A 53,937-nucleotide genomic window follows, 5' to 3' on the forward strand; every position below is an offset into this window, starting at 1 on the left:
GACTTCCTCCTGGAAGGCGGGACGCTCGAGGTGCCCGGCGACATCCCGCCGCTGGCGCTGCGCGCGCTGGACCGCATCACCGGCGACGGCTCGGAATGGCGGGACCTCTGGCAGGACGCCGGGTGCTACGAGGACGCGGCCGGCACGCTGCAGCCCATCCGCGCCGCGCTGGCCCGGGCCGCTTGATTCCGGCGTGCTACGGCTGCGCGGGCTGCCACCGCTTGACCACGACGGGCGGCTGGGGCGGCGCGGGCCACACCTGGACGAGGAGCCGCTCCATGGTGGCCGGGTCCTCGTCGGAGTCGATGCCCAGGCGGGCCGCCACCTCGAGGTTCGACCTGGACACCCGCAGGCGCAGCCAGCCGACCGGCACCTCGAAGCGCACCGCGTCGGGCTCGTAGTCCGTGCATCCCATGACCACCATCCGCCCGGAGCGCACCTGCATGCTGCCCTCGACGACGTGGTCGAAGCCGTCGGTGCCGGCCGCCGGCGGCCGCTGCAGGACCTCGACCGTCACCGCCACGAACACGTTGACCGCGGTGCCCACGGCGATCGCGTCGCCGGCCACCGCGACGTTGTCGGCGACCGCCTCGTCCGTCCACGCGTCCGCGACGTCGGCCGCCGAGCCCTCGTCGAACAGGTGGATCTGGTGGTAGTCGGCGAACAGCCGCAACGCATCGGTCATCTGCGCATCCTCCCGCACCCGGGCCGGCACGACCGGGGAGCCCCCGGTGTGCCGGTCGCATCGAGCGGGATCAGCGGGTGTCGACCCAGACGTTGACGATCGTGTGGTACGCGCAGTTGGTGTAGGAGGCGGTGCCCACGGACGCCCACTGTCCCTGGCAGATGATGCCGCCGGCGCCGGGCATGAAGTGCTGCTGCAGCATGGAGACGCGGTGTTCTCCGGTACCACCGGTGCACAGGCTCTGCGCCCAGTTGGAGCCGTACGTGACGGTGCAGTTCGTCGGCGCGGCCGATGCCGCTGCCGTGGTGCCGACGAGCGTGCCCGCCGTGAGCAGTGCGCTGAGGGTGATCGTGGTAGCGAAGCGTGTCCTGGTGCCCATGCCCACCTCGTCCTCTGTGCGTGAGAAACACTTAAGACTATTTACAGTTGTGAGTGGACTGTAGCGGCTGGGCGCGGCGCCGTCCAGACTCATCTACGTCGATGGGATCGGCGGTCACGGGCCGGGCCGCGCCCGGCACCAGTCGGCGACGGCCTCCTTGTTCAGCGCCACGATCAGGGCGACGTTGACGGCGATGCCGACGCACGCCTGGGCGGCCCCGCCGGACACCAGCGTGAACAGGCCCGCGAGCACGTTGACGGCGCAGATGACGATCCCGGTGACGCGGGCCCATTCCCGGCCGACGAACACGAACGCGCCGCTGACCGCCTGCAGGATGGCCAGTGCCACCGTCGCGACCGCCAGCAGGGACGCGAGCGCGCCGACCGACTGGCCGTGGTCGCGGTCGTTCTCGACGGCGGCCAGCAGCAGCAGGCCGACCAGGATGCCGAGCAGGCCGAACAGGACGAGCACGATCGAGGCGACCCACACGTCCCGCGGGCGCTTGAGGGTGACCGGCTGGAACTCGCTCATGACGCCTCCAGATGTGCCGATGGACTACTTGACGGGGATCGAGGTGCCGGCGCCCGGCGCGTAGGTGGTGACGCCGGGCGGCAGGGCGCGGATCTTGTCGATCTCGGCGCAGGCCGGGCACGCGGTGTAGCCCTCCTGGCGCTTCTTGTTCGCCTCGGCCTCCGCCTGGGCCTGGGCGACGCGGGCCTGTGCCTCGCTCACCGCGGCGAACGCGGCCTGCGCCTTGTTGACCGCGTCCTGGACCTGCTGGGGCAGCGCCACCCGGACGAGGTTGAAGCGGATGTTCTGGAAGAAGTCGCCGCCGAGGTTCGCCCGGATGTTGCGCGGCAGGCTCTGGTTGATCGCGTCCTGGGCCTGCGAGATCGACGTGTTGTCCTCCTGCGCGCCGGGCGGTACCGGCGCGGCGCCGGTGCCGTTCTGCACCAGCGAGCAGCTGGAGACGAGCTCCGCGCAGCGGAACCGGCCGATCTGCTCGCGCAGGTCGTTGTCGATGACGGGGCGCACCGCAGCGTCGAAGAAGGTGTTCCAGCCGTCGACGCCCTCCCACGGGTAGCGCAGCTTGTCATCCGCGCCGCGGAACTGGCGGGTGCCGTACTTGTCGTCGAACAGCCGTAGCGTCTGCTCGTCGAGGTTGAGGGTGAAGTAGATGGTCGCCTCGATGCCCATGTCCACGCCGTCGCGGGAGGGCGTCCGGGCGACGTCGATGCCGGGGCGGCCGCCGCGGGCCGGGTCCGCGGTCATCGTGTAGAACCGTTGCTGGGCCGGATACTTGTGCGTGGTGGACCAGAACCCGGTCCAGGTCAGCTCCGAGCCGGGCTGGATCACCTGGCGGATCCGGTTGTTGTCGAACCAGCCGCCGTTGCGCACGACGGCGACCTCGCCACCGCTGGTCTTGTCGAAGCCGCGCACGACGCCGACGGTGGTCACCAGCAGCGCGAGCACACCGAGCACGACGGCGGGCCAGAGGACGAAGCGGAGGCGGTCGCCGAGCGTCATGCCGCCACCTCCACCTTGGCTGCCGCGACGTCGTCGTCGGTCGCGGCACCCGGCGCGAACGCGAGGCCCACGCCCGTGATCGCGAGGGCGGCGGCGACGTAGGCCGACACCGCGAACGCGCTGCCGGTGGCGTCGACCAGCTTGACGGCGATGATCGGGGCGAGGGCGCCGCCGAAGATGCCGGCGATCTGGTATCCCATCGACGCGCCGGAGTAGCGCAGCCGGGTGGAGAACAGCTCGGCGACGAAGGCCGCCTGCGGCCCGTACATGGCCGCGTGGGCGGCGAGCGCGACGACGACCGCCAGGACGATCGCGGGGCGGCTGCCGGTGTCCAGCAGCGGGAAGAACGCGAACGCCCAGCCGGCCGCGGCGAGCGCTCCGGCCGCGTACACGGGACGCCGCCCGACGCGGTCCGACAGCGCGCCGAACAGGGGGATCAGCACCAGCTGCAACGCCGAGCCGATGAGCACCGCGCTCAGCGCCGCGCTGCGCGGCAGGTGGACGGTGCCGGTGACGTACGTCAGCACGTACAGCGTGAACGTGTAGAAGGCCACGTCGGTGCCGATCCGGGCGGCCATCGCCGCGAGCAGGCTCCGGGGGTGCCGTGCCAGGACCTCCAGCAGCGGCATGCGCGGCTTCTCCGCCGTCGCGGCGGCCTCGGCGAACAGTGGCGACTCGGTGACCGCGACGCGGATCCACAGGCCGACGACGACCAGTACCCCCGACAGCAGGAACGGCACCCGCCATCCCCAGGCCAGGAAGGCGGCGTCGGACTGCACCGTGTTGAGCAGCCACAGGACGCCGGCGGCGAGGAGGTTGCCGGCCGGGACCCCGACCTGCGGCCAGGAGGCGTTGAGCCCGCGCCGGGCGGTGCCGCCGTGCTCCATGGCCATCACGACGGCACCACCCCATTCGCCGCCGAGGCCGAGCCCCTGCAGGAACCGCAGGGCGACGAGCAGCAAGGGCGCGGCGACGCCCCACTGCGCGTAGGTGGGCAGCAGCCCGATGGCGAAGGTCGCGGCGCCCATGAGGATCAGGGTCGTCATCAGGACGGTCTTGCGGCCGAGCCGGTCGCCGAAGTGGCCGAACACGATGCCGCCGAGCGGGCGGGCGACGAACCCGACCGCGTACGTGGTGAACGCCAGCAGCGTGCCCGTGACCGGTTCGAACGACGGGAAGAACAGCTTGCCGAACACCAGCGCGGCGGCCGAGCCGTAGAGGAAGAAGTCGTACCACTCCAGGGAGGTGCCGATGAGCGTGGCCAGCATGACCCGGCGGGGTGCGGCCGGTGCGGTTGATGCCTCGTTCGTCCGTGACGCCATGGTGGGCTCCTTAACGGATCGATCGTGAGGGATTGCTCACGGTTCCAAGTTAAGGATTGTTCAACGATTCAGCAATAGACGAATCCAAGACCATCTTTGTGTGATGCGTGGATCAGGCGTCGAAGGCGTCGAGCAGCTGCCGCTCGGCGGCGTCGAGATACCGCGCGAGGACCTGGTCGGCGCGCTTCGCGTCACCGGCGGCGAGCAGGTCGTAGATCGTGCGGTTGGTGCGCAGGTAGGGCTCGTGGAAGTCGCGCGGCGCGGACATCACCAGGAAGACCAGCCGCAGCTCGGCGAGCAGCTGCCGCACCGCCTCGCTCACCCGCCGGCTGCCGGCGAGCCCGCCGATCGCCTGGTGGAACCACATGTTCGCGGTGCCGACCTCGACCCACGCGCCGCGGTCCGCGGCCGTCTCCGCGGCCTCCACCGCCACCCGGACCCGGTCCAGCGCGCCGTCCGGCGCGGCGGCGACGTTGCGGACCGCCGCGCCCTCCAGGATGCGGCGCAAGGTATACAGGTCGCGCACGTCCTCGGCGGTCAGCTGCCGCACGAAGACGCCCCGGTTGAACTCGTGGGTCAGCAGGCCCTCGTGCGACAGTAGCCGGAACGCCTCGCGCAGCGTGTTGCGCGACACGCCGAGCGCCTCGCGCAGCGCCTCCTCGCTGAGCCTGGTCCCCGGTGGGAAGATCCCCTCGGTGATCCGCTCCCGCAGGATGTCGGCGACCCGCTCGCTGTATCCACCGCGGTCGAGCGAGGCTCGATCCTCCGCGAGCCGGACGGTCCAGTCTTCAGGCGCACTCATGGCCACAGGCCACAGCATACAGAGATTGACGGATCGTTGAACAATCAAACCCGGGGCGGCGTCCTCGCCGCGAGCCTGGTTTGCCGCGAACGGCCGCCGGGCAACACGTCACCGTCCGTGCCGACGGGCGACAACAAACCAGTGACAGCAGCTACTGCTGGCGTGGCGGATCGGGGGCGTGCGTGAAGCTTTCGTTGGTGGTCCGCCAGGGTCGGGACTGCACCGTCGTGCAGGTGGCCGGGATCGTGGATCTGACGACCGAACAGGAGCTGCGGGCCTGCCTGCAGCAGGCGCTGGACGACGGTGCCCGCCATGTCGTGCTGGACCTGGCCGCCGTGCCGCGGCTGGACTCCAGCGGGCTCGGGGCGATCGTGTCGACGTACAAGCTGCTGCAGCAACGGGGCGGACAGCTGTACCTCGTCTCGGTGCAGCCGCCGGTGCGCAACGTGTTCCTGCTGACGTCCGTGGACCGGCTGATGGGCGTCTACGACACCGTTGACGCCGCCGAGGAGGCCGTGGCACGCGAGGTGCGGTGAACGGCGGTGGCCGCGACACTCGCGGCCACCGCCGTGATCTGTGGTGTGGCAATCAGCGGCGACGGCTCACGGCCGGGTGTCGCCCTGCCCGGTGCGCTGCTGGGCGGCGTCGACGCCCTTGTCGATCTGCTCGCTGTGCTTGCCGCCGGTGCGCTTGTCCGCCTGCTCGCCGGCCTTGTCCAGGGCCTGGTCGACCTTGTCGTCGTGCCGGTCGGCGAGGTCCTTGGCGCGGTTCAGAAAGTCGCTCATGTCGTCCCTCCAGGTGTCGGCAGCGGGTACGCCCGCTGCACTACCCGGCACGTGCCGGACGATGCATCCGCCATTGCCGGGCTTTCAGGTGGGTGCACCGCGAGGGACCGTCGGGGCGGGCCGTCATCGACACCGATGGCGGCCACCGCATCTGGCAAACCCGCGGAGACTCAGGCGACAGCGAGGGCGAGCCGCCGCTCGGCCTCGTCCGGCGACAGCCACGCGACGCCGTCCAGGCTGGCCTTCTTGGCGTTGAAGGCGTACACCCACAGGCCGGCCGCCCAGCTCGCCTCGAGCTCCGCAGGCGTGAAGGTGCGGCCGGCGGCGCGCTGATAGGCGTGCAGGAACCCGGCCGACTCGTCGACGGTGGCGGCCCGTGGCACCATGCCGCACGGCCACACCGCCGCGGCCAGGCCGACCACGACGGCCTCGGGTGCGGCCATGACGCTGTCCCAGTCGTGGACCACGAGCGGCTCGTCGCCGGCCCAGCGCAGGTTCTGGGCCTCCCAGTCGCCGTGCCCGACCACGGCCCGCCGCCCGGCGCCGGTGGCGGCGAAGCGGGCCAGACGGTGGCGCACCCGGCGCCGGTGTCGTCGATCCACGCGGTGGCGTGCCCGGGGGCGTTGAGGTCCTCGTCGCGGTCGTCGGCGGTTGGCCACACGCCGTCGACGTCGTGGTCCCACGCCGTCCACGGCAGCGCCGGGCGCAGCGACCCGGCCGCCTCCGGCGTGGGCGCCAGGGCCACGAACCGGGCCAGCAGCGCCGCGAAACAGTCGGCCGCGCCGGACACACCGGTCGCGGCGGCCGCCGGGGTGGTCCGGCCGCCGGGCACGTACCGCTCGGCGCTCACCGCGAGACCGTCCCGCACCACCGGCCCGGCGAGCGGCTCCGGGGCGGGGAAGCCGGCGGTCCACAGCGCCCGCTGCACCGTGGCGCACGCGGCCAGGCGCGGGGAGTCGGGCCGGGCCTTCACCGTCACCGAGCGCCCGTCGGCGAGCCGGACGCCGTACACCCGCGACAGATGCCCGGCGGTGAGGAACACCTCGCCGACGGGGCTGCCGAGTGTGCGTTCGCACCAGGGCCCGACCTCGAACGTCATGGGCGATCGGCCTGGGGTCAGCCGCGACGGACCGTGCTGAACGGCTCCGGCGGTGGGGGAGGTGTCGGCAGCAGGCCGCGCAGGCGGACGTTGAGGTTGCGCAGCGTCGTGTAGTCGCGGCACTGCACCGCCTGCCCCGCCTGGGCGAGCAGCGCGTCGCCGGTGGCCCGGTCCAGCAGCTCGGCGCCGTGCAACGCCACCGCGGCGCTCGTGGAGGCCAGCACCAGCGGCAGGTGCTCGCGGAACAGCGCCACGGTGGCCGGCCCGGAACCGGGGTGGCCGGTGCGCGCCACCCGGCCGGCGAACCCCGCCCAGAACGCTTCGGCCTGCCAGACGGCGCGCCAGTGCTGGTATGCCCGCCGCGGTGGCGTGCCCGCCTGCTCGTCGTCGAGCGCCATCGCATGGTTGAGGACCGCGAGGTTGTGGACCGCGCCGGCGGTGCCGGCGGCCTGCCAGATCGCTTCGGCCCGCTCCACGTCACCGTCGCCGAGAGCGGCCAGCCCGGCGTCCTGGCCGCCGTCCCGCCCGCTGCCCTGGTCGCCGCCGTGGCGGGGGCTGCCCTGGCCGTCGTCCCGGCCGTCGTCTCCTGGCCAGAACCAGAAGAACTCGTCGACGAGCCGGCCGGCCGGCTCGCGCAACCGGGCGAGGGCCTGCTCGACCTGCTCGGCCTCCGGTGGGGCGGCCGGCGGGAGCGGCTGTGGAGCCGTGCGGGGCGCCCCGCCGAGGGACCGGGCCGCACGCAGCTCCGTCGCGCGCCGGCGCAGCTGTGCCGGGCTCGCATCGACCGCAAGCCCGGCCACCCGGAAGGCGTTGGCGCGGTACAGGTCAAGCGTCCCGGCCGCCCGCAGCGCCTCGCTCAGACCGTCCACCGTCGCATCCCCCTCCCCGAAGGCGTCCGCATCGCCATCAGTCTATGGCGGTGTGGCGGGAGCGGTCGGCCAGGCACGGACGCGGCCGACGCGGTGGCCGGTAACGGTCGCGCAACGGGGCGGATGGCGGTGCCGGACGGCCCGATGATGGGCACATGGACCGCACCCCTGGCATGCGGCACGCCGCCGTCGCCCTGCTCTGGCTGACCCACCCGGTCACCGTCGGTGCCGTGGCACTGCTGCTGGTCAACGACCATCTGCTGAAGGCGGCGTACCCGGGCCCGGTCACCGGGAAGCTGAGCGACGTCGCCGGGCTCGCGTTCGCCCCGGCGCTGGTCGCGGCGGTGCTGTGCCTGCTCGTGCCCAGAGTGCCCGCCCGGGTGGCCGCCGCGGCCGGGCTTGCCGGTGCCGGGCTTGCGTTCACCTGGGTGAAGGCCACTGCGGCCGGCGCCGGGTTCGCCTCGGCGGCGTGGAGCGTGGTGCGCCCGTCCACCGTGCTCGCCGACGTGACCGACCTGGCCGCGTTGCCCGCCCTCGCCGTCGCCTGGTGGACCTGGACCCGGGTGCGCCACGCCGAGCTGCCGGAGCACTGGATCCGCACCGTGCGCGCCGTGCTGGTGCTCCCGGTGGCGGTGCTCGCGGTCGCCGCCACCAGCGCGCCGTACTACCCGGCCGCCGCTCGGGTCGAGGTGGTCGACGGCAGGGCGGCCATCGGCACCTACAACGGCTACCACGCGCTCAACGCCGACCCGGCCGACGATGCGTGGCCGTCCTCCTGGCTCTCGACGGCCGACGGCAGGACCTGGTTCGAGGATCCCGCCCCGACGCAGACCCGGCCGGAGACACCCCCGCCGCTGCGGACGCAGGCGTGCGTGCCCGACACGCCGGCGCACTGCTACCGCGTCGTGCCCGGGCGGATGGCCGTCGAGGAGACCGTCGACGGTGCCGGCGCCTGGCGGCTGTCCTGGGAGGTCTCAGAGGGACGGCGGCAGTTCCTGGCCCGGCAGTACAACGACATCACCGCGATCGGCGTCGACCTGGTCTCGGCCGAGCTGGCCGTGCTGCCGGTCGCCGGCGGCCACATCGTGCTCGTCGCCAACCGCCGCGACGGCGTCGCCGTCCGGTTCGCCGACGGGACCTGGCAGCGGGTCGGCACGCCGGTCGCCGCCGGCACGACGACCGTCGAACCGCTTGTGGCGCCCGGCAGGCACGTCCTGCTGGAGTTCGCGCTCGCGGCGACCACGGGGCCGGTCCTCGTCTGCCTCGCCGTGCTGCCGGTGCTGACCCGCCGGCGACGGCTCGCGGCGGGAGCGGCCGGGGTCGCCGTGCTCGGCCTGCTCGTGCTCCTGCCCGGGGTCGCCACCGGCACCTGGTTCGCCGCGATCGCCGGCGTGCTGGTCGCGATGGCCGGTCTGACCTGGTGCCTGGCAACGGTTGCCGGCGACCGGGGGCTGCGGTGGTGGCACCTGGTCGGCGTGCTGTGCGCGGCCGTGGCGACCGGGCTCGGCATCGGGTGGTCGTTCTACGGCTGGTCCGCCGGAAACCCGGACGGCTACGGTACGGCGGCCCGCACGGCCCTCGCGGTGACCATCGGCGGGGCGCTGGTGTGCGCGGCGGTCACGCTGGCCGCCCGGCTCCGTGGCCCACGTCCGGCACCCCCCGAAACCCTCCTGTCCGGCGCCGAGGCACGGATGTGGCTGGGCTGACCCGACCGCGCGCACACGATCGGGAGTCACGGTGCCATGGGCGCTACGGGCGTGCCCAGGACGGCAGCCACACCTGCTCACCGGGTGCGGAGACCCGCCTGGAGGTGAGGTGGTCGCGCAGTTTGCCGAGCGCGGGATGTGGGTTGTCGTCACGCCAGATCAGTGAGATCGGGTACACCGGTGCCGGGTCGCGCACTGGTACGCGCCGCAGGTCGTAGCTGTCCGGCCACAGATATCGGGTGCGTTCCCCGGCCAGCGTCGCCAGTTGCGCGGAGTCGGCGATCTCGGCCAGCAGTACCTCGTTGCCGAAGTGCGGCCCGACCCTGTCGATGGTGAGGCCGAACGCGGCGGCGAGCTCGTCGTAGTAGAGGGCCCACTCGGTACCGGCGGCCATGCCGGGCATCCAGATGCGGTGGTCGGCGAGTTGTGCGGGCGTGACGGTGCGCTCGTTGGCGAGCGCATGGCTTGGCCCGACGAGGAACTCGTGATGCTCGTCGATGACTCGGGCGGTCCTGATCGCGGCCGGCAGCTGAGGCGGGGCGACGGTGACGGCGTGGAAGGTGGCGTCGATCGTGCCCGCCTCGACGGCGGCGGTCGCGGCATGGACGTCGGCGTCGAGGAGGGTCACGACATCCAGTTCGATCCGCGGGTACGCACGGTGGAAGTCCTGCAGCAGCACGGCCGGTGCGGTCCGTCGACTGTGGACGTCGACGCGCAGTGCGCGCCGGCCGGGGCGCACGGAGGCGTCGGCGCGCGCTTCCACCCGGAGCAGCTCCCGGGCGTGGGGCAGGAAGGCCTGGCCGTCGACCGTGAGCTGGGCGCCGCGGGCCGTGCGGGTGAACAGCCGCACCTCCAGATCTTTCTCCAGCGCGGCGATGCGTTTGGACACGGCCTGCTGGGTGATCGACAGCGCCGCCGCGGCGTCCTGGAACTGACCGGCGTCGGCGGCGGCGACGAAGGTACGGACGGCGTCGAGATCCACGCATCGGACCCTACGCCCACAACGGTTGGTTGTGGCTCGCCGCCGGATCGATTGTTTGATCCGTTGTCCCGCAGCCTGCTTTGATCGCGGCGGTCAACGGCGGGTTGTTCACTGCGGGAGGTGTGGGAGTTGGTGACGAGACGTTCCCTGGGGCGGCGGTTCGGGTGGCTGTGGGCGGCGTACGCGGTCAGCGCCTACGGCTCCGGGCTGGGGTTCGGTGCCCTGCCGCTGATCGCCGTGCTGGTGCTGCACGCCGGCCCGGCGCAGGTGTCGGCGCTGTCCGCGGTGGGGCCGGCGGTCGGCGCGCTCATCGCGTTGCCGCTCGGGCCGTGGGCGGAGTTCCACCGCAAGCGGCCCGTGATGATCGCGACGGACCTGGCCCGGTGCGCGGCCATGCTGACGATCCCCGTCGCGTACGCCGCCGGCCGGCTCACCTTCGTCCAGCTGCTCGTCGTCTCGGCCGTGGGCGCCGCGGCGAAGATCGCGTTCAACGCGGCCGGCGGCGCCTACCTCAAGGCCCTCGTGCGGCCGGAGGACCTGCTCGTCGCCAACGCCCGGTTCGAGTCGACGACGTGGAGCTCCATCGCGGTCGGGCCGCCGCTGGGCGGGGCGGCCGTCGGCCTGTTCGGGCCGGTCACCACCGTCGTGGCCGACGCGCTCAGCTATCTGCTGTCCGCGCTGGGCATCGCGGCGATCCGCGGCCGGGAGGAGCCGCCGCCGCGCGCCGGCGGGCAGCGGGTCCGGGCCGGCGAGCTGCTCGACGGCTGGCGGCACCTGCTGACCCACCCCGGCCTGCGCGCGCTCTACCTCAACCAGCTGCTCGTCAACGGCCTCATCATGGCCTCCGAGCCGCTGCTGGCCGTGCTGCTGCTCCGCGAGCTCGGCTTCCCGCCCTGGCAGTACGGTCTGGCCTTCGCCGCGCCGTGCGTCGGCGGCCTCATCGGCTCGCGCCTGGCCCCGCGCGCCGTGGCCCGGTACGGCCGGCACCGCATCCTGCGCACCGTCGGCACACTGCGCGCGGTCTGGCTGGTCGGCCTCGCGTTCGTCCGGCCCGGCGTCGCCGGTCTCGCAACGGTCATCGCGGTCGAACTCGCCATCATCATCAGCATGAGCCTGTACGGCCCGGTCCTGGCGACCTACCGGCTCGAACACACACCCGACGACCGCATCGCCCGCACCCTGTCCGCCTGGTCGATCGGCACCGCCGCCGCCATCGCCGCCCTCAGCGCGCTCGGCGGGCTGCTCGCCGAAGCCACCAGCCCGCGCACGGCTCTCACGGTCGCGGGGCTGCTCATCCTCACCAGCCCGCTGCTGCTCCCCCGCCGCCCGGGTACCGACATCACACACGAAAGGCACGTCGCATGACCGTCACCGCACTCGACCCGTCCAGCGCACTGGTCCTCATCGACCTGCAGAACGCCCTCGTCGGCGCTCCCATGGTCCCCAGCACGGGCCGGGAGGTGGTGGCCCGGGCGGTCGAACTGGCGCACGCCTTCCGGCAGCACGGCGCACCGGTCGTCCTGGTACCGATCTGGACCTGCGGCTGGCCTGCAACGGCCGCACCGCCGCGTCGGAGGCAGCCGCAGCGTTGCCGGCGGCCCTGGGCACGGTGGTGTCCGCCGAGGCGTTGGCGGTCGCGCACCCGTACCGACGGGCGGTCGCCTACCGGCCGCCGCCACGCATCCAGCCGGACTCGAAGGAGCCCCGGAACGGCGGATCGACGACGGGACGGTGCGGCCGCCGCGCGACGTCGATGAAAGGTACATCCGGTCCTCGTCCGATCCGGATCCGGCAACCCGTGCTCAGTAGGGCTTCACCCGGCCTGATCATCCACACTGGACGTCCGTGCGGCGGGCGGCGATGGATATCCGTCCGGCTTGCTACCGTCCGACGGTTTTCTCGACATCGGAGGATCAGATGCAGTTGAGCAACTCCAGCGCGCGCCTGCTCGGCCTGGCGGTCGCCATCGCGGTGGGCGGGCCGGTCGCGGCGCTGATCGGGCCGCTCGGCATCGCGGTCGGGTTCATCGCAGCCGCGCTGGTCGTCGGTGCGCTCGGCAACGGCAACGCGGCCGGCGGTGCGGTGCTGCTGGCGCTGTTCGTCCTTGTGGCGTCGCTGTTCGACCAGGCCGACAGGATGGGCTGGGGGACCGCGCTCGCCATCGACATCCCGATCGTCATCGCCGTGGGCGTGCTCATCTACCTCCTGGCCGGGCGCCTGCCCCGCGTCCGGGCCGCGGCCCGGATGCGTGAATACGCGAGCGGGCTCGGCTGGCCGGAGCGGGAGGCCGACGCCCAGTTGGTCGCTGCGGTCAAGCTCGTGCAGCAGTACGTGGAGGGGCCGAAGTCGTTGTTCTTCGTAGCAGGCGGCCAGGCCGGCACGGTGCCGGCCGCCCTGGTCGGCATCATCGAGGGCTGGGCCGCGCGGCAGACCGCGCTCGTGGCCCAGCTGCCCACCGCCTGGCCGCCGATCAGGGGGAACATCGGTGGCATGTACGCCAACTTCCCCACCGACGACGTGCCGGCGGTGCGGGGCCTCGGCCGGGTCACCACCAAGGACCTCGATGCCGCGAACCGGCTCTTCACCTCGGAGTTCGTACGCCAGCTCACCCGCAACGAGATCTCGGTCGTGGCAGTGGAGAGCAACCAGCTGGCGTTGCTCTTCGACACCGCACTGGCGGGTGAGAAACTCAGCAATGCGGTCGCCGCACTCGTCACGCTGGTCGGCCTCGCGGCCGACGCCGGCGCCGCGCACGACCGCTGATGCAAGCGCCTTCGGTATGCGGGCGAATCCGCACCGCCCGGGCCGGGTCGAGGGCACCGGTCCAGCCGCGCAGCTCCTCGTCGCTCATCCCGACGACGGCGGCGAGCTGCGGCATCAGCGCCTGGTAGTCGCTGTAGGACGAGTGGACCGCGGGCGTTCACGCCACCGCCGGAGGGCAGGACGGGAGCCGACCGGTTGCCGCACCCGGCGGCGCCGCTCGCGACGTGCGACGGCCGAGGTGAAGGCCGACCGCCACGTCGTCCGGCGCGGGACGTCAGCCGAGCTGGTGGAGGATCGAGGGGTCTGTGATCTTGTGGTCGTCGGCCAGGAGCAGGGCCTTGGACAGCACGATGGCGAGCATGGTGTCGCCTTCGAACGGCAGGAAGCGCAGGCCGGTGGGTTTGGCGGTGCTGGACGGCACGATGCACAGGTAGCGGTCGTTGGGGGACATCAGGATGTTGCCGCTGCCGATGTGGATGCGGTACGTGTGCCGGCGGCCGTCCACGACGAGGTAGTGGCCGTCGAGTCTGGCGCGGTCGCGGATCTTCAGCTTGGGCAGCAGGTGCTCCAGGACCTGCCGGCGGACCTGGCCGTTGGCGGTCAGGTCGCCGAACGCGACCGAGCGCCAGTAGCGGACGCGGGCGTCGTCGGTGCCGCCGTCGGCCCACGTGGGGTCGGTGGCGATGGACGTGACGCCGACGAACAGGTCGACGTCGCGCATCGCCTCGGAGAAGACGCGGGCCGGCACCTCGGCCAGCGCGACGTCCTGCCGCGCCCGGGCGCGGCCCCGCTCGAAGCGGACCCGGTCGGTCGAGCAGAACTGGGGGGTGTCGCCGTCGTCGGTGGCCTGCTCGTGGTGGAACACGGCGGTCAGTCCGGCCGCGGGGAAGTCCCGTTTCGCCTCGCCGTCGTGGCCGCCGTCCCAGCCGCCCAGGTAGTTGCTGCCCCAGCGGCGTTCCTTCATCAGCGCGTAGGCCTGCTGGTAGCGCAGGATGTGCGCCGCGAACCGGTTGGAGTAGACGCGGGTCTCCTCCTCCGCCGGGGTCAGCAGGTACACCTCCCGGAACGCCTGCTTGAACGGCTGCACGACCTCGCGGGCGAGGATGTGCTCACGCCAGGCACGCACCTGCTCGGGGTCGGCGTCCACCGGGTGCCAGAGCCGGATCCGCGCCTCGGGGGCGGCGGTCACCGTCGAGCCGTCGGCCAGGGTGAAGCGGCCGTCCGCGTCCGGCAGGCCGGTGTACCGCCGCTCGCCGTCGCTGACCGTCCACAGCAGACGGTCGACGACACTGCCGGTGACAGGATGTGAAACGTACCGTTCCCGCCACGTCCGCAGGGGCCATTCGCGGTCCTCGGCCAGCAGGTCCTCCAGGCGGACCCGCTCGCCGGCGAGGGCCTGCTTCAGGTCGGTGGCGGCGCGGCGGACCTCCGCGACCAGGTCCGTGCCGGCCGAGGCCGGTGGCTTGGTCGTGGTCGCGCCGTCCTGCTCCCAGGTCACGCGGACCTTGGCCCGGTCGTCGACGGCGATGACGGCGGCGAGGTCGTCCGTGCCGAGGCGCCGCTGCCGCCGCGGGTCGAGGCCGCAGTCGGGGATGGTCAGCTCGGTGAGCTCGGAGCGGCTGACGCCGGCGCCCGCCGCGGCCTCGTCGAGGGCGGCGGTGATCTGCTTGAGCTTCCCCCGGTGCCGGGTGCGGCGCTGCATCCGCACGAGCGCGGCGATCGCGGCGTCGTCGGCGCGCCGCCCCAGCACCGCGTAGCAGGCGTTGAGCGGCTTCGGCTCGTGCAGCGTCGGCTCCAGGGCCAGCACGAGCGGGACCAGCCACGCCTCGCCGGACACCTGCGCCGCCCACAGCAGCCCCCGCACCAGGTCGGCGTTGTCAAAGCTGACCCGCATGCGGTAGTCCCCGTACCAGTGCCGCACCGTCGCGGGCCGGCAGCTGTGGGCGAGGTGGAGCAGGTCGTGCAGCAGCGCGACGAGCTCGGGCGAGCCGTCGAGCAGCTCGCCCGTGCGGCGCAGCCAGGTCTTCGTCGGGCGCGGGCCGGACGCCACGGCGAGGGCGTGATCGAGCAGCGGACCGAGCGCGCCGGCGCCGGGCGGTGCGGTGCGCAGGTGCTCGACCGCCGCGTGGCTCCAGCCGTCCTCGACCCGGATCCGCCCGGCCCAGCTGGGCGCACCGCCGCCGGCGGTGTCCGCGAGCAGCACGAGCCGCCGCAGCAGCTGCGCCCGCTCGCTCGCCTCGCGGGAGGTGGTCGCGTCGACCAGCGGCTGCGCCAGCCGGAACCGCTCCGCGAGCAGCTCCCGTTCGGCGGGGTCCAGTCCTTCGGCCGCGGTGACCGCGACCCGGAGCACGGTCACCGGCGAGTCGTGCTCCCGGTGGGCGAGGTCGAACAGCAGCCCGACGTCGGCCGCCGTCCACACCGGACGGCGCGCCTCCAGCGCCGGGAAGAGGCGGGCCGCCTCCCATGCCCAGCCGCGGATCGACGTGCGCTCCGCCAGCGCGACGGTGACCGAGCGGAGGTGCTCGTCGTCGAGGTCCGGCAGCACGCGGTGCCGGAAGTGCTCGACGGCGTCCTCGGTGAGCCCGGCCGCGTCCGGCAGCACCCGCGCGGCCCGGCGCCGGTGCTCCAACAGGGATGCAGTCAGGCTTTTGGCGGTCATCCGCCGACCAGCTGCACCAGGCGGACGAACGCCACACGCAACGCATCGTCGAGGGTCAGTTCCTTGACTTGCCGGTGGCCGACGAGCACGAAGAACGCGTTGCGGCCGAACGCGGTCACCGCCGCACCGGCCAGGAGACGTCCGGCTCCAGGGCGCCGATGACCCGGCCGGTGGCCGTCTCGTCATGGATCTTCACGCGCACGGACGGGAGCGTAGGCCACGCGACCGGCTCTGTCACGCGCCATGCTTGTGAGCGATCACAACGGGGTGGCTCGCGACAGGTTGATGTTGCGGCAGGTATTGACATCGGTGCGTCCCCGCGTCAACACTTCGACACATTCCCCGATGCCTCTCCGCCAGTGGGGCATCGCGGAGTGTGAGCGCTAACACGACCGTGACGCGGTCCGTGTCGCCGGCCGGATCCGCACACCCCGGAGCACCGCGGAGGCGGGGCGGCGCGCGCGTCGATCCAGAAGCTGTACCCGAGATGTGGAAGGCAGCCGCCATGCCCCTGTCCCGACGCTCCTTCAACCGCCTGGCCGTGCTCAGCGCCGCCGCGACCGCCACCGCCGTGACGGTCGGGCCGCGGGCCGCGTGGGCGGCGAACACCGCCTACGTCTTCGGCTACTTCACCGAGTCGCCGAACTTCACCGGCGCCAACTACGGCCTGCACCTGGCGGTCAGCCAGGACGGGCTGAACTGGACCCCGCTGAACCAGAACAACCCCGTCGTCACGCCGACCGCCGGCACGCTCGGGCTGCGCGACCCGTTCATCCTGCGCAAGCAGGACGGCACGTTCGTCGTGCTGGCCACCGACCTGGCCGGCACCGACTTCGGCCAGAACAACCAGTACCTGCACGTCTGGGACTCCACCGACCTGACCGCCTTCACCGGCTACCGCCGCGTGCGTATGCACGGGCTGGCCACGCACACCTGGGCGCCGACGGCGTTCTGGGACGCGGCCCGCGGGCAGTACGGCATCGTCTACTCCGCCAACAACGGCGCCGACGTGTTCATGGTCAACTACACGTCGGACTTCCGGACCGTCAGCGCCAACCAGGTGTACTTCAGCCCCGGCTTCGGCGTCCTGGACGGCGACGTCGTCGTGGACGGGTCCACGTTCTACCTGTACTACAAGAACCTCGCCAACGGCCTGACCTACGGCGCCCGCTCCAGCACCGGCGCGCCGAACAGCTACACCACCTACACCGGTGGGCTGCGGCAGGGATCGGCGATGGAGGCGCCGATGCTGGTGCGCAACAACGACGGCGCCGGCTGGCGGCTGTGGGGCGACTCGTTCAGCCCTGTCAACAACGACTACTACGCCTGGTCCACCACCAACGTCGGTGGCGGCGCGTGGACGGTGCTCAACCAGCGGGACTACACCCCGCCGCTGAACGCCAAGCACGGCTCGATCGCCGGGATCAGCGCGGGCGAGTACAGCGCGCTGGTGTCCCGCTGGGGGCTGCCCGCCTGGGTGCGGCTGAAGTCGTCGAACTACCCCGACCGGTACGTCCGGCACGCCGACAACATCGGCCGCATCGACGCGTACCCGTTCGACCCTTACCAGGACCAGCTGTGGCGGATGGTGCCCGGCCTCGCCGCCTCCGCCGGCGTGTCGTTCGAGTCGGTCAACTATCCCGGCCGCTTCCTGCGGCACAGCAACTACGCGATCCGTCTGGATCCGAACGACAACACCGCGACGTTCCGCGCCGACGCCACGTTCACCCGCACCGCCGGACTGGCCGACTGCGCGTGGTCGTCGTTCCGCTCCTACAACTTCCCCGACCGGTACCTGCGCCACGCTGGTTTCGTGCTGCGCATCGACCCGCTCGGCACCGGCTCCGGTCTCAGCGACCGGCAGGACGCGACCTTCCGGGTGACGGCATGAGCGGCCACGCGCTCCGGCGCTGCGCCGCGGTCCTGCTGCTGATGCTCGCCAACGCCGTCGCGGTCAGCCTGCCGCAACCGGCGCTTGCCTGGAACAACGGCGCCGCCAACACCCCGCCGATGGGCTGGAACAGCTACGACTCCTACAACTGGAACGTCACCGAGGCGCAGGTGAAGGCCAACGCCGACTACATGCGCGACAACCTGCGCCAGTTCGGGTGGCAGTACATCGTCATCGACTGGGCCTGGTACTACCCGGGCGGCGGCACCGGCAGCCCCAACCAGGACGCCAACCTGCAGCCGCGGCTGCGGCTGGACGGCAACGGCCGGCCGCTGCCGGACACCGTGCGGTTCCCGTCCGCCACCGGCACCAACGGTTTCAAGCCCCTGGCGGACTACCTGCACGCCGCCGGGCTGAAGTTCGGCGTGCACCTGATGCGGGGCATCCCGCGCCAGGCGGTGGCGGACAACCTGCCGATCGCCGGCACGGGGTACACCGCGAACCAGATCGACAACAGCACCACGGCGTCATGGCTGAACCTCAACTGGGGCCTCGACATGAGCCACCCGGGCGCCCAGGCGTACCTCGACTCGCTGTTCGCGCTCTACGCGAGCTGGGGCGTGGACTACGTCAAGGTCGACGACATCGCCGCTCCCACCTACCGGCAGGGCGAGGTCGAGGGGTACCGCCTCGCCATCGAACGCAGCGGCCGGCCGATGGTGCTCAGCCTCTCCCCGGGACCGACGCCGCTGGCCAGCGGCGCGCACGTGGCCGCCAACGCGAACATGTGGCGGATCGTCAACGACCTGTGGGACAACTGGGGCTCGCTGGACGCCCTGTTCGACAAGCTGCGGGACTGGACGCCGTACCGGGCGACCGGCGCGTGGCCGGACCCCGACATGATCCCCATCGGCCGGCTCTCCAAGCAGGGACCCGTCGGCTCGCCCCGCTATTCGGCGCTCACCGCGGACGAGCAGCGGACCCTGATGACGCTGTGGTCGATCAACCGGGCCCCGCTCATGTGGGGCGGCAACCTCACCGAGAACCGGGCCGCCGAGCTGGCGCTCATGACCAACGCCGCGGTGCTCGCCGTCGACCAGAACAGCACCAACAACCGGCAGCTGACCGGCGGGACCCGGCAGGTGTGGGCCGCCGACGTGCCCGGGAGCAACCACCGGTACGTCGCGCTGTTCAACCGGGAGCCGGCGGCCGCGACGGTGTCGCTCAACCTGGCCGACCTCGGCATCGGCTCGGCCACCGTCACCGACCTGTGGTCCGGCGCGAGCCTCGGCACGGTCACCGGGACGCTGTCGCGGTCGATCCCGGCGCACGGCGCGGCGCTGTACCGGGTGGCGCCGCAGACCACGGTGCCGACGACACCGTCGTACACCATGACCGCCCGGCACAGCGGTAAGCTCGCCGACGTCTACAACGGCGCCACCACCGACGGCGCCGACATCGTGCAGTGGGCCGCGAACGGCCAGGCGAACCAGCGCTGGCAGTTCCGTGACGCCGGCGGCGGTTACTACCAGGTGGTGGGCGCCGCGAGCGGCAAGTGCCTCGACGTCAACGGCGGCGTGAGCGCCACCGGTGACGGCGTGAAGGTCGTGCAGTGGACCTGCCACACCGGCACGAACCAGCAGTGGCGCCTGCAGGACGCCGGCAGCGGGTACGTCCAGCTGGTCGCCCGGCACAGCGGCAAGTGCCTGGACGTGTACAACGCCGCCACCACCGACGGCGCGCAGCTGGTGCAGTGGACCTGCGGGACCGGTACCAACCAGCAGTGGCGGCGCACCCAGGTCTGACGGTGCGGCACCCCGGGTTCACCACCCGGGGTGCCGCGCCGGTCCGAACTCAGGCCTGCGCCCGGCTCCACTGCTGATTGGTGCCGGTGCCGCAGGTGTACTGCTGGATGTCGGCGCCGTCACCGGTGCCGGCGTTCACCACGTCCAGGCACTTGCCGGAGTGCCTGGCCCGCAGCTGGAAGTAGCTGCCCGTGGCGACCCACTGCCACTGCTGGTTCTGCCCGCCGCCGCAGGTGTACTGGATGACGTTGGCACCGTTGGCGGTGGAGGCGTTCGCGACGTCGAGGCACTTGCCGCTGTTCTGGTTGACGATCTGGAGGTAGCCGCTGCCGGCGTCACGGAACTCCCACTTCTGGTTCCCGCCGCCGTTCCAGCCCCACTGCTTCACCTCCGCGTTGTTCGCCACGGAGCTGCTGACCACGTCCATCACCCGGCCGCTGTTGCGGTTCGTCACCCGGTACACGACGGGGGACTGGCCGGAGACGGTGCCCGCCGCGGTGTCGATCGTGACCGACGCGGCCCACGTCAGGCTCATGCTGGTGGCCGACGGGAACGTGATCGGCAGCCAGACGTACTGGGAGTCGCCGACCGGCCCGCCCCACGCGCCGGCCCAGCGGTCGCCCATGTACAGGTAGCTGGTCGTGGACGTGCCCTGGATCGGCAGCACGTAGGTCGGCTGGGACCGGAACGTGGTCGAGTCACCGACGTTGCTCCAGCCGGTCCACGGGCCGGAGATGCTCGAGGCGGTGGCGTACTGGGCCTGGTTGGGGTTCCAGCCGGTCGCCGCGGAGGTCAGCATGAAGTAGGTGCTGCCGCGTTTGAACAGCGCCGGCGCCTCGCGGTGCCCGCCCGGCCAGAAGTTGCCGACCAGGCTCGCGATGCCGAGACCGTCCGCGGTCAGCCGGTAGATGTGCAGGTCGTAGTTGTCCCGCGCCGCGGAGATCATGTACGCGGTGCCGTTGTCGTTGTACAGCGTGATGTCCCGCGACATGTGCCCGAGCGGCCGGAAGCTGCCGTGGTAGGTGTAGGCGCCGTCGACGGTGGCCGAGGAGGCGACCGCGGCGCGGGCCTCGCCGTAGTCCGATCCGTTCTCCTTGTGCATCCACATCACGTACCGGCCGGTGGCCGCGTTGTAGATGACCTTCGGCCGCTCGATGTTGGCGACGTTGAGCTCGGCCGCCGACGACTGGGTCAGCACGTTGTTGCGGAACTCCCAGTCGCGCAGGTTCGTGGAGCGGTACACCGACACGGCGCGGAACGTGTTGTCGGCGTTGCGGTTCTCCCCGAACCAGTAGTAATAGTCGCCGACCTTCAGGACACCGCCGCCGTGCGCGTGCAGGGCGTTGCCGCTGGTGTCGGTGAACTGCGTGCCGTTGGCGATGGTGGCCGGTGCCGCGTGCGCGGCGGGCGCCGGCACGGTCACGATCGCCAGGACCGCTGCCGCGGCGGCGAGGAACAACCGGGGGACCTTCATGTCGTCTTCCTTCCGTTGCCCGGGCCGGACGGGGCGGGGGACCCGGCCACGGACATTGATGGCGGTTGACACCTTGGTAAACGAAACGCCAGCCGAGCGCCACCGTGTGAACCGAATCGTCCACAACTGGTCGGAAACGAACGGGAACCGTTCACGTTCGGGGGCGTGCCCCGCCGGTCCTGACGTCGAGGGGGCTGACGTCGATGTCATGGGCCCGTGCGCCGGTGGACCGGAATCCACGGTTTGGGAGCGTTCCCAAACGACGCCGCCGGCTGACTATGGTGGCGGTGTGCTGGCGATCATCTGGGGTGCCATCCGCACCCGTCGGGCCCCTGCCGTGGTGATGGCGATCCTTGTCGCCGTGACGGCCGGCGGGCTCGGCGGGGCCGGCTGGATCGCCACCAGGGACGCCGCGGCCGCGGCCGCCGCGCTGATCGGCGGTGCTCCTGCGGCCCAGCGCACCGTCGGCGTGCGCGGCAGCGTCACGCTCGGCGCCGACCCCGTCCAGGCCCTGACGCGCTTCCGCGCGACGACCGAGTCCACCGCGGGGCTGCCGGCGGAGCGGGCCGTCGCGGGGGTCCGGCTCACGGACACCCTGGCCACCGACGCCGCCGGCCGGATCGAGGCCGAACTGCGCTACCGCGACGACGCGTGCGCGAACTTCGACCTCACCGGTGCGTGCCCGGCCGGGCCCGGCGAGGTCGCGTTGCCCGCGGCGCTGGCCCACCGGCTCGGCACCACGGTCGGCGACCGGGTGCTGCACGACAAGGGCGCGGGCGGGGCACCGGCCCCGCTGGTCGTCGTCGGCGTCTTCGAGCCGAAGGACCCGCTCGGCTGGTGGTGGCACGGGCAGCAGGGCGACGCGGCGTACACGACCCTCGACACGATCGCCGCGGCCGCGGTACCGGCCTACGCCACCTACGACCTGCTGCTGCCGGCCGCGCAGTTCACGCACGGCGACGACGGTGCCGTGGCCGCCGCCGTCGCCCGGCTGAGCCGCGGCGGTGCCCTCGAGGTGACCTCCGTGGCCGGCGCGCTCGCCCGCGCCGTGCGCAACGAGCGCTACGCCGTGACGCATGGCATCACCCTCGCCGCCGTCCAGCTCGCCGCAATCGGATGGCTCGCCGTCGCGGTCAGCGCCTGGTACGCGGCCGAGGCCCGGCGTGGCGACGCCGCCCGCGTGGCGCTGCGCGGTGCCCGGCGACGGCGGGTCATCCTCGCCACCTCGGGGCAGAGCGCGCTGCCCGCCCTTGCCGGCGCCGTCGCCGCCGGCGGCCTGCTCACCCCTGCTGCGCGACGCCGACAGCGGGCCCGGCCCGGCCGCCGCGGCCGCCCTGGCCGGTGCCGGCGCGCTGTCGGTCATCGTCGCCGCCGACTGGCGGCTGACCCGGGCGCGCTGCAGCAACTGCTGCAGCTCGCGCCGCCGCGACGGGCCGCGCTCGCCGGTGCCGTCCTCGACCTGACCGTCGTCGCCCTGGCCGCCGCGGCCGCCTACCAGTCCGCGGTCACCGGCGAGGCACCCGTGCACGGCTACGGCCTGGAACTGCTCGCGCCGGTCCTGTTCGCGGTCGCCGGCGCCGTCCTGCTGACCCGGCTGCTGCTGCCGCCGGCCGTCGCCGTGGGACGGGCCGCGCTGGTCCGCGGCAGGCTCACCGCCGGGCTCACCGCGCTGTTCCTGGCACGGCGGACGTCGGCGTACCGGATCGTGCCGGTGCTCGCGGCCGCCGCCTGCATGTGCGGGGTCGCCGCGCAGGACTGGGCCCGTGCCGACGCGGCGCGCCTGCACCGGGCCGAGGCCGAGACCGGCGCGGACCGGGTGCTGACCGTCGCACCGGTCCCGCGGGGGCGGCTGCTGTCCGCGGTGCGCGCCGCGGATCCGCAGGGCGGCCACGCGATGGCGGTCGTCGTGTCGGGTGCGTCCGGCCCCGGACCGCAGATCCTCGCCGTCGACTCGCCTCGCCTGCGCGCCGTCGCCGCGATCGACCCGGGCGCCGCGGTCACCCGCCTGCACCCGGCCACCCCGGCGCCGACCGCCGTCACCGGCACGGTCCTGACGCTGCGGGCCGCCGGCGACGGCACCGTGGCGTTGCGCCTGCTGATGACCGTCGCGGACACCGGCGCCACGGTCCGCGCCGACTTCGGGACGATCGGCGCCGCCGGCGAGTACCGCGCGGAGGCCCCCGCCTGCCGGGCCGGCTGCCGGCTGATGGCGCTGGACCTCAGCGGCGACCCGGGCGCGACCCTCGAACTGGCGGAGCTGCGCGCCGACGGACGGGTCGTGGTCGACGGGCCCGGGTTCGCCGACCCGGTCCGGTGGCGCACCGCGACCGGCGACACGGCAACCGGAGTGCAGCGGCTGCGTGGCGACGGCCGGATGCGGCTGGCCACCATCCCCGCCGCCCGCGGCGGACCGGCCGACCGGCGCGTCTACGCCGCAGACGCCCCGCTGCCCCTGCCGGTCCTGGCCACCGCCGGCGCGATCCGCGCCCCGGACCAGAACGGCACCACCGAGCTGGCACTGGCCGGCGTGCCGGTGCCGGTCCGGGCGGCGACCGGGACCGGGCTGCCGGTCCGCACCGGCGGGGTGGTCCTGGTCGACCTGGAGTACGCCGACCGGCTCACGACGGGACTCGCCGAGCCGTCCCGCCCCGGCGACGTCGACCAGGTGTGGCTCGGCGCCGGCGCACCGCCCGATCTCGTGGACCGGCTCGTCGCGGCGGGCCTCGTCGTCATCGGCGGCGATTCCGTCACCGCCGCCGAGGACCGCCTGGCGCGCCTGGGGCCCGCCGCCGCCCTGCGCTTCCACCTGCTTGCCGCCGTCCTCGCGCTGCTGCTGGCCGGCAGCGCGCTCACGATCGTCGCGGCCGTGCAGCGGCGCGAACGGCGGGCCGAGGTCGCCGCCCTGCGCGCCCAGGAGTTCCGGCGCGGGTGGTCGGTGCCGCGGGCCGCTGGTCCGCGCTCGCCCCCGTGGCCCTCGCCCTGGCGATCGGGCTGGTCGCCGCGGCGGCGGCCCGGTGGCTGCTGCGCTCGCCGGTGCGGCCGTTCACGGACGGCTGGGTCGTCGCCGAGCCGCCGCTGTCGGTACCCGCGCTGCTGGCCGCCATCGCCGTGGCCACCGTCTGCTTCGGCGTGACGGCGCTCGTCTCCGGCCGGATCGCAGGCCGCGGATGATCGCGCTCACGTTCGCCGTCCTCTGGGCCCGCCGTCGCCAGGCGGCGGCGTTGTTCGTGCTCGCCGCCCTCGCCGCGGCCGGGGTCGCCCTCGCACCGGTGTACCTGGCCCGGATCGAGGAGCGCATGGTCGCGGACCAGGTCGCGGCGGCCCGCCCCGGCGAGCGCACCATGCTCGTCGCCGCCACCGTCGAGCCGGACAACACCGGATCCATGGACGACCGCTTCGAACGCGCGGGCGGCCGGCTGCTCGACGCGCCCGGCTACACGCAGGTCTTCTCGGCGTCCTTCATCGCCCAACCGGCCGAACGACCCGAGGTCTTCCTGGAGGGGACCCGGCAGGTGACCTACCGCCAGGACGTCTGCGAACACGTGCAGGTCGTCTCCGGCCGGTGCCTGATGAGCCTGGGCGACGCCGTGCTCACCGAGGACACGGCGCGCCGCCTGGAGATCCGGCTCGGCGATCCGCTGTCGCTCACCGCCTCGGCGTACAACTCCACCACGGGCCAGTTCGTCCCCGCCGGGGCGCCCGGCTTCCTGACGGTCGTCGGGATCGTGCGGCCGGTCGCCTCGCCGTACTGGGGGCGCGGCGGCGACACGCCGTCCCGCGAACCGGTGTACGTCGACCGCCGCACGCTGAACGGCTTCTCCCGGCCGTCGGAGCTGCAGGTCTTCGACGCGTACCCGCAGCCCGGCGCCATCCGCGTCGCCACCCTGCCCCGGCTGCGGGCCTGGCTGGCACAGGTCGACACCGACGCCGGCGACGCGCGGCCCTCGATCGGCCTCGGTGACCTGCTCCACCGCATCGACGCCGACCGTGCCGCGGCCCGCGAGCCGGTGCCGTTCGCGGCGATACCCGTGGCCCTGCTCGGCTGCGCCGTGGTCATCTTCGCCACCGCGACCGGCGCCCGGGCGAGCCGGTTCGAGCACGGCGTCGTGGCGCTGCGCGGCACCCGCCGGAGCGGCCGCTGGTGGCTGGTGAGCGCCGAACCGGCCGTCCCCGTCCTCGCCGGCGGCCTCACCGGCAGCCTGATCGCCGGCGCCTGGGCGTCCACGGCGCTCGGCTACGGCGCCGGGCTCACCGCGGCGGCGGTGCTCGCCAGCGCCGTCGTGGCGATCCGGGTGGTGTCGGCGCCGCTCAGCGACCTGCTGCGGCGGATCGACCGGCGCGGCGCCCGGTGGCGCTCGGCGACCTTCGACGTCATGGTCGTGCTGCTCGCCGTCGTGGCCGTCGTGCACTTCCACACGTCCGGCGACAGCGTGTACGGGGTGGCGCCCTTGGCCCCCGCCCTGCTGATGCTGGCCGTGGCGCTGCTGGCGGCCCGGGCGATGCCCGTGCTCGCCGCCCGTGCCGCCGGGTCGGCCCTGCGCGGCGGGCGCCTGGTGGCCGCGCTGGCCGCGCTGCGCGTGGCCCGCCAGCCGTCCGGCCGCCGCCTGCTGACCGTCCTCGTGGTCGCCGTGGCGCTGCTGGGCTTCGCGACGACCGGCGTGCTCGTGTCCGCCGGCACGCAGCGGGCGACGGCGGACGTCGCGGTCGGCGCGAGCCGGGTGCTGAGCATCGCCCCGACGACCCGCCAGCGCCTGCTCGCGCTCACCCGCGCCGCCGACCCGGACGGCCGCTACGCCATGGCGGTCGTCCCGCTCGAGAACATGCTCGCGGTGGACGCCACCCGCCTTGCCGCGGTGGCGGTCTGGCATCCGTCGTACGCCGGCGACCCCCTGCCGGACCTCGCCCGCGCCCTCCACCCGATCCCGGCCGCGCCTCCCGTCGCCGTGCGGGGCGACACCGTGGCGTTCGACATCACCGCGTCCCGCCTGGACGATCTGACCCCGGACCTCGTCGCGCACCTGGCCCCGCTCGACGGCACCGCGGGCATCGAGGTGCGCCTCGGCGAGCTCGCGCCCGGTCGTCACACGTACTCGCGGGCCGCCGCCTGCACGGCCGGGTGCCGCCTCATCGGTCTCGAGGTCGACCTGCCCGGCACCGCCGGTCCGACGGTCACGCTGACCCTGCACGCACCGCCGACCCGCGACTGGCGCACGCCCCCGGACGCGACGGTGACCGGCACCGGCGACGGCGTGCGGTTCGACCTGCGGGCAGGGGCCCGCAGCGACGCGGGCCTGCTGCGCCCGGCCGGCATCCCCGACCGGATCCCCGTGCTGGCGACCGGCCCGCTGCCCCCGGACGGTCTCGTCGACGTCTTCGACGACAGCCCGGTCCCGGCGGCGGCGCTGGCCACCGCGGACCGCCTGCCCCGGCTGGGCCGGCACGGCATGCTGATCGACCTCGAATACGCCGACCGCCTCGCCGGCGACACGGGCGTGACCGAGGGCGCCGAGGTGTGGCTCGCCGCCGACGCGCCGCCGTCCATCGTGGACGCACTGACCGCCGCCGGTCTCATCGTCACGGGGGAGCGCACGCTGTCCGGCGAACGCGCGCTGCTGAGCCGGGCCGGCAGCGCCCTGGGAATGCGGTTCACGCTGCTGGCCGGGATCGCCGCGGTGCTGCTCGGCGCGGCCGGTCTGGTGGTCGCCGCGTCCGGCGGGGACCGGGCCGACCTGGCCGCGCTGCGCAGGCAGGGCATGGCGGCCGCACGACCCGGCGCGTGGAGCCGGCGGCGATGCTGGCACTGGTCTGCGGCGCGCTGGTTGTCGGGGCGGCCGCGGCGGCGTTGGCATGGCTCACGATCGGCCGTTACCTGCCGGGCGTCGACGCGGGGGCCGTCCCGCCGCCGGGGCCCCTGCTGCTCTCGTTGTGCGCGGCGGCGGTCGTGCTCGGCGGCGCCGCTCTGCTCGGCTCACGGTCACGGTCACGGATCGCAGCGTCGCGCTGAAACTTCTCCGGTGTCGCCAACCGAATGCCGGCCCGCACCACTCAGAGTCGGTGAAGGAGGCCGGGATTGCGGGATGAGCGGGAGTACGTCCGGTACGCGCAGACGCGCCTGCCGGCGCTGCGCGTACCTCACCGAGCCGCAGTCCCTCACGTTCGTGCCGGTATCCGCCGGCACCGGTCCGGTGCCGCGGGGGACCGACGCCGTCCGGCTGCTCGGGTGGCGTTCCGGGCGGGTGATGCTGGTCCTGGACACCGATGCCGCGGGCCACCTGACGATCGCGGAGGTCGACCTGCGCGACGGCACCCACCGCCGGCTGTCCCGCTTCGGCACCGGCTCGACGTGCGAGTTCGGCACCCAGTCGTGCCAGGTGTTCGACCTGCAGCTGGCGACCGGCCTGCTGCCGGGCGTGACGGTCCGCCACGCCACCTCCGCCCGCCGCGGCCCGTGGCCGATCTGGCTGACGGTCACGGTCGCGATCCCGGTCCTGTGCGCGGTCCTGCTGGCCGGGTGGCTCGTGCGCCGGAGGTCCTGACCGGCGCCGGCGGGGAATTCAGCGGCTGACCGGCGGTCGGCGGGGTCCGGTGCCACAATCAACGTCGGCACCCAGGGGGCGCGACATGACGAGGGGATCGACCGAAGGCCCCGACCGGGACGACGCCGGCGGGCCGGATGCGGTGGCGGCGCGGGTCGAGGAGCTGCTGCGCGGCATGTCGCCGGAGGAGAAGGCGGGTCAGCTGACCCAGTACTTCTACTTCCAGCTGCCGGCGGGCGCGCAGGCGGACCCGGCGCTCGGCCTGGACGTGCGGGAGCAGCCGCGGGCGGTGGAGGCGGCGCTCGGGCGCGGCGAGGCGGGGGCGCTGCTGTTCGTGTCCGACCCCGCCGAGATCAACCGCCTGCAGCGGCTCGCCGTGCAGGGCAACCGGTCCGGGATCCCCGTGCTGTTCGGGTTCGACGTCATCCACGGGCTGCGCACGATCTTCCCGGTGCCGATCGCGATGGCGGCGTCGTGGGACGTCGAGACGATCGAGCGCGGGCAGGCGGTCGCCGCGCGGGAGGCCCGCGCGGTCGGCATCCACTGGACGTTCGCGCCGATGGTGGACATCGCCCGCGATCCCCGGTGGGGCCGCATCATCGAGGGCGCGGGTGAGGACCCGGTCCTGGGTGCCGCGGTCGCCGCCGCCCAGGTGCGCGGTTTCCAGCGACCGGATCACGGCGTCATCGCCGGTCCCAAGCATTTCGCCGGGTACGGCGCGGCGCTGGGCGGCCGAGCACGTGCCGGCGGTGCCGGACATCTGGTACCCGGGCAGCCAGGGCGGGGCAGCGGTGGCGGATCTGCTGTTCGGCGTCGTCTCGCCGGGTGGGAAGCTGCCGTTCAGCTGGCCGCGGACCGTCGGGCAGATCCCGATGTCCTACGCGCACACGCGCTCGCACGAGCCGGACAACCAGGCCCGCCGCTACTGGGACGAGGCGAGCACGCCGCTGTTCCCGTTCGGCCACGGCCTGAGCTACGCCAGGTTCACCTACACCGGCCTCGCCGTCGACGCGCCGGTTGTCCCGCGCGACGGGGTCGTCACCGTGTCCGTCGAGCTCACCAACGCCTCCGACCGCGAGGCCGCCGAGGTCGTGCAGCTCTACCTGCACCAGCGGCACGGCTCCGCCGCCCGGCCACTGCGGGAACTCAAGGCCTTCCAGCGGGTGGTGCTGCCCGGGGGCGCGTCCCGGCGGGTCGAGTTCACGGTCGGGCCGGACCAGCGCCGCTACTGGAGCACCGCCACGCGGGACTGGGCCCTGGACGAATCCGTCTTCGACGTCCACGTCGGCGGCGACTCCACGGCCGAGCTCACCGCCACCTTCACCGTCACCGCCTGAGCCGAGGCCACCGCGGCCGTCCGCCGCTCAGTGCGCGGCGGAGGACAGGTGGGCGCGTTCGCCCTGCGCGCCGAACAGGGTGAGCAGCTCCGCGGGCCGGCTGCCGGCGCTGCCGATCCAGTGCGGCACGCGGGTGTCGAACTCCGCCGCCTCGCCGGCGCCGAGCAGGAACTCCCGCTCGCCGAGCACGAACCGGACGTCGCCGTTGAGGACGTAGAACCACTCATACCCGTCGTGGGTCTGCAGCCGCATCGTGGCCGCCCGCCCGGCCGGTGGATAGACCACCTTGTAGGCCTGGACGCCGCCGGCCCGCCGGGTCAGCGGGACCACGGTCAGCCCGAACCGCCGCACGGGGCGCAGGTGGATGCGCGGGTCACCGGTCGGCGGCGCGGCGACCAGGTCGTCGAGCGGGACGCCGTGCGCCCGCGCGAGGGGCAGCAGCTGCTCCAGCGTGGGGCGCAGCTTGCCGTTCTCCAGGCGCGACAGCGTGCTCGCCGTCAGGCCGGTCTCGGTCGCCAGGTCCGCGAGCGTGGTGCCCCGCGCCCGGCGCAGCGCACGCAGCCGCGGCCCGACACCGGCGAGCACGTCCTCCTCGGTACCACCCATGAACCCCATCATGCGGATCCGCAACTTTTCTTGCAAGGCCGGAACGGTCGCGGTGATGCTGGGGTCATGCGACGAGTGGTCACGGACGAAGCGGCAGTGTTCTGGGAGCGGCATCACGGCGCGCGGCGGGCCTGGGACGGGCGGCCCAACCCGCTGCTTGTCGAGGTCGCCGGGCCGTTGCCGCCCGGTGCGGCGGCGGATCTGGGCTGCGGCGCCGGCGGCGACACCATCTGGCTCGCCGGGCACGGCTGGCAGGTGACCGCCGTGGACATCGCCGGCACCGCCGTGGAGCGGGTGCGGGCGCGCGCCCACGACCTCGGCGTCGGTGCCCGGGTCACCGCCGAACGGCACGACCTGGCCCGCAGCTTCCCGGCCGGCGCGTTCGATCTCGTCTCCGCGCAGTACCTCCAGACACCGTTCGAGTTTCCCCGGCCCCGGGTCCTGCGCACCGCCGCGCACGCCCTGCGCCCCGGCGGCCTGCTCCTGATCGTCGATCACGGCTCGACCGCGCCGTGGTCCTGGAACCAGGACCCGGGCGTGCGCTACCCGGCGCCCGGCGAGCTCGCCGCCGACCTCGACCTCGACCCGTCGCAGTGGCACGTCCTGCGCGCCGACACGCCGCAGCGCGTGGCCACCGGCCCGTCCGGCGAGACGGCCACCGTCACCGACACCGTCCTGCTCATCCAGCGGGCCGGCGCATGACGGCCGCCGCGCGCCGGCCCCGCCGGTCGAAGGACACCGGCCCGCCGCAGACCGGCGCCGGCGAGCGGGCCACCCTGCTGGGCTTCCTGAACTACCTGCGCACCGCGGTCGCGGCCAAGGTCGCCGACGCGCCGGAGCCGCAGGTCCGCACCGGCGGGGTGCCCTCCGGCACCAACCTCCTGGGCCTGGTCAAGCACCTGACCTGCGTCGAGCGGTACTACTTCCTGGGCGAGCGCCCCAGCGACTGGCGCCGCACCATGCGGCCGTCGCCCGAGGAGACGGTCGACGGCGTGCTCGCCGGCTACCGCGAGGCAGTCGAGCGGGCCAACGCGGTGATCGACGCCTGCCCGGACCTGGAGTCGCCCGCGCGCCGGGGACCGGCCCCGTCGATGCGCTGGGTCCTGGTGCACATGATCGAGGAGACCGCCCGCCACGCCGGCCACGCCGACATCCTCCGCGAACAGCTCGACGGCGCCACCGGCCGCTGACGGCGGGCGGCGCGGACTCACGCGTGCGAGCCGCGATGGTGGGGGCGGACGTAGGTGTACCCCTCCGGCAGCGGCCGGTCGACCACCTCCGCGTTCAGTACCGCGTCATGGTGGAGATCGAGCTGCTCGCCGGACGCCTGCCTGCCCGGCGGCAGCCTGCGGACGAAGCCGGTCACCGCGTGCCCCCGGCGGCCCGGCCACGCGCCGTCCGCGTCCTGCCGTGCCGAGGCGTCGACCGGCGCGACGTGCGGCACGTAGCGCAGCAGGTCGGCCCGGACCTGGCCGGTGCGCCCCGGATGCCACGGGTGGCCGTGCTCATCGATGCTGCCCGGGACGCGCTCGATCCGCCCCCATTGCAGCAGGGTCTGCACGGCCCGGCCGATCCGGGCGACCTGCGACCGCGGCATGTGCAGCCGCTGACAGTTGCGGACCAGCGCCTTCTCGGCGAGGGTCGCGGTGCCGTCGGCACTGAGGTGGCCGAGGGTGCGCAGGGTCCGCAGGACCCAGCCGACGTCCGACAGGTGCGGGACCGCCCGGTGCTGCTCGCAGCCCGGTGCGTGCTCCCGGGTGGCCACCTGCGGGTCGTACCGGTGCAGGAACTCGACGTCGTCGAAGCGCTCCGGGACGGGCAGCGCCGTCGTGCTCGCGGTGACGCGGTCGGTGCCGTGCGGCCATCGGCAGGTGACGAGCACACCGGGGCGGAGCCCTTGCGGCCAGCGGATGCCGCTCAGCTCCCAGCGGCCGTCCCGGCGGCGCAGGGTCACCTCGTGCGCCGACGCGGGACCGGGACGGTGTTCCAGCCGCAGCCTCGGGTGCGGGTCCAGACCCTCCGGCAGTTCCCCTTCGGGCAGGGCGCACCAGCCACCGTCGAGGTGCGCCCGCAGCAACGCGGTCTGCCAGGTCAGATGACCGGCGCCCGGGTCGTCGCGCTCGTCGGGGCCGTCTTCCGCGGTTCCCGGCGCGCCCGGCCCGGGCGCGTCCGGCAGTTGCGGGCCGACCCGTAGGCCGTGCGCCGCCTGCAGTGCCTCGGCGGCGAGGTGCTCGGCCTCGGCGGTGCCCCGGTGCAGGTCCTTGCACGGATCGTTCTGCGTGGTCACGCTGTGCCGCAACGGCTTCAGCCGGGCCAGCAGTGCTCTGGTCCCCTCCGACAGCTGCGGTGCCGGGGTCGCGGGCCCGCTGGTGAGCGTCTCCCGCAGCAGGCCGATGGCCTTGCGGTTCCAGCAGACGAGGTGTACGCCCGGCCGCCCGGCGCCGAGCAGCTCAAGGGCGGCGCGGCACATCGCCTGCACCAGGCTGTCCAGGAGATCGAGGCCACGGTCCGTGCCGGCGGCCCGCTCGCCGTCCTCGGTCAGCCAGGCGTACCCGAAATACCCGGTCTGCGGATGGAACCGGGTCTCGACGACGGTGAGCGTGGCGCCCGCCCGCGGGGAGAGCCCCTGCCGTGCGAACTGACAGACGAAGACCTCGCCGGGATCCGCGGTCACCCTGTCCACCTCCGTGCGTCGGCCCGGATCATGTGAGCATGCCGCTGCCGCCCGGTCAACCGGGTCGCCGGAGGCGAGCGCACGGAGGTGGACGTGACCTCAGCGGGTCTCGGTGAGGTGCTCGATCAGCCAGCCGAAGCCGGCCCGGACCAGGCCGGAGCAGGTGCCGCGGACACTGGCGAGCAAGACCAGGATCCGCAGCCTCGGCGCGGATTCGTCGTTCCTGTGCATCGTGGGTTCTCCCTGCGTTCGGAGGATCAGGTGGCTGACCGGCCGGTCCGGGCCAGCGTGCCGACCCCGCGGGGTGATCCATCCCAGTCGCGACGAGTGCCGGTGCCGTTGCGGCGGACGGCACGTCACCGCGCTGGTCCGCGATACCGGGCGGCGACGAGTGGCGACGAGTGGCGACGAGTTCCGACGGGCCCGCGGGCGCGGCGCGGTACGCCTGCCGTGGCCCCGGAAAATTGTCGGTGGTCTGCCGTATGCTCCGGCGCGGCGAAGTCGTAGCGCAGTGGTCGTCGCGCCATGTCATCACGCAGGAGGACGCCGGTTCGAATCCGGCCGGCTTCGCCACCTGGGCACGAGTCGGGGGGTGACGGCACGGTGGTGGGCGGGCCGACGTCGGCGCTGGACCGCTGGCGGCTGATCCGCCGCTATGCGGTTCCTGAGTGGATGATCGCCGAGTGTGCCGAGGCACGGGAGCGCGGCGACTGGCGGGCGGCGTGCGAGGCGGGCCGGGTCACGGTCACCTTCGACGAGGCCGGGCCGGTCGCGGACCTGCTCGCCGGGTTCGCGCCGGACCTGCTCCGCTGGCACCTGCCGCGGGCGATGGACGGCACGGCGGCGCTGCGGCCCGGGATGCGATATGTGCTGACCCCTGACGGGCCGGTCACCGCCGACACCGTGGTCCTCGGGGTCCGGACGCCGAACTGGGAGACCAGCGCGCAGCGGCTGACGCTGCACGCCGTGCCCCTCGGCGACGTTGCCGAGGGGCTGGTCTTCCCGCTCCCGCCGCACATGTGGGACGCCCGCCGCGCCGGTGAGCTCGGGGCGGCGGCGCACGGGTCCGACCTGTTCATGGCGCTGAACGAGGCCGGCGCGCTGCCGCGGCTGTCGCTGTCCGACCCGAGCAACTGGCCCGCCCCGGCGCCGCCACGCCACGCCGGCTGACCGGAGGCCACGCCGACCGGATGACCGTTCCGGATCAGCGGATGGCACGTGACAGATGGACGGCCACGGTCAGGGCGGAGTCCGCCAGGGGCGACCCGGCGGTCAGCGGTGCCTGGCGGGCGCTGAAGGGCCGGCCGAAGCGGCTTGCGCCGGCGTCGTCAAGCGCCGACCGGTCCGGATCAGCGGTGGAGGTGGCGCCGCCGGGGAAGGCCTGACGCTCAGCGGTGTGCGCGGCTGCGAGACGGCCGGGGGACGTTGCGTCGGCGTCGGCAAGGGGCTGACCGGTCTGGATCAGCGGTGGAGGTGGCGCCGCCGGGGAAGGCCTGACGCTCAGCGGTGTGCGCGGCTGCGAGACGGCCGGGGGACGTTGCGTCGGCGTCGGCAAGGGGCTGACCGGTCTGGATCAGCGGTGGAGGTGGCGCCGGCAGGGGAGGACCTGACGCTGGAGGTGGCGCCGGTAGGGGGAGATCTGACGCTCAGCGGTGTGTGGCGGCTGCGAGACGGCTGGGGGGACGTTGCGTTCGGCGTCGGCAAGACTGACCGGTCTGGATCAGCGGTGGACTCGGCGCAGCCAAGGGCGATTCAGGGTCAATCGTGCGTGGCGGGCGCGAGACGGCCGGGGACGTTGCTTCGGGCGCCGGCGTCGGCAACGGGCCGACCGGTCCGGATCAGCGGTCGGGACCGCGTCCGCCAGGGTGGGCCCGGCGGTCAGTCGTTCGGGGCGGGCTCGACGACGGGTGCGAGACGGGCGATGCGGGCGGCGAGCTCGGCGAACGTGGCCTCGAACGCGGCGTCAGTGTCCGCGGGTGCCGGGACCGACCAGTGCAGCCGGGGGCGGACGCCCTGGGTGAGGTCCTCGTGGGCGTTGTCGCACACGGCGACGACCAGGTCGGTGTCGTGGACGACGTCGGCGACGTGGGCGGTGCCGGTCGCGGCGATGCGCAGCCCGTGCCGGCGGGCGACCGCCACGGCGCGCGGGTGGACCTGGGCCGCCGGGTCGGTGCCGGCCGACGCGGCGGGGATGCGGGCCCGGTCGGTCCAGATGGCGGCGGCGAGCTGGGAGCGGGCGGAGTTGTGCGTGCACACGAACACCACGCGCGGCACCGGGGGCAGGGTGGGCGCGGCGAGCGAGGCCAGGGCGTCCGGTTCGAGGCGCAGGTAGGTGCGGCGGCGGTCGCCCTCGGACCGCACGCGCACGAGGAGGCCGGCCTCGTGCAGGACCTTCACGTGGTGGGCGACGAGGTTGGTGGGCAGGTCGAGGGCGCGGGCGATCTCGCCGGGAGAGGCGTCGCCGAGGGTGAGCGTGTCGACGACGGCCAGGCGCGCGGGGTCGCCGAGGGCGGCGTGGATTCGTGCGCGCCGCTGCACCGAAGAATGCTCAATGCTCATTGACTCAATACTGTGCGGGCGGTATCTGCGTCGTCAAGCGAACCGGGGTCACGATCTGCGGTGTACAGCAAGATAGGGGGATGACTGTTGCGCATCCTTTGCTGCCCGTCGATGAGGACTGGCAGCGGTGTCTCGCCGTCGTCGCGCACCCCGACGACCTGGAGTTCGGCGCCGCCGCGGCGGTCGCGCGGTGGACGGGGCAGGGCAAGGAGGTGGTGTACGTGCTGCTGACCAGCGGTGAGGCCGGCATCGACGGGATCGACCCGGCTGAGGCGGGCCCGCTGCGCGAGCGGGAGCAGCGGGCGTCCGCGGAGATCGTCGGGGTCTCCGAGGTGGAGTTCCTGGGGCTGCCGGACGGCGTGCTGGAGTACGGCGTGCCGCTGCGCCGGGAGCTGGCGCGGGTGATCCGCACGCACCGGCCGGACATCGTGATCACGAACAACTTCCGGGACAGCTGGGACGAGGCGGGCGACGCGCTGAACATGTCGGACCACATCGTCACCGGCCGGGCCGTGCTCGACGCCGCGCGCGACGCCGGTAACCGGTGGGTGTTCCGGGATCAGGTCGACGCGGGGCTGCGGCAGTGGGGTGGGGTGCGGCAGGTGTGGGCAGCGAACTCGCCGCTGTCCAAGCACGCCGCCGACACGACCGGCACCTTCGAGCTCGGGGTGCGGTCGCTGGAGGCGCACGAGGCGTACCTGCGCGGGCTCGGCGCCGGTGACTTCGACGCGGAGGAGTTCCTGGAGGGCTTCTCCCGCCAGACCGGCACCCGCCTCGGCGTCAAGTACGCCGCCGGATTCGAGGTGTTCAAGCTGAACCTGCTCTGAATGCACCGGTGCAGGCGGTCCCGGCTCCCGCACGATCGTTGAAGGAGCATGACCATGACCGGCCCGCCCCCGGCGTCCGCGGCCAGACCGCTCGCGGTGCTGCTCGACGCGGTCTCCGGCGAGCGGATGGCGGTCACGGTCGCCACCCTCGCCGGTGAGCCGTTCAGCGGCCGGCGGGCCGGTTCGGCCGGCGGTGCCGCGGCCCGTTCCTGGCTGGCCCGGCACCTGGCCGACCTCGGTGCGACGGTCAGCACCACCGGGTTCACGGTCCGGTTCGTCCCCGAGGTCTACGCGCCGCCGAGCGTCCAGTGGTACGACGGCGGCCGCGTGCACCGGCTCACCGCCGGGCGGGACGTCGCGGTCCATCTCGCCTCCGCCGACGAGGCCCTGGTCCGGCGCGGCGAGCTGGCCGTGGCCGTCGCCGGCGACCCGACCGGCCGGTGGCTGGTCGTCCCCGCCGGGCTGCCCCTCGTCGCCGGGCCGGTCGCCTCGGCCAACCGCCGCTACGCCGCCGTGGGGCTCGCGGCCGTCGGCATCGGCGTGGGACCGGCCGGTGACCACGGCCCGGCGGGCGGAACCGAACCTGCCCTCGGCGCCGTCGCCCGGCTGGTCGTCGCCACCTGTTGGCTCGCGACCGCGGATCCGGCGACACTGCAATCGGCGCCCGGTGAGGCCGGCGCGCCGTGAGCATGGGGGAGACCGTGGCCGCACCGCAGCACCTGACGATCCGTCCGATGACCGCCGGCGACGCCGCCGCGGTCCTGGCCATCTACCAGGCCGGCCTGGACGCCGGCAACGCCAGCTTCGAGGTCACCGCGCCGTCGTGGGAGGCGTTCGACGCGACGCGGCTGCCGGCGCACCGGCTGGTGGCGGCCGACGCCGGTGGCGCCGTGCTCGGCTGGGTCGCCGTCACCCCGGTGTCCGCGCGCCAGGTGTACGCCGGGGTGGTCGAACACTCCGTGTACGTCGACCCGGCGGCCCAGGGGCGCGGCGCGGGCCGGGCGCTGCTCGCCGCGCTGATCCACTCGACGGAGGCGGCGGGCATCTGGACGATCCAGTCCGGCGTCTTCCCGGAGAACACCGCCAGCCGCGCCCTGCACCGCGCCGCCGGCTTCCGGGAGGTCGGCATCCGCGAACGCGTCGGACGGCACGCAGGCCACGGCGACCGGTGGCGCGACGTGGTCCTCGTCGAACGCCGCAGCCCGATCGTGGTGTGACCCGGCGGCCCGCCGCTGATGGAGAGTGTGACCCGGCCGCCCGCCGCTCACGGATCGAGCGTGGGCGCGGGCCGCAGCGGCTCGCCGTTGAGTGCGGTGGCACCGTCGAGGTCCCACCAGAGCCCGCCGCCGGCCCGCACGTACGCATGCCAGGCACCGACCGCCCCGCCCGTGTCGAGCGCGTCGGCGACGGCATTGAGATAGGCGGCAAGGGACGGCCAGGCGTCGTCGAAGTGGGCCGGATTGTCGTGCGGCGCGAAGCCGACGCGGCCGTGGCCCGGTCCGGGGCGCAGGTCGATGACCTGCAGGTCACCGTCGGCGTCGCCGAACGGCAGCCACCGCTCGTGCCACCACGGCTCCGCCCCGGCGGTATACGGCGTGAAACCGTCGACGTCCGGCGCGATCTCCATCCGGATCCGGTACTGCTCGACGATGCCGGCCGCGGACAGCGGCGGAGCCTCCGGCAGGACGTTCGCCCATTCGGTCAGGCCGTCGTGGCGGCGCAGCGACTCGACCAGTTCGGCCGGGAACGGCAGGCCGACCTCGAGCGCGGCGGCGTCGATCGCGTCCCGCGTCGCGGGCGGCGCGAGGACGGTGAGGCTGCCCGGGGTGTACCGCCGCATCCAGTCCTCGATGCGGGCCCACGCTGCGGCTACCGGCGTCACCGGCGCAGTGTACGGAATCCGCGCAGCACCGCCTCGGCGACGACCAGGTCCTCCCACGACATGCCGACGCTCTTGAACACCAGCGGCCGCCCCGGATCCGGCCGGGTGCGGCCGGTGACGACGTCGCGCATCGGCACCAGGTCCGCCGCTCGCAGCGCGCCCTCGTCCAGGGCCTGCACCACGTCACCGGCCTCGCGCTGGGCGGTGGCGACGTCCTCGACGACGACGGTGGCCCGGGCGAGGAGCGCGCCCGGGAGTTCCCTGGCGTCGGGTTCGTGCGAGCCGACCGCGATGACGGTGGCGGTGGCGGCGATCAGGTCGGCGTCGAACAGCGGTGCCCTGGCCGAGGTCGCGCACACCACGACGTCGGCGGCGCGCAGGACGTCGGGGACGCGCGGGTCGTCCAGGGCCACGACCTCGGCGCCGTCGACGGGCCGCACCCGCGACGGGTCGCGGACCAGGTGACGCACCGGGCCGAGTCGACGGTGCGGCGCCAGGGCCGCCGCCAGGGTGGCGACGTGCCCGTGCGCCTGCGGCCCGCCCCCGAAGACCGCGACCGCGGCGTCGGCCGGCAACCGTGCGGCGCCCGCGGCGCCGGCCAGCAACCGCGGGGCGACGGCCGCGACCGACACGGCGGGCGTGCGCAGCGTCGTGAGCGCGGTGCCGTCCAGGACCGCGACCAGGCCGAGCGTGTCGGCGTCGAAGAGCAGGTAGGAGGCCTGGACGCGAGGCATCCCGCGGGCGGGGTTGCCCGGCGCCACGGTGACGACCTTGACTCCCACGTGGCCGCCGCCTTCAGCAGTACCGCGGGCGCCTTCGGACGGCATGAGCAGGAACTGCCCGGAGCGCAGCGGCACTGCCTGGCGGGGCAGGTCGGCGGCCGGGTCCAGCCCGCCGGTGAGCGCGGCGGTGATCGCCGCGACGGCCGCGGAGGGCGCGCAGGACGCGAACACGGCGTCGGCGTCCAGCATCAGGGGCGTGCTCATCGCAGCACGAAACCCGGGACGAGCGGATCAGTGGGGTCGACGACGAACGTGTGCTCCCCGGTCCGGTGCGCGAGCCCGGTCACCTGCGGGACCACCGCCGCCCGGCCGCCGGCCGTGGTCGTGGCCACGACGGTGCCGGTGAAACTGGACCCCACGATCGACTCATGGTGCAGGACCGGGCCGCCGGCCGCCACGCGACCCTGGTCGGCCAGGACGGCCAGGCGGGCGCAGGTCCCCGACCCGCACGGGGAGCGGTCGACCTCACCGTCGGCGAACACGGTGACGTTGCGCTGACGCACCCGGCCGTCGCGGTCGCCGAGGTCCTCGTGCAGGATCGTGCCGTAGACGCCGCTGAGCCGCGGATCGGTCGGGTGCACGGCGTGCCCGGTGTCGTTCAGCGCCCACTTGACCTCCCGGCCGAGCGCGATCAGCTCCTGGTAGTGCGCCGGGTCCACGGACAGCCCCACGGTGCCGGCGTCGACGCAGGCGTAGATGGCCCCGCCGTAGGCGACGGTGACGGCGACGTCCCCGCGGGACGTGGCCACCGGGACGTCGCGGGCCAGCACGTAGCTGGGTACGTTGACGAAGTCGACCGCCGTCGTGCGGCCCGCGGCGCGGTGCACCCGGGCGGTGACCCGCCCCGACGGCACGTCGATGACCACGTCCACGCTGCCGTCGTCCGGCGCCGGCACCCGGCCGGTGTCCACCGCCCACGCGCCGAGGGCGATCGTGCCGTGCCCGCAGGCGGTGGAGAACCCGTCCTTGTGCCAGAACAGCACGCCCAGATGCGCGCCGGTGTCGTCGGCGGGGACGAGGAACCCGCCGTACATGTCGGCGTGCCCGCGCGGCTCGAAGCACAGCAGCTGCCGCAGGTGCTGTGCGGCCGGGCTGTCCAGGGCACGCACCCGCCGGTCGGCGACCGAGTCGCCGGGGAGCTCGACCGGCGGATCGGTGACGATCCTGAACGGCTCCCCGGCGGTGTGGTAGTCGCTCGTCGACACGCTCAGTGGGATCACCGGAGCATGGTCCCACCCGGCGGCGGTGTGCGGGGTCAGGTGGGCCAGCGACCGGTGGCCTTGCGGACGCTGACGGCGCCGCCGCGGTCCACGGCGGCCTTGACGACGGCGAAGATCGCGCCCTGCAACGCGGCCGCGGTGAGGATCTCGCCCCAGCCGCGGTCCTCGTCGGTGGCGTTCGGCGCGTCCCGGTCGTCCCCGATCATCTTCCACACCTGCTTGAAGATCAGCCCGGCCGCGAGCCCGGCGCCGGCGCCGAGCAGCAGCCCGACCGGCTTGTACGCGAGCTTTCCCACGATGCCGCTCATGAACGCCTCCTGCGCACCACGACGATGACCACACCGACGAACACGGCCGCCGCGACGATCGCGGCGAACGGCAACGGCCGCCGCCGCGCGGTGCCGGCCGCCGTGGTGACCTTCCCCGCGGCGGTGCCGGCGGCCTCACTGACCTTGACGGCCGCGGTGCCGGCGGCGGAACTGACCTTCCCGGCCGCGGTGCCGGCGGCCTCACTGACCTTGCCGGCGGCGGTGCCGGCCAGCTGCACGGCCTGGTCCCGTGCCGCGCCGACCTGCGCCTTGACCTGGTCGGCGGCCTGCACGGCGGCCTCTTTCGCCCGCGCCTTCACGTCCGCCTTGGCGGCCAGGGCCTCGACGGTGTCGCCGAGCTCCGCACGGGTCCGTGCGATCTCGGCCCGCAACCGCTCCGGATCCGCCGGGGTGTCTGCGCTCATGACGTCCGTCCTTCCCGGACCGCGGCCTTGACCGCGTCCACGTCCTGGTTGACGCCGGCGATGGCGTCGCTCGGCGCCAGCGGGGTGGCCTCGGCGAACTGCCGCCGGCCGAGCAGCGCCGCGACACCCGCGGCGGCGAACACGACCACCGTCACGACCAGCAGCGCCAGCCACAGCGGCCAGACCAGGTCCAGTGCGACGACCGTCAGGGCCAGCGCCAGGCCGAGCCCGTACAGCCCGAGCGCTGCCGCGCCGCCGAACAGCCCACCGCCGATGCCGGCGTGCCTGCCCTTGGCGACCAGCTCCGCCTTCGCCAGCGCGAGCTCGTCACGGACCAGGGTCGAGATCTGCTCGGCGATCCGGCTCACCAGCTCACCGGCGGACGCGTCCGCCGCGGAACGTTGATCTGACACGGCAGTCATCTCCTTCGACGTTGCCGCCGTGGTGCCCGCCGTGGCAGGTCGTCAAACGCACCGTCATCCAAGTCGATACTCCCAGCCCTCGGGCCGCCACTCGAAGTCGTCGGCGACGAGGTCCAGCACGGTGCGCCCGGTCGTCGCCCGCTCCAGCGCCCGGTACGTGGCGAGGTGGCCGATCAGCATGACCCGCTGCCCGGCCCACCTGCTCGGCAGGTCCGCGAGGAGCCCCGCCACCCGGGCAAGGGCCTGGCTGTGGCTCTCGCCGCCGGGGTACGGGCGGTCGCAGTGCGCCACGCGGTCCAGCTTCACGTCGGCCGCGGGTGAACCGTTGCGGGTGCCGAAGTCGCACTCGCGCAGGCGCCAGTCGTACAGGACGGGGATGCCGGTGCCGCCGAACGCGATCTGCGCCGTCTCCGCGGCCCGGCGCAGATCGGAGCTGAACACCGCGACGATGCCGTCGCCGCGCCGCCGCCGGCCCATCTCGGCGGCGTTGGCGCGGCCCTGGGCGCTGAGCCGGCCGGGCAGCCACCCCGTCGCGATGCCGCGTTCGTTGTCCTCGCTCAGCGCGTGGGTCTCGTACACGATCTCGATCGACATCCCGCGATGCTATGTCAGCCTTCCACGCCGCTGGAGGCGTGCGCGGCGCCGACCGGCCCGGACTCCGGGGAGCCGCGCGACCTGTCCCCGGCGCCGGATCGACGCAGAAAACGACGCAAGTTTGCTCCAGGTCTTTGCCGGACGACAAATGTCGGTTACCGTCGAACGCAGGGTCAGCGCGGCCACGCGTGGTTCCGCGGCACTCAAGCAACGGGTGCCCAGACGGAGCGCTTGACCGGCTTCCGGCGCGTTTCACCGCGCCCGCCTTCTGCTGCGCGTTCACCTTGTGAAGGGTTGATGCTCCATGTCTTCTGCCGTCGATTCATCCGCTGTCACCGGTTCGCCCGTTGTCGAGGAGGGCGCGCCGCGATTCGCGCCCGCGCCCCGGTCCGCGGCCCGGGAGGCGACGGACGCCGCCGCGATGTCGCTGCTGTCCCTGCTCGCCGACCTGCCCGCCGACAGCGCCGACCGGCAACGGATCCGCAACCGGCTGATCGAGCTGTACCTGCCGCTCGCCACGTACCTGGCCCAGCGCTTCCGCAACCGCGGCGAGCCCCTCGACGACCTCGTGCAGGTCGCCAACCTCGGCCTCGTCAAAGCCGTCGACCGGTTCGACCCCGACCACGGCGCGGCGTTCATCAGCTATGCCGTCCCGATGATCACCGGCGAGCTGAAGCGGCACTTCCGCGACAAGTGCTGGGACGTGCGTGTGCCCCGCCGCATCCAGGAGATGCGGATGCGGATCAGCCGGGTCACCGAGGAGCTCACCCACACCCTCGGCCGGTCGCCGACGGTCACCGACCTCGCCGCGTGCCTCGGCGCCACCGAGGAGGACGTCATCGAAGGCCTCGACGCCGGCCAGGCCTACCGGTCGCTGTCCCTGGACGCGCCCGTCCGCGGCGGCGAGGACGGCGTCACCGAACTCGGCGACATGCTCGGCAACGCCGACCCCGACCTCGAGCAGGTCGAGGCCCGCGAGGCCCTGCGGCCGCTGCTGGCCCGCCTGCCCGTCCGCGAGCAGCGGATCGTCACGCTGCGGTTCTTCGGCAACCTGACCCAGTCGCAGATCGCCGCCGAGCTCGGCATCTCCCAGATGCACGTCTCGCGCCTGCTTGCCGGCGCCCTCACCAAACTCCGGGCGGCGCTGCTCACCGGCTGACCGCCGGTGAGCGGCCGGGCCGCCGGTGAGCGCGCCATACTGCGCCTGTGGAGTACGTCGGCAAGGTGCCCGCCCCGCCGCTCGACCGGTTCATCGACGACATCTACTGCCTGAGCGGGGTGCCGCGGCACCGCCGGATGAACGTGCCGCCGATGCCGTCGGCGCACCTGTTCATCAACCTGGGCGGGCCGGTCCGGCTGTGGGACTCGGACCCCGCCGTGCCGCCCGCGGTGTTCGCCGACGGATGGTTCATGGGCGTCTGGACCCGCCGTTTCGTCGTCGAGTATCCGACGCCGGTGCGGGTCGTCGGGGTGCACTTCAAGCCGTGGGGGTTGGCGCCGTTCGTCGACGTGCCGGCGAGCGAGCTGCGGGACCGGTGGGTGCCGGTCGACGCCGTCTGGCAACGGTCGCTGGAGCGCATCCGTGACCGGGTCGCCGGCATCGCCTCGGCCGCCGGGGCACTGCGGGTGCTGGAGGAGGAGCTGCGGTCGCGGCTCGTCGCGGCGCCGCTGCGGGGGCTGGACCTGGTGCGGCACACGGGCGGGCGGCTGGAGACCTCCCACGGCGCGGTCCCGGTCGGTGCGCTGACCGACGCCGCCGGGGTGAGCGCCAACCGCCTGGCGACGCTGTTCAAGTCCCACGTCGGGGTCACCCCGAAGCGGGTGGCGCGGATCTACCGCTTCGCGCGGCTGATCGTCTCCGTGGACGCCCTGGGGGCTGTCGACTGGCCGCGGGTCGCCCACGCGGCGGGCTACTTCGACCAGGCCCATTTCAGCAGGGAGTTCAAGGACTTCACCGGCCACACCCCGACCGGTTACCTGGCGCTGCGGCGCCGGTTCCCCGCCGAGCCCGGGTTCCCGCCCGACCTCGGTCCGATGCCCGCCGAGTGATTTTCTACAAGCCTCCTCTCCTCCGCGGCGGCAGGATCGGGAGCGAGCGGTGCGAGCGAACTCGAGGAGAACCTTGTGGGCACGGTGATCATGCACAGCGTTGCGTCGGTGGACGGCTTCATCGCCGACGAGCACGACGACGTCGGGCCGCTGCACGACTGGTACTTCAACGGGGACACCCCGATCGTCCGGAGTGCTGAGCAGCAGTTCGACCACTCCGGAGCCGGCAGCCGGTTCAAGGTCTCACGGGCATCGGCGCCGTACGTCCGGTCGATGTGGGAGGGCATCGGCGCGATCGTCATGGGCCGTCACCTGTTCGACCTGGTGAACGGCTGGGAGGGCCGGCCGCCCGCGGGCGACCACGTGGTCGTGGTGTCGCACCGGCCCAAGCCGGAGGGCTGGCATCCCGAGGCGTCGTACCATTTCGTCGACGACGTGACGGCCGCGATCGGCAGGGCGCAGGAGCTCGCCGGGGACCGGACCGTCGCGGTGAACGCCGGCGACGTGGGCGGTCAGATCCTCGCGGCCGGCCTCGTGGACGAGGTGGCGATGGACGTGGTGCCGGTGGTGTTCGGTTCGGGCAGACGCTACTTCGGCGGCGTCGACGGCCAGCACCGGCTGGAGGATCCGCACGTGGTCATCCAGGGCGACGGGGTGCTGCACCTGCTGTTCAAGGTGCGCCGCCTCCCGGTGCCGTGACGCCGGTGCGGCCCGTGGACGCCGGGTTCGTGCTGGTGCACAGCCCGCTGGTGGGGCCGCTGACGTGGGCGCCGGTCGCCGCGGCGCTGACTGCGGCGGTCGTGCCGTCCCTGCTGGGTGTCACGGACGCACCGCCGCCGTTCTGGCCGGCGATCGCGCGGCGGGTCGCCGAAGCCGCGGACGGCCTGCCGGACGGCGTCCCGGTCGTCATCGCGGCGCACAGCAACGCCGGGTACTTCGTCCCGGTCATCGTGGAGGCGGTGCGCCGCCGCAGGCCGGTCGCCGGCTGCGTGTTCGTCGACGGGGCGCTGCCCGCGCGCACCGGCCCGACGCCGATCGTGGCGCCGATCCTGCCGGCCGCGACCGGTGGCCGGCTGCCGCCGTGGACGGCGTGGTGGCCCGACGCCGACGTCGCCCGGCTGTTCCCGGATCCGCGGACCAGGCATGCCGTCGAGGCCGAGGTGCCGCGCCTGCCGCTGACCTACTACCGGCAGGAGGTGCCCGTCCCGGCGGGCTGGGACACCGTGCCGTGCGGGTACCTGCGGTTCAGCGAGCACTACGCCCCGAAGGCGCAGGAGGCCCGGGCGCGGGGCTGGGACGTCGAGCACGCCCCCGGCCTGCACCTGCACCAGCTCGTGGACCCGGAGACGGTGGCCGCCCGCCTCACCGCGATGGCCGCCCGCTGGCAGGCATGACGACCAGCGCCGCGATCACGCCGGCGCCGGCCCCACGCTCGCCGTCCGGTGGTCAGCGGGCGCGCATCCGGTTGTTGCGGGCGTCGTGGGTCAGCTCGGCCAGGCCGAGTTCCTCCAGCAGCGGCGGCAGGTACATGCCGAAGCGCCCGCGGTAGCCCTTGCGCAGCCCGTACCAGCCGGCGACGGGGTTGTCGTCAGAGCGTCCCCACGCCTCGACCGTGCCGTCGGCGGCGGGCTTGTTCTCGTCGGCGGCGCCCAGCGGGACCCAGTCGCCCTGCTCCCGCAGCCACGCGTGCAGGTCCTCGATCGCCTGGAGCCGGTACGTCAGCCGGGTGCTCCCGACCTGGCAGACCAGCGCCGGAGGGTCGGCGTCCTCGTCGCGGTACATCGAATACTCCGACGATCCGGGTGGGGTCCGCAACACCCACGGGTCGTCCTTCGAACCGGCCGCCATGCCCGAACTGTAGGGCAGTCCCGCCCGCCCTGGCGCGTCGATCCGCCGACATGCACCCGGGCGGGGTCTTGACCCCGAGGCGCCGTAAGTCGTAGCTTACGGTTCGTGGCTACTTACCAAGCGGACGACGGCTGGGACGCGCTGGGGGATCCGACGCGGCGGGCGATCGTCGCGTGCCTCGCCGAGCGGCCGCGGGCCGTCGGCGAACTCGCCGAGGAGCTGCCGATCAGCCGGCCGGCGGTGTCCCAGCACCTGAAGGTGCTCAAGGACGCCGGGCTCGTCACCGACCGGGCCGTCGGCACCCGCCGGGTCTACCGGCTCAACCCCGCCGGCGTGGCCGCCCTGCGCGATCAGCTCGACACGTTCTGGGCCCGGGCGCTGGACGGCTACCAGGACGTCACCGAAGCACCTACCGAGGAGGGGTCATGACCGAAGCGACCGAGGTCGTCGTGCGCCGGCAGATCATCGTCGCGGCGCCGATCGAGCGGGCGTTCACCGTGTTCACCGAGGGGTTCGGCGACTTCAAGCCGCCGGAGCACAACCTGCTCGGCGCCGCGACCGTGGAGACCGTGTTCGAGCCGAAGGTCGGCGGGCACATCTACGACCGCGCGCCCGACGGCAGCGAGTGCCGGTGGGCGCGGGTGCTGGCCTACGACCCGCCGGACCGAGTCGTGTTCAGCTGGGACATCAGCCCGCAGTGGCAGCTGGAGACGGACGCCGGCAGCACCAGCGAGGTCGAGGTCGTCTTCATCGCCGAGACCCCGCAGCGCACCCGCGTCGAACTGGAGCACCGCCACCTCGACCGGCACGGCCCCGGCTGGCCGGCCGTCAGCGACGGCGTCGGCGGCGACGAGGGATGGCCGCTCTACCTGGCCCGCTACGGCGCCCTGTTCGCCGGCGGGATCTGAGCGTGCGGGGCGGGTCCGGGTTGGCCTCGCCCCACACGAGCATCGCATGCAGGATGCCGCTGAGGGTCTGGCCCTGCCCGGTCAGTGCATAGACCACCCGTGGCGGCACCCCGGCGCGCCCGCCCGTCCGTGGACCCCTGCGTCGAGCCGTTCGCCGCCGACCTGCTCGACCTGGACGCCCTCACCGCGGCGTACACCGGGGCCGCCGCCGTCATCGTCCAGTTGCCGTTGGATTTCGCCGCGGATGGGGTACGGCAGGCCGCCACCGTCCTGGCTGCGCTCGCCAAGTCCGGGGTGCCCCGGGCCGTGTTCAGCACCGGCGGCGGCATCCCGCCGGCCGAGCCGATCGGGGTGCCGTTCGTCGACGCGCGGGTCCGCCTGGCCGCCGGCCTGCCCGGCGCGGTGCCGCTCGCGTCGGTCGTCGGCCCGGCCAGCACCTACCTGGAGAACCTCGCCGCCGACTGGTCCCGCACGATCGTGCACGAGCACGGCGAGCTGCGGTACCCGCTGCCGCCGGACCTGCCGAACCCGTGGGTGGCGGCCGGCGACCTCGGCGCCGCGGTGGTCGAGCTGCTCACGGCGCCCGCGGCCGCCAGGCTCGTCGCCGGCCCGTCGGCGCTGACCGGTCCCGAGGTGGCCGCCGAGATCGAGGCGGCGACCGGCCGCCGGGTCCGCTGGCAGACGATCACGCCGCCGGAGTACGCGCGGATGCTTGCCCCGCACCTGGGCGAGGTGGCCGCGGCCGGGATCGCCGCGGTGTACGAGCACCCGGCGCCGCCGCCGGACCCGGCCCTCGTCGTGCCCGGCCGGACCACCGTGCGTGCCTGGGCGGCCGGTCAGGACTGGGCCGCCGGGCGGTGAGACCATGTCGCGATGATGTTCGAGGCTGACCAGCGCATCGTGTTCATCGGCGACAGCATCACCGACTGCGGGCGGCGTGACGTGCGCGCGCCGTACGGCGACGGCTACATGAGCCTGGTCCGGGCGCTCGTCACCGCCCGCTTCCCAGCCACCCCGCTGACCTGGGTCAACCGCGGCGTCGGCGGCGACACCGTGCGGGACCTGGCGGCGCGGTGGGAGCGGGACGCGGTCGGCGAGCGACCGGACTGGCTGGTCGTGATGATCGGCATCAACGATGTGTGGCGGGCGTTCATGGGCCGCCCCGACGAGGCCGTCCCGCTGCCGGAGTACGAGGCCACGCTGCGCACCCTGCTCCGGCGCGCGGTCGACGCCACCGGCTGCCGGCTGCTGCTGGCCGACCCGTACTTCATCGAACCGGACCTCACCGACCCGCAGCGCGCCGAGAGCGACCGGTACGTGGCCGCGGTCGGGCGGCTGGCGGCGGAGTTCGGCGCCCCGCACGTGGCGACGCAGCGTGCCTTCGACGACGTCCTGAAGGTCTCCCCGCCGGCGCTGTGGGCCGACGATCGAGTCCACCCGGGGCTGCCCGGCCACGCCGTCATCGCCGACGCCTTCATCGACGTCATCACCGGCTGACCGCGGCCACCGCCCGTTGCAGCCGGGGACACCTGCCCGCCGGCGTCGGGGTCCACCAGGTCGCCACGCTCCTCTGCGCGCCACGTGAACGACGGGTCGTCGAGGCGAGGACCCCGCTCGAGGTCGCCCGAAGCGATCCGCTGCCGGGTGCCGCTCGATCACGAGCCGCTCCATCGCCACGGCCACCTCTTGCGGGCGATGCGCCGGGCAGGCGGCCGCCGCGACGATCGTCCGGGAGACGAACGATCGCCGGGGGAGGGGGTACGCCAGCGCATGAGCGACTACCGGGTGCTCGCGGGGCAGGCGGTCGTCGTGATCGGTGGCAGCTCCGGCATCGGCCTGGAGACCGCCCGCCGCGCCCGCACCGAGGGCGCCGACGTCATCCTGACCGGCCGCGACCCGGGCCGCCTGGCGCAGGCCGCCGCCGAGCTCGGCACGGTGCACACCGGCGCGTTCGACGCCACCGACCCTGCCGCGCTCGCACGGTTCTTCGGCGACCTGCCCCGCCCCGTCGACCACGTCATGGTCACCGCGGGCCGCCCGTACTACGGCCGCGTCGCCGACGTCGACGTCGAGGCGGCACGCCGGTCGACGGACGAGCACCTGTGGCTGCCGATCAATGTGGCCCGCCACGCGCCCGGCGCGGTCCGCCCCGGCGGCACCCTGCTCTTCATGGGCGGCACCGGTGCCCGGCGACCCGGACCCGGGCTGACGTTCGCCGCGCTGGGCACCGCCGCGCTGCCCGCTGTGACCGCGAACCTGGCACTGGAGCTCGCGCCGATCCGCGTCAACCTCATCGCCGCCGGATTCGTCGACACGCCGCTGTCCGCGGCCCTGCTCGGCGACGACCTCGACCGCCGCCGCGAGCAGCTGCGCGCCACGCTGCCGATCCGCCGCGTCGTCGAACCGGGCGACGTCGCCGCCCTCGCACTGCACATCATGACGAACGAAGCCCTCACCGGCGCCACGTACGACATCGACGGCGGCCAGCAGCTCATCGGCGGATGACCGCCGCGCCGGCGCCTACCGGCTGGGGCGTCGTCAACGAGGCACCCGACCCGGGCGCCGGGTAGCCGTAGCGGGCGCGGTGGGGGCGGCACCACCGCCGGGACGCAGGGCAGCGGGATCGAAGTGGGTCGTTGCGCGCCATAGCGTCGCCGGTATGAGATTGCTCAGGTACACGATGATCCTCGGGCTGGTACTGGTGGCGGGCGCGTCGAGCGCCGCGGTCGCCGTGGCGCAGCCGGCAGGGGGCGACGACGGCGGTCGAGGCGACGTCGTGGCGGTGCAGCCGCTGCGTGGTCTCGACGCGGAGGCGGTACGCGGCACGCTTGCCGAGGCGCGGTTCGGCACCGGCGACGTCCGGTTCGGCGTCGACGCATTCCAGGTGCTGTACCGCACGATCGACGCGCGGCGGCAGGCGACGGTCGCCAGCGGGCTGCTGGTCCTGCCGCGCAGCGGCGAGCGGCAGCTGCGGGTGGTGTCGTACGCGCACGGCACGGAGCTCAACCGGACCGACGCGCCGTCGATGTGGCGCGACGGCTGGGCGGTGGGACCGGCGCTGGCGTACGCGTCGGCCGGGTTCGCCGCCGTCGCGCCGGACTACCTCGGCATGGGGCTCGGACCCGGCCCGCACCCGTTCCTCAACGCCACGACCGAGGCGTCGGCGTCGCTGGACCTGCTGCGCGCCGCGCGGACCGTGGCCGCGGGGCAGCGGAGGGCCTTGCGGCGGGAGGTGTACGTGACCGGCTTCTCGCAGGGCGGCAGCGCCGCGACCGCGCTCGGCGGGACCCTCGAACGCGGCGCCGACGACTGGTTCCGGCTGGGCGCCCTCGCCCCGATCGCCGGAGCGTTCGACGTGCGCGGCACCGAACTGCCGGCGCTGATCGGCGGGGCCGTGGCACCGCCGTACAACGTCGGCTACACGGCCTACCTGGTCGTGGCGTGGAACCGGCTGCACGGGCTGTACCAGCGGCCCGAGGAGTTCTTCGCCGCGCCGTACGCCGCGACGGTGGAACGTCTCTACGACGGCGTGCACACCGGTGAGGACCTGGCCGCGACGCTGCCCGGCACCCCGGAGGAACTGTTCACGCCGCACGGGCTGGCCGTGCTGCGCCAACCGTCGGGTGCGTTCGCCGCCGCGCTGGCCGAGCACGACGCCTCCTGCGACGGCATCCGCGCGCCGGCCCGGCTGCTCGTGGACCGCGCCGACGAGCAGGTGCCGGTCGCCAACAGCGACTTCTGCGCCGCCCGCCTGCGGGCCGGTGCCGTCGTCGACCTCGGCACGCACCCGTACAACGACTCGGCGCACCTCGGCGCGAACATCGCCGGGACCGCGGCGGCCCTGGCCTGGTTCCGGCAGCTCGGCTGACCCCTGCCGCCCGGTGTGCCGCCCGGCCGCCGGGCGGCGCACCGGCGTGACGTGGCGGGTTTTCGGTACAGGTTGGGCGTTCGCCGGTGGAGCCGGTGCCCGCGGCGCATGGGCGTCCTGGACGCGATCCGCGAGCGGGAGACGAAGCTGCGCGGGATGTCGGTCGTCGACGGGAGCGGGGCGGAGCTCTTCCGGACCACGGAGCGCACGCTGACCGGCGGCCGGTTCGACGCTCCCGACGTCGAGATCCTGCGCGACGACCTCATCGCGACGCTGCACGCGGCGGCCGGCGGGGACGTCCGCTACGTGTTCGGCGACCGGATCACCGCACTGCGCCAGGACGCGCATGGCGTCGACGTGACGTTCGAGCGCGCCGCCGCGGGCAGGTTCGACCTCGTGGTCGGTGCCGACGGCGTGCACTCCGGGGTGCGCCGGCTGGTCTTCGGCCCCGAACAGCGGTTCCTGCGCTACATGGGTGGTTACGTCGCGGTGATGACCATCCCGGACTTCCTCGGGCTGGACCGCTGGCAGACGAGGAGCACGAGGCCGGCCCGGGCGGGTTCACGGACTACGGCGAACTCGTCGAGGACCACCCGCTGCGGGACTACCCGGCGGCAGCGTGATGCCGCGCCGCCTGGTACCGGCCGGGGGTCTGCCCGACGATGGCGCAGATCGCGTCGACGAAGCTGCTCGGGTTGGACCAGCCGCACAGCGTCGCGGTCTGCGCCACGGACCGGCCCAGCCACAGGAAGACCAGGGCGTGCTGGACGCGCAGCTGGGTGCGCCACTGGTGGAAGCTCATGCCGCCCCTCGACCGGGTCCAGCTCGACCTGGAGACGTTCCGGCATGCGATCACCATATGCTGCGGGTTCGCGCGTGTGCCGCTCAAGTACCGAAGCCTGAAGTGAGGAACGATGACCGGAATCGCCGGACGCCTGGCCGACCTCGCCAGTGGCGCAATGCTGGACACCGCCCGCGTCACCGGGCTCAGCCGCCTGTCGCCCGAGTTCGTCCGGGTGGGACTGTCGGCCGAGGCGTTCCGGAAGGCGACGTGGGTGCCCGGGGCGAAGCTGCAGCTGCGGCCGCGGCGCGGCTCGATGAGCCTGCGCACCTATACACCCGTCAGCTGGGACGCCGCCGAGGGCGTGACGGAGCTGATCGCGTACACCCACGGGGACGGACCGGCGGCGCAGTGGTTCGGGCAGGTGGCGCACGGCCAGCCGAGTGAGGTCATGGGGCCGCGCCGCTCGATCGACCTGCGTGAGGCGACCGGCCCGGTGCTGTTCGTCGGCGACGAGTCCAGCGTGGCGCTCGCCTGCGCGCTGCGGACGGTGACCGGCGACGCGTCGCACGTCTTCGAGGCACGCGACCCCGCCGGGCTCACCGACGTGCTCGCCCAGCTGGGGATCACCGAACGGGTGGCGGTGGTCGCCAAGGCCGCCGACCGTGCCGAGGTGCTCGGTCGGGCACGCGACGCCGCCGCCGAGGCGCCGTACACCCTCGTCGTCACCGGCGACGCGGCGACGGTGCACGCGGTGCGCCGGGACACCCGTGGGTGGCAGCGCAAGCCCCGGCAGGTCAAGGGCAAGGCGTACTGGGCCGAGGGGCGCGCGGGCCTCGACTGACGCCGGGGTCAGCGGACCGGGTGGGTGTACAGGGCCGTCCGGCACCCGGTCTCGCCCGGCTCCAGCTGCACCGGGTCGAACCCGACGGCGCTGGTCGCCCCGTCCGCGGTCCGGATCATCACGACGCAGTCGCGCTGCGCCGGCACGCCCACCGCGGCGACGAGCGTGTCGCCGGCCGTCGCGGTGTCGACCGTGAAGCCCTCCTGAGGGAACGCCGCCCGGACCGTGCTCGCGAGCGTCGCCGGGGTGGCGGTGCGCAGCGCGGCGGCGAGGCGGTCCGAGGCGTCGCCGGGCAGCCGCAGCACCGGCGCCGCCGACGGCACCGCGGCGGTGGCGATCGCCGGGCACCGGATCCCGGTGTGCGCTGTGTCGCGATAGAGCCGCAGCGTGTACCGGTAGCACCGCGTCGCGCTGCCGGCCGAGTTGCCGCGCGCGCCGAAGGCGGCCGGGTGATACTCGGTCACCGTGACCGTGAACCGGACGTCGATGGTGGCCTGCTCGTCGGCGTAGACCCGGCCCGCCCAGGCCAGCGGCACCACCTGGGTCGCCTGCGGGCTCGCGCCGGCCCGCTGGTCCGCCTTCACCTCGGTCGCGGCGATGGACTCCGCGCCGCCGGGCCGGTTGCGGTAGCCGAGCCGGGCGTTGAGCCGCTGCGCCTGCTCCTCGGCGACATCCTGCGCCATCGCGTCCCCGTCGACCGGCTGGAACACCCGGTTCAGCCACACACAGCCGAACCCGCAGACCGCCACCAGGCCGACGGCCACCGACGTCAGCACCTTCGTCCGCATCGCCCCCATCGATGCACCGTAGCGCCGGCCCGCGGCGGGCAGCGGCCCGTGGCCGTGATCGTTATGATCGCCCGCATGACGGGGTTGGACGGCCAGGTCGACATGCTGCTGGCGGCGATGGACGCGCGTGATCCGGACGGGTTCGAGACCGCGCTGCCCGGCATCGCGCGTGCGGTGCCCGGCGCCCGGCCCGAGGAGGTCCAGGCCGCGCTCGTCCGGCTGGAACCGGCGCTGAGCCTGCCGTTCGGCATCGCCGGCAACCTGGCGCAGCTGGTCGGCAGCATGGCCGACTTCGGCACCGATCCGGCCGTGGTCGTGCCGACCCTCGTCGATCGGGCCGCGGCCGCGATGGAGTCGGCCGCCCGCTTCGCGCGGCTGCACCGGGAGGCGTTCGGCGATCCGCCGTCCTCGCAGGCGATCGACGAGATCGGCCCGACGGTGGAGCGGTTCGCCGGCGGGGCCGCCGGGCTCGGCCTGGACCCGCAGGAGGCCGAGCTGCTGGTGCAGGCGTGGTTCTGCGCCGACGACTGGGTCCAGCCGGTGCTGTACCTGTGCCAGCGCGCCGACGTGCGCGCCGCGCTGCCGCAGCGCGCCCGCCTCACCGCGGCGATCGAGCCCGTCCTCGACGTCTACGGCACCCCGCAATGGCTCGCCGGGCTGCTGAAGGTCCTCGACGACGAGCCGTTGCTGGTCCTGGACCGTGGCTTCGCCGGCACCGGCCGCGGCTACCGGGTGACGATCGGCGGCATCGGCGACAACTTCCAGCTGCACACGCTGCTCGCCGCGGCCCTGATCGGCGACCCGTCCCGCGGCCTGCTCCCAGGCCGCGCGCCGAGCGCGGTGGAGGCGGCCGCCGCCGGCACCGGCGAGGACCTGCAGCCGGCCGGCGGCCTGCGCGGCAACTGGAACCTGGTCGACGCCTACGGCGAGTGGATCTGGAACGAGGGCACCCCCGCCGACATCCCGCACCTCGACGGCGTCCGGGTGGTCGTGCTCGACCAGGAGCCCTACGCACGCAGCTGGAACACCGGCCGCCAGTATCCGCTGATGACCCCGCTGCTGCGCGTCGACGCCCCCGTCCCGGCCGACGAGGCGGCGGGCTGGCTGAGCCGGGTCAAGCCCCCGGCCCGCTGAGCGCCGCCCGGAAACCAGTGATCGACGACGGCGGATCTGCGGTACCGTTTGGGCCCGCAGACCTGGGGAGGCAGACGTGCCCGCGTCGCAACCGTCCAGAATGGACACACTGATCCCGGCGCCGGTCTCCGCGAGCCCGGCGCCCGCGGAGGACTTCGCGGTCACCGCGGCGACCGCCGTGCACGCCACCGACGACGCCGCCCCGGTGGCCGAGCACCTGGCCGAGGTGCTGCGCGCCGGCACCGGGCATCCCGTGCCGGTGCTCGCCGGCCCGGCGCCAGGCGGCGCGATCGCGCTGGTCCTGGACGCCGCCGCCGTCCCGCACCCGGAGGGCTACCGGCTGAGCGTCACGAGCCGGTCGGTGACGCTGACCGGGTCCACCCCGGCGGGCCTGTTCGCCGGGGTCCAGACGCTGCGCCAGCTGCTGCCGGCACGGGCCGGCACCGAGTGGGTCGTTGCCGGCGGCGAGGTGCGCGACCAGCCGCGGTTCGCGCACCGCGGGGCGATGCTGGACGTGTCGCGGCACTTCTACACCGTCGCGGAGGTCAAGCGGTTCATCGACCAGATCGCGCAGTACAAGCTCAATGTGCTGCACCTGCACCTCACCGACGACCAGGGCTGGCGCATCGAGATCCGCAGCTGGCCCCGGCTGGCGACGCACGGCGGCAGCACCCAGGTCGGCGGCGGCACCGGCGGCCACTACACGCAGGAGGAGTACCGGGACCTGGTCGCGTACGCGGCGAGCCGCCACGTGACCGTCATCCCCGAGATCGACGTGCCCGGCCACACCACGGCGG

60 protein-coding genes, 1 tRNA gene and 1 pseudogene (2 of these 62 cut by a window edge) are annotated in these 53,937 nt (G+C 74.1%); 33 read left to right on the forward strand and 29 right to left on the reverse strand.

What is annotated here, in order from left to right:
- Positions 1-186 carry the end of a DUF4259 domain-containing protein gene (locus tag OHA72_RS34010; protein ID WP_327000131.1) on the forward strand. The gene continues 237 nt to the left of window position 1, outside the view, so only the last 186 of its 423 coding nucleotides appear in the window; its start codon lies off the left edge, out of view; the stop codon is at positions 184-186.
- Between the two features lie 10 nt (positions 187-196).
- Here OHA72_RS34010 and OHA72_RS34015 read toward each other — a convergent pair whose 3' ends face one another.
- From OHA72_RS34015 to OHA72_RS34040, 6 genes are all read right to left on the reverse strand, one after another.
- Complete coding sequence (locus tag OHA72_RS34015; RefSeq protein ID WP_327000132.1) at positions 197-685, reverse strand: hypothetical protein; 489 nt, start codon at positions 683-685, stop codon at positions 197-199.
- A gap of 70 nt (positions 686-755) precedes the next feature.
- Positions 756-1,064 carry a hypothetical protein gene (locus tag OHA72_RS34020; RefSeq protein WP_327000133.1) on the reverse strand — a complete coding sequence of 103 codons (309 nt, stop codon included), beginning with the start codon at positions 1,062-1,064 and terminating at the stop codon, positions 756-758.
- 114 nt (positions 1,065-1,178) lie between these two features.
- The gene (locus OHA72_RS34025; RefSeq protein WP_327000134.1) at positions 1,179-1,595 is read right to left on the reverse strand and encodes a DUF7144 family membrane protein; all 417 of its coding nucleotides are present in this window, start codon (positions 1,593-1,595) and stop codon (positions 1,179-1,181) included.
- A gap of 24 nt (positions 1,596-1,619) precedes the next feature.
- Positions 1,620-2,591, reverse strand: coding sequence for an SPFH domain-containing protein (locus tag OHA72_RS34030; protein WP_327000135.1), 972 nt, complete (start codon positions 2,589-2,591; stop codon positions 1,620-1,622).
- On the reverse strand, positions 2,588-3,913 hold the full coding sequence (locus OHA72_RS34035) for an MFS transporter (RefSeq protein WP_327000136.1): 1,326 nt from the start codon (positions 3,911-3,913) through the stop codon (positions 2,588-2,590). Before OHA72_RS34035 ends, OHA72_RS34030 begins: the two co-directional genes overlap by 4 nt.
- A gap of 112 nt (positions 3,914-4,025) precedes the next feature.
- Positions 4,026-4,715, reverse strand: a complete 690-nt coding sequence (locus OHA72_RS34040; protein WP_327000137.1) for a GntR family transcriptional regulator — start codon at positions 4,713-4,715, stop codon at positions 4,026-4,028.
- 182 nt (positions 4,716-4,897) lie between these two features.
- Between OHA72_RS34040 and OHA72_RS34045 the strand changes: the two genes are divergently transcribed.
- A complete protein-coding gene (locus tag OHA72_RS34045) occupies positions 4,898-5,251 on the forward strand; it encodes an STAS domain-containing protein (RefSeq protein ID WP_327000138.1) in 354 nt (117 codons plus the stop codon).
- 66 nt (positions 5,252-5,317) lie between these two features.
- Here OHA72_RS34045 and OHA72_RS34050 read toward each other — a convergent pair whose 3' ends face one another.
- Complete coding sequence (locus tag OHA72_RS34050) at positions 5,318-5,500, reverse strand: antitoxin (protein ID WP_327000139.1); 183 nt, start codon at positions 5,498-5,500, stop codon at positions 5,318-5,320.
- A gap of 170 nt (positions 5,501-5,670) precedes the next feature.
- Complete coding sequence (locus OHA72_RS34055) at positions 5,671-6,078, reverse strand: hypothetical protein (RefSeq protein ID WP_327000140.1); 408 nt, start codon at positions 6,076-6,078, stop codon at positions 5,671-5,673.
- A gap of 9 nt (positions 6,079-6,087) precedes the next feature.
- Here OHA72_RS34055 and OHA72_RS34060 point away from each other — a divergent pair, with 9 nt between their 5' ends.
- Entirely contained in the window at positions 6,088-6,639 is a 552-nt protein-coding gene (locus OHA72_RS34060) for a hypothetical protein (protein WP_327000141.1), read from the forward strand.
- Here the strand turns inward: OHA72_RS34060 and OHA72_RS34065 are convergent.
- Complete coding sequence (locus OHA72_RS34065) at positions 6,617-7,468, reverse strand: hypothetical protein (RefSeq protein ID WP_327000142.1); 852 nt, start codon at positions 7,466-7,468, stop codon at positions 6,617-6,619. The genes OHA72_RS34060 and OHA72_RS34065 overlap by 23 nt on opposite strands.
- 155 nt (positions 7,469-7,623) lie before the next feature.
- On the opposite strand from OHA72_RS34065, the gene OHA72_RS34070 reads away from it, so the two are divergent.
- A complete protein-coding gene (locus OHA72_RS34070) occupies positions 7,624-9,174 on the forward strand; it encodes a hypothetical protein (RefSeq protein ID WP_327000143.1) in 1,551 nt (516 codons plus the stop codon).
- A 43-nt stretch (positions 9,175-9,217) separates the two neighbouring features.
- Here the strand turns inward: OHA72_RS34070 and OHA72_RS34075 are convergent, their stop codons facing one another.
- Positions 9,218-10,156: a LysR family transcriptional regulator gene (locus tag OHA72_RS34075; protein WP_327000144.1), complete on the reverse strand. Its 939-nt coding sequence runs from the start codon at positions 10,154-10,156 to the stop codon at positions 9,218-9,220.
- A 132-nt stretch (positions 10,157-10,288) separates the two neighbouring features.
- Between OHA72_RS34075 and OHA72_RS34080 the strand changes: the two genes are divergently transcribed.
- From OHA72_RS34080 to OHA72_RS34085, 3 genes are all read left to right on the forward strand, one after another.
- Positions 10,289-11,521, forward strand: coding sequence for an MFS transporter (locus OHA72_RS34080; RefSeq protein WP_327000145.1), 1,233 nt, complete (start codon positions 10,289-10,291; stop codon positions 11,519-11,521).
- A 71-nt stretch (positions 11,522-11,592) separates the two neighbouring features.
- On the forward strand, positions 11,593-11,913 hold the full coding sequence (locus OHA72_RS64995) for a hypothetical protein (RefSeq protein ID WP_442788756.1): 321 nt from the start codon (positions 11,593-11,595) through the stop codon (positions 11,911-11,913).
- Positions 11,914-12,001: 88 nt separating this feature from the next.
- On the forward strand, positions 12,002-12,919 hold the full coding sequence (locus tag OHA72_RS34085; protein ID WP_327000146.1) for a hypothetical protein: 918 nt from the start codon (positions 12,002-12,004) through the stop codon (positions 12,917-12,919).
- Positions 12,920-13,193: 274 nt separating this feature from the next.
- Here OHA72_RS34085 and OHA72_RS34090 read toward each other — a convergent pair whose 3' ends face one another.
- The 3 genes from OHA72_RS34090 to OHA72_RS34100 are packed head-to-tail and all read right to left on the reverse strand — an operon-like array spanning position 13,194 to position 15,816.
- The gene (locus OHA72_RS34090) at positions 13,194-15,578 is read right to left on the reverse strand and encodes a DUF4132 domain-containing protein (RefSeq protein ID WP_327000147.1); all 2,385 of its coding nucleotides are present in this window, start codon (positions 15,576-15,578) and stop codon (positions 13,194-13,196) included.
- On the reverse strand, positions 15,575-15,697 hold the full coding sequence (locus tag OHA72_RS34095) for a hypothetical protein (protein ID WP_327000148.1): 123 nt from the start codon (positions 15,695-15,697) through the stop codon (positions 15,575-15,577). The genes OHA72_RS34090 and OHA72_RS34095 overlap by 4 nt, the downstream gene beginning before the upstream one ends.
- Positions 15,694-15,816 carry a hypothetical protein gene (locus tag OHA72_RS34100; RefSeq protein WP_327000149.1) on the reverse strand — a complete coding sequence of 41 codons (123 nt, stop codon included), beginning with the start codon at positions 15,814-15,816 and terminating at the stop codon, positions 15,694-15,696. Before OHA72_RS34100 ends, OHA72_RS34095 begins: the two co-directional genes overlap by 4 nt.
- A gap of 267 nt (positions 15,817-16,083) precedes the next feature.
- Between OHA72_RS34100 and OHA72_RS34105 the strand changes: the two genes are divergently transcribed.
- Both OHA72_RS34105 and OHA72_RS34110 read left to right on the forward strand, forming a co-directional pair.
- Complete coding sequence (locus tag OHA72_RS34105) at positions 16,084-17,469, forward strand: glycoside hydrolase family 43 protein (RefSeq protein WP_327000150.1); 1,386 nt, start codon at positions 16,084-16,086, stop codon at positions 17,467-17,469.
- Positions 17,466-19,274, forward strand: coding sequence for an RICIN domain-containing protein (locus tag OHA72_RS34110; RefSeq protein ID WP_327000151.1), 1,809 nt, complete (start codon positions 17,466-17,468; stop codon positions 19,272-19,274). The genes OHA72_RS34105 and OHA72_RS34110 overlap by 4 nt, the downstream gene beginning before the upstream one ends.
- 49 nt (positions 19,275-19,323) lie before the next feature.
- Here the strand turns inward: OHA72_RS34110 and OHA72_RS34115 are convergent, their stop codons facing one another.
- Complete coding sequence (locus tag OHA72_RS34115) at positions 19,324-20,748, reverse strand: RICIN domain-containing protein (RefSeq protein ID WP_327000152.1); 1,425 nt, start codon at positions 20,746-20,748, stop codon at positions 19,324-19,326.
- A gap of 289 nt (positions 20,749-21,037) precedes the next feature.
- Here OHA72_RS34115 and OHA72_RS34120 point away from each other — a divergent pair, with 289 nt between their 5' ends.
- From OHA72_RS34120 to OHA72_RS34135, 4 genes and pseudogenes are all read left to right on the forward strand, one after another.
- Positions 21,038-23,881, forward strand: coding sequence for a hypothetical protein (locus OHA72_RS34120; protein ID WP_327000153.1), 2,844 nt, complete (start codon positions 21,038-21,040; stop codon positions 23,879-23,881).
- 34 nt (positions 23,882-23,915) lie between these two features.
- Complete coding sequence (locus OHA72_RS34125; RefSeq protein ID WP_327000154.1) at positions 23,916-27,284, forward strand: hypothetical protein; 3,369 nt, start codon at positions 23,916-23,918, stop codon at positions 27,282-27,284.
- 175 nt (positions 27,285-27,459) lie between these two features.
- A pseudogene (locus OHA72_RS65000) lies at positions 27,460-27,948 on the forward strand (glycoside hydrolase family 3 N-terminal domain-containing protein); the annotation flags it as partial.
- A gap of 85 nt (positions 27,949-28,033) precedes the next feature.
- On the forward strand, positions 28,034-28,621 hold the full coding sequence (locus OHA72_RS34135; RefSeq protein WP_327000156.1) for a fibronectin type III-like domain-contianing protein: 588 nt from the start codon (positions 28,034-28,036) through the stop codon (positions 28,619-28,621).
- Between the two features lie 27 nt (positions 28,622-28,648).
- On the opposite strand, the gene OHA72_RS34140 is transcribed toward OHA72_RS34135, so the two are convergent.
- A complete protein-coding gene (locus OHA72_RS34140) occupies positions 28,649-29,227 on the reverse strand; it encodes a helix-turn-helix domain-containing protein (RefSeq protein WP_327000157.1) in 579 nt (192 codons plus the stop codon).
- A gap of 75 nt (positions 29,228-29,302) precedes the next feature.
- Here OHA72_RS34140 and OHA72_RS34145 point away from each other — a divergent pair, with 75 nt between their 5' ends.
- Together OHA72_RS34145 and OHA72_RS34150 are read left to right on the forward strand one after the other, a co-directional pair.
- The gene (locus tag OHA72_RS34145; protein WP_442788757.1) at positions 29,303-29,929 is read left to right on the forward strand and encodes a class I SAM-dependent methyltransferase; all 627 of its coding nucleotides are present in this window, start codon (positions 29,303-29,305) and stop codon (positions 29,927-29,929) included.
- The gene (locus tag OHA72_RS34150; RefSeq protein WP_327000159.1) at positions 29,926-30,417 is read left to right on the forward strand and encodes a DinB family protein; all 492 of its coding nucleotides are present in this window, start codon (positions 29,926-29,928) and stop codon (positions 30,415-30,417) included. The genes OHA72_RS34145 and OHA72_RS34150 overlap by 4 nt, the downstream gene beginning before the upstream one ends.
- Before the next feature lie 17 nt (positions 30,418-30,434).
- Here the strand turns inward: OHA72_RS34150 and OHA72_RS34155 are convergent, their stop codons facing one another.
- Together OHA72_RS34155 and OHA72_RS34160 are read right to left on the reverse strand one after the other, a co-directional pair.
- Positions 30,435-31,901, reverse strand: a complete 1,467-nt coding sequence (locus OHA72_RS34155) for a hypothetical protein (RefSeq protein ID WP_327000160.1) — start codon at positions 31,899-31,901, stop codon at positions 30,435-30,437.
- A gap of 99 nt (positions 31,902-32,000) precedes the next feature.
- Positions 32,001-32,132 carry a hypothetical protein gene (locus OHA72_RS34160; protein WP_327000161.1) on the reverse strand — a complete coding sequence of 44 codons (132 nt, stop codon included), beginning with the start codon at positions 32,130-32,132 and terminating at the stop codon, positions 32,001-32,003.
- Positions 32,133-32,398: 266 nt separating this feature from the next.
- On the opposite strand from OHA72_RS34160, the gene OHA72_RS34165 reads away from it, so the two are divergent.
- Both OHA72_RS34165 and OHA72_RS34170 read left to right on the forward strand, forming a co-directional pair.
- Positions 32,399-32,474, forward strand: a tRNA-OTHER gene (locus OHA72_RS34165).
- A gap of 30 nt (positions 32,475-32,504) precedes the next feature.
- On the forward strand, positions 32,505-33,071 hold the full coding sequence (locus OHA72_RS34170; RefSeq protein WP_327000162.1) for a hypothetical protein: 567 nt from the start codon (positions 32,505-32,507) through the stop codon (positions 33,069-33,071).
- A 708-nt stretch (positions 33,072-33,779) separates the two neighbouring features.
- Here OHA72_RS34170 and OHA72_RS34175 read toward each other — a convergent pair.
- Positions 33,780-34,460 (reverse strand): arsenate reductase/protein-tyrosine-phosphatase family protein, encoded by a 681-nt coding sequence (locus tag OHA72_RS34175; protein WP_327000163.1) that lies wholly within the window; start codon positions 34,458-34,460, stop codon positions 33,780-33,782.
- 80 nt (positions 34,461-34,540) lie between these two features.
- On the opposite strand from OHA72_RS34175, the gene OHA72_RS34180 reads away from it, so the two are divergent.
- From OHA72_RS34180 to OHA72_RS34190, 3 genes are read left to right on the forward strand one after another with little or no spacing between them, the layout of a single operon-like run.
- Positions 34,541-35,287: a PIG-L deacetylase family protein gene (locus tag OHA72_RS34180; RefSeq protein WP_327000164.1), complete on the forward strand. Its 747-nt coding sequence runs from the start codon at positions 34,541-34,543 to the stop codon at positions 35,285-35,287.
- 54 nt (positions 35,288-35,341) lie between these two features.
- The gene (locus OHA72_RS34185; RefSeq protein WP_327000165.1) at positions 35,342-35,974 is read left to right on the forward strand and encodes a hypothetical protein; all 633 of its coding nucleotides are present in this window, start codon (positions 35,342-35,344) and stop codon (positions 35,972-35,974) included.
- Positions 35,975-36,021: 47 nt separating this feature from the next.
- Positions 36,022-36,504 carry a GNAT family N-acetyltransferase gene (locus OHA72_RS34190; protein ID WP_327000166.1) on the forward strand — a complete coding sequence of 161 codons (483 nt, stop codon included), beginning with the start codon at positions 36,022-36,024 and terminating at the stop codon, positions 36,502-36,504.
- A 47-nt stretch (positions 36,505-36,551) separates the two neighbouring features.
- Here the strand turns inward: OHA72_RS34190 and OHA72_RS34195 are convergent, their stop codons facing one another.
- From OHA72_RS34195 to OHA72_RS34225, 7 genes are read right to left on the reverse strand one after another with little or no spacing between them, the layout of a single operon-like run.
- Positions 36,552-37,169 carry an SMI1/KNR4 family protein gene (locus tag OHA72_RS34195; RefSeq protein WP_327000167.1) on the reverse strand — a complete coding sequence of 206 codons (618 nt, stop codon included), beginning with the start codon at positions 37,167-37,169 and terminating at the stop codon, positions 36,552-36,554.
- On the reverse strand, positions 37,166-38,155 hold the full coding sequence (locus OHA72_RS34200) for an ornithine cyclodeaminase family protein (RefSeq protein ID WP_327000168.1): 990 nt from the start codon (positions 38,153-38,155) through the stop codon (positions 37,166-37,168). Before OHA72_RS34200 ends, OHA72_RS34195 begins: the two co-directional genes overlap by 4 nt.
- Entirely contained in the window at positions 38,152-39,171 is a 1,020-nt protein-coding gene (locus tag OHA72_RS34205; protein ID WP_327000169.1) for a proline racemase family protein, read from the reverse strand. Before OHA72_RS34205 ends, OHA72_RS34200 begins: the two co-directional genes overlap by 4 nt.
- Before the next feature lie 35 nt (positions 39,172-39,206).
- A complete protein-coding gene (locus OHA72_RS34210) occupies positions 39,207-39,479 on the reverse strand; it encodes a DUF4235 domain-containing protein (RefSeq protein ID WP_327000170.1) in 273 nt (90 codons plus the stop codon).
- Entirely contained in the window at positions 39,476-39,904 is a 429-nt protein-coding gene (locus OHA72_RS34215) for a DUF3618 domain-containing protein (protein WP_327000171.1), read from the reverse strand. The genes OHA72_RS34210 and OHA72_RS34215 overlap by 4 nt, the downstream gene beginning before the upstream one ends.
- Complete coding sequence (locus OHA72_RS34220) at positions 39,901-40,326, reverse strand: phage holin family protein (RefSeq protein ID WP_327000172.1); 426 nt, start codon at positions 40,324-40,326, stop codon at positions 39,901-39,903. Before OHA72_RS34220 ends, OHA72_RS34215 begins: the two co-directional genes overlap by 4 nt.
- A 54-nt stretch (positions 40,327-40,380) precedes the next feature.
- A complete protein-coding gene (locus OHA72_RS34225; RefSeq protein ID WP_327000173.1) occupies positions 40,381-40,920 on the reverse strand; it encodes a histidine phosphatase family protein in 540 nt (179 codons plus the stop codon).
- A gap of 304 nt (positions 40,921-41,224) precedes the next feature.
- On the opposite strand from OHA72_RS34225, the gene OHA72_RS34230 reads away from it, so the two are divergent.
- From OHA72_RS34230 to OHA72_RS34245, 4 genes are all read left to right on the forward strand, one after another.
- Entirely contained in the window at positions 41,225-42,079 is an 855-nt protein-coding gene (locus OHA72_RS34230) for an RNA polymerase sigma factor SigF (RefSeq protein WP_327000174.1), read from the forward strand.
- Positions 42,080-42,126: 47 nt separating this feature from the next.
- Positions 42,127-42,969, forward strand: a complete 843-nt coding sequence (locus OHA72_RS34235; RefSeq protein ID WP_327000175.1) for a helix-turn-helix domain-containing protein — start codon at positions 42,127-42,129, stop codon at positions 42,967-42,969.
- A 75-nt stretch (positions 42,970-43,044) separates the two neighbouring features.
- A complete protein-coding gene (locus OHA72_RS34240; protein WP_327000176.1) occupies positions 43,045-43,668 on the forward strand; it encodes a dihydrofolate reductase family protein in 624 nt (207 codons plus the stop codon).
- 5 nt (positions 43,669-43,673) lie between these two features.
- Positions 43,674-44,363 (forward strand): alpha/beta hydrolase, encoded by a 690-nt coding sequence (locus OHA72_RS34245; RefSeq protein WP_327000177.1) that lies wholly within the window; start codon positions 43,674-43,676, stop codon positions 44,361-44,363.
- 52 nt (positions 44,364-44,415) lie between these two features.
- On the opposite strand, the gene OHA72_RS34250 is transcribed toward OHA72_RS34245, so the two are convergent.
- Positions 44,416-44,817, reverse strand: coding sequence for a DUF6855 family protein (locus OHA72_RS34250; protein ID WP_327000178.1), 402 nt, complete (start codon positions 44,815-44,817; stop codon positions 44,416-44,418).
- A 105-nt stretch (positions 44,818-44,922) separates the two neighbouring features.
- Here OHA72_RS34250 and OHA72_RS34255 point away from each other — a divergent pair, with 105 nt between their 5' ends.
- Positions 44,923-45,246: an ArsR/SmtB family transcription factor gene (locus OHA72_RS34255; protein WP_327000179.1), complete on the forward strand. Its 324-nt coding sequence runs from the start codon at positions 44,923-44,925 to the stop codon at positions 45,244-45,246.
- Positions 45,243-45,725 carry an SRPBCC family protein gene (locus OHA72_RS34260; protein WP_327000180.1) on the forward strand — a complete coding sequence of 161 codons (483 nt, stop codon included), beginning with the start codon at positions 45,243-45,245 and terminating at the stop codon, positions 45,723-45,725. The genes OHA72_RS34255 and OHA72_RS34260 overlap by 4 nt, the downstream gene beginning before the upstream one ends.
- Here OHA72_RS34260 and OHA72_RS34265 read toward each other — a convergent pair.
- A complete protein-coding gene (locus OHA72_RS34265) occupies positions 45,646-45,834 on the reverse strand; it encodes a winged helix-turn-helix transcriptional regulator (protein ID WP_327000181.1) in 189 nt (62 codons plus the stop codon). The genes OHA72_RS34260 and OHA72_RS34265 overlap by 80 nt on opposite strands.
- On the opposite strand from OHA72_RS34265, the gene OHA72_RS34270 reads away from it, so the two are divergent.
- The 4 genes from OHA72_RS34270 to OHA72_RS34285 all read left to right on the forward strand — a co-directional run bounded on the left by OHA72_RS34270 (position 45,825) and on the right by OHA72_RS34285 (position 49,593).
- Positions 45,825-46,586, forward strand: coding sequence for an NmrA family NAD(P)-binding protein (locus tag OHA72_RS34270; protein ID WP_327000182.1), 762 nt, complete (start codon positions 45,825-45,827; stop codon positions 46,584-46,586). The two genes, OHA72_RS34265 and OHA72_RS34270, sit on opposite strands and share 10 nt — an antisense overlap.
- A 12-nt stretch (positions 46,587-46,598) precedes the next feature.
- Entirely contained in the window at positions 46,599-47,222 is a 624-nt protein-coding gene (locus OHA72_RS34275) for an SGNH/GDSL hydrolase family protein (RefSeq protein WP_327000183.1), read from the forward strand.
- A gap of 273 nt (positions 47,223-47,495) precedes the next feature.
- A complete protein-coding gene (locus tag OHA72_RS34280) occupies positions 47,496-48,230 on the forward strand; it encodes an SDR family oxidoreductase (RefSeq protein ID WP_327000184.1) in 735 nt (244 codons plus the stop codon).
- Positions 48,231-48,384: 154 nt separating this feature from the next.
- Positions 48,385-49,593, forward strand: a complete 1,209-nt coding sequence (locus tag OHA72_RS34285) for an alpha/beta hydrolase family protein (protein ID WP_327000185.1) — start codon at positions 48,385-48,387, stop codon at positions 49,591-49,593.
- 604 nt (positions 49,594-50,197) lie between these two features.
- Here the strand turns inward: OHA72_RS34285 and OHA72_RS34290 are convergent.
- On the reverse strand, positions 50,198-50,395 hold the full coding sequence (locus OHA72_RS34290) for a helix-turn-helix domain-containing protein (protein ID WP_327000186.1): 198 nt from the start codon (positions 50,393-50,395) through the stop codon (positions 50,198-50,200).
- Positions 50,396-50,507: 112 nt separating this feature from the next.
- Between OHA72_RS34290 and OHA72_RS34295 the strand changes: the two genes are divergently transcribed.
- A complete protein-coding gene (locus OHA72_RS34295) occupies positions 50,508-51,218 on the forward strand; it encodes a siderophore-interacting protein (RefSeq protein WP_327000187.1) in 711 nt (236 codons plus the stop codon).
- Positions 51,219-51,226: 8 nt separating this feature from the next.
- On the opposite strand, the gene OHA72_RS34300 is transcribed toward OHA72_RS34295, so the two are convergent.
- Complete coding sequence (locus tag OHA72_RS34300) at positions 51,227-52,015, reverse strand: hypothetical protein (RefSeq protein WP_327000188.1); 789 nt, start codon at positions 52,013-52,015, stop codon at positions 51,227-51,229.
- Between the two features lie 66 nt (positions 52,016-52,081).
- Here OHA72_RS34300 and OHA72_RS34305 point away from each other — a divergent pair, with 66 nt between their 5' ends.
- Both OHA72_RS34305 and OHA72_RS34310 read left to right on the forward strand, forming a co-directional pair.
- Positions 52,082-53,140, forward strand: coding sequence for a hypothetical protein (locus OHA72_RS34305; RefSeq protein WP_327000189.1), 1,059 nt, complete (start codon positions 52,082-52,084; stop codon positions 53,138-53,140).
- 100 nt (positions 53,141-53,240) lie between these two features.
- Positions 53,241-53,937, forward strand: the 5' portion of a protein-coding gene (locus tag OHA72_RS34310; RefSeq protein WP_327000190.1) for a beta-N-acetylhexosaminidase. It continues 761 nt past the right edge of the window; the window shows 697 of its 1,458 coding nt (coding positions 1-697); it begins with the start codon at positions 53,241-53,243; its stop codon lies off the right edge, out of view.

The sequence above is a fragment of the Dactylosporangium sp. NBC_01737 genome (assembly GCF_035963215.1).
In the GTDB taxonomy this organism is placed as follows: Bacteria; Actinomycetota; Actinomycetes; order Mycobacteriales; family Micromonosporaceae; genus Dactylosporangium.

Coding starts and splice junctions, on each gene's coding strand:
- OHA72_RS34015 (WP_327000132.1), bottom strand. CDS start 685: ATGACCGATGCGTTGCGGCTGTTCGCCGACTACCACCAGATCCACCTG.
- OHA72_RS34020 (WP_327000133.1), bottom strand. CDS start 1,064: ATGGGCACCAGGACACGCTTCGCTACCACGATCACCCTCAGCGCACTG.
- OHA72_RS34025 (WP_327000134.1), bottom strand. CDS start 1,595: ATGAGCGAGTTCCAGCCGGTCACCCTCAAGCGCCCGCGGGACGTGTGG.
- OHA72_RS34030 (WP_327000135.1), bottom strand. CDS start 2,591: ATGACGCTCGGCGACCGCCTCCGCTTCGTCCTCTGGCCCGCCGTCGTG.
- OHA72_RS34035 (WP_327000136.1), bottom strand. CDS start 3,913: ATGGCGTCACGGACGAACGAGGCATCAACCGCACCGGCCGCACCCCGC.
- OHA72_RS34040 (WP_327000137.1), bottom strand. CDS start 4,715: ATGAGTGCGCCTGAAGACTGGACCGTCCGGCTCGCGGAGGATCGAGCC.
- OHA72_RS34050 (WP_327000139.1), bottom strand. CDS start 5,500: ATGAGCGACTTTCTGAACCGCGCCAAGGACCTCGCCGACCGGCACGAC.
- OHA72_RS34070 (WP_327000143.1), top strand. CDS start 7,624: ATGGACCGCACCCCTGGCATGCGGCACGCCGCCGTCGCCCTGCTCTGG.
- OHA72_RS64995 (WP_442788756.1), top strand. CDS start 11,593: ATGGTCCCCAGCACGGGCCGGGAGGTGGTGGCCCGGGCGGTCGAACTG.
- OHA72_RS34090 (WP_327000147.1), bottom strand. CDS start 15,578: ATGACCGCCAAAAGCCTGACTGCATCCCTGTTGGAGCACCGGCGCCGG.
- OHA72_RS34105 (WP_327000150.1), top strand. CDS start 16,084: ATGCCCCTGTCCCGACGCTCCTTCAACCGCCTGGCCGTGCTCAGCGCC.
- OHA72_RS34110 (WP_327000151.1), top strand. CDS start 17,466: ATGAGCGGCCACGCGCTCCGGCGCTGCGCCGCGGTCCTGCTGCTGATG.
- OHA72_RS34115 (WP_327000152.1), bottom strand. CDS start 20,748: ATGAAGGTCCCCCGGTTGTTCCTCGCCGCCGCGGCAGCGGTCCTGGCG.
- OHA72_RS34125 (WP_327000154.1), top strand. CDS start 23,916: ATGATCGCGCTCACGTTCGCCGTCCTCTGGGCCCGCCGTCGCCAGGCG.
- OHA72_RS34140 (WP_327000157.1), bottom strand. CDS start 29,227: ATGGGTGGTACCGAGGAGGACGTGCTCGCCGGTGTCGGGCCGCGGCTG.
- OHA72_RS34150 (WP_327000159.1), top strand. CDS start 29,926: ATGACGGCCGCCGCGCGCCGGCCCCGCCGGTCGAAGGACACCGGCCCG.
- OHA72_RS34160 (WP_327000161.1), bottom strand. CDS start 32,132: ATGCACAGGAACGACGAATCCGCGCCGAGGCTGCGGATCCTGGTCTTG.
- OHA72_RS34175 (WP_327000163.1), bottom strand. CDS start 34,460: ATGAGCATTGAGCATTCTTCGGTGCAGCGGCGCGCACGAATCCACGCC.
- OHA72_RS34180 (WP_327000164.1), top strand. CDS start 34,541: ATGACTGTTGCGCATCCTTTGCTGCCCGTCGATGAGGACTGGCAGCGG.
- OHA72_RS34185 (WP_327000165.1), top strand. CDS start 35,342: ATGACCGGCCCGCCCCCGGCGTCCGCGGCCAGACCGCTCGCGGTGCTG.
- OHA72_RS34190 (WP_327000166.1), top strand. CDS start 36,022: ATGACCGCCGGCGACGCCGCCGCGGTCCTGGCCATCTACCAGGCCGGC.
- OHA72_RS34200 (WP_327000168.1), bottom strand. CDS start 38,155: ATGAGCACGCCCCTGATGCTGGACGCCGACGCCGTGTTCGCGTCCTGC.
- OHA72_RS34210 (WP_327000170.1), bottom strand. CDS start 39,479: ATGAGCGGCATCGTGGGAAAGCTCGCGTACAAGCCGGTCGGGCTGCTG.
- OHA72_RS34215 (WP_327000171.1), bottom strand. CDS start 39,904: ATGAGCGCAGACACCCCGGCGGATCCGGAGCGGTTGCGGGCCGAGATC.
- OHA72_RS34220 (WP_327000172.1), bottom strand. CDS start 40,326: ATGACTGCCGTGTCAGATCAACGTTCCGCGGCGGACGCGTCCGCCGGT.
- OHA72_RS34225 (WP_327000173.1), bottom strand. CDS start 40,920: ATGTCGATCGAGATCGTGTACGAGACCCACGCGCTGAGCGAGGACAAC.
- OHA72_RS34230 (WP_327000174.1), top strand. CDS start 41,225: ATGTCTTCTGCCGTCGATTCATCCGCTGTCACCGGTTCGCCCGTTGTC.
- OHA72_RS34250 (WP_327000178.1), bottom strand. CDS start 44,817: ATGGCGGCCGGTTCGAAGGACGACCCGTGGGTGTTGCGGACCCCACCC.
- OHA72_RS34260 (WP_327000180.1), top strand. CDS start 45,243: ATGACCGAAGCGACCGAGGTCGTCGTGCGCCGGCAGATCATCGTCGCG.
- OHA72_RS34275 (WP_327000183.1), top strand. CDS start 46,599: ATGATGTTCGAGGCTGACCAGCGCATCGTGTTCATCGGCGACAGCATC.
- OHA72_RS34280 (WP_327000184.1), top strand. CDS start 47,496: ATGAGCGACTACCGGGTGCTCGCGGGGCAGGCGGTCGTCGTGATCGGT.
- OHA72_RS34285 (WP_327000185.1), top strand. CDS start 48,385: ATGAGATTGCTCAGGTACACGATGATCCTCGGGCTGGTACTGGTGGCG.
- OHA72_RS34290 (WP_327000186.1), bottom strand. CDS start 50,395: ATGAGCTTCCACCAGTGGCGCACCCAGCTGCGCGTCCAGCACGCCCTG.
- OHA72_RS34295 (WP_327000187.1), top strand. CDS start 50,508: ATGACCGGAATCGCCGGACGCCTGGCCGACCTCGCCAGTGGCGCAATG.
- OHA72_RS34300 (WP_327000188.1), bottom strand. CDS start 52,015: ATGGGGGCGATGCGGACGAAGGTGCTGACGTCGGTGGCCGTCGGCCTG.
- OHA72_RS34305 (WP_327000189.1), top strand. CDS start 52,082: ATGACGGGGTTGGACGGCCAGGTCGACATGCTGCTGGCGGCGATGGAC.